The sequence below is a fragment of the Clostridioides sp. ES-S-0190-01 genome (genome assembly GCF_020658275.1).
GTDB lineage: Bacteria > Bacillota > Clostridia > Peptostreptococcales > Peptostreptococcaceae > Clostridioides.
In genome coordinates this window covers 57,672-115,342 of the sequence record NZ_JACVWA010000027.1, presented here as the reverse complement: position 1 = coordinate 115,342, position 57,671 = coordinate 57,672, and the positions used below count along the sequence as shown (strand labels likewise).

67 protein-coding genes and 1 riboswitch (2 of these 68 cut by a window edge) are annotated in these 57,671 nt (G+C 29.4%); of the genes, 10 read left to right on the top strand and 57 right to left on the bottom strand.

Features of this window, described 5'->3' with window-relative positions; all coding sequences use genetic code 11:
• Window positions 1-806, bottom strand: partial view of a LysR family transcriptional regulator gene (locus IC214_RS10590; protein ID WP_227432394.1) — the 5' portion only. It extends 97 nt beyond the left edge of the window; only the first 806 of its 903 coding nucleotides appear in the window; it begins with the start codon at window positions 804-806; the stop codon falls past the left edge of the window.
• Window positions 807-1,158: 352 nt separating this feature from the next.
• On the opposite strand from IC214_RS10590, the gene IC214_RS10585 reads away from it, so the two are divergent.
• The 6 genes from IC214_RS10585 to IC214_RS10560 all read left to right on the top strand — a co-directional run bounded on the left by IC214_RS10585 (window position 1,159) and on the right by IC214_RS10560 (window position 7,299).
• Entirely contained in the window at window positions 1,159-2,337 is a 1,179-nt protein-coding gene (locus IC214_RS10585; RefSeq protein WP_227432393.1) for an acetyl-CoA C-acetyltransferase, read from the top strand.
• 8 nt (window positions 2,338-2,345) lie between these two features.
• Window positions 2,346-3,002, top strand: coding sequence for a CoA transferase subunit A (locus IC214_RS10580; RefSeq protein ID WP_227483786.1), 657 nt, complete (start codon window positions 2,346-2,348; stop codon window positions 3,000-3,002).
• Window positions 3,002-3,667, top strand: coding sequence for a 3-oxoacid CoA-transferase subunit B (locus IC214_RS10575; protein WP_227824225.1), 666 nt, complete (start codon window positions 3,002-3,004; stop codon window positions 3,665-3,667). The genes IC214_RS10580 and IC214_RS10575 overlap by 1 nt, the downstream gene beginning before the upstream one ends.
• A 97-nt stretch (window positions 3,668-3,764) precedes the next feature.
• Window positions 3,765-4,541: a 3-hydroxybutyrate dehydrogenase gene (locus tag IC214_RS10570; RefSeq protein ID WP_227483788.1), complete on the top strand. Its 777-nt coding sequence runs from the start codon at window positions 3,765-3,767 to the stop codon at window positions 4,539-4,541.
• 63 nt (window positions 4,542-4,604) lie between these two features.
• Complete coding sequence (locus tag IC214_RS10565; RefSeq protein ID WP_227432389.1) at window positions 4,605-5,939, top strand: GntP family permease; 1,335 nt, start codon at window positions 4,605-4,607, stop codon at window positions 5,937-5,939.
• Between the two features lie 409 nt (window positions 5,940-6,348).
• Entirely contained in the window at window positions 6,349-7,299 is a 951-nt protein-coding gene (locus IC214_RS10560; protein ID WP_227432388.1) for a CAP domain-containing protein, read from the top strand.
• A gap of 239 nt (window positions 7,300-7,538) precedes the next feature.
• Here the strand turns inward: IC214_RS10560 and IC214_RS10555 are convergent, their stop codons facing one another.
• The 7 genes from IC214_RS10555 to IC214_RS10525 form a co-directional block, all read right to left on the bottom strand.
• A complete protein-coding gene (locus tag IC214_RS10555) occupies window positions 7,539-7,742 on the bottom strand; it encodes a hypothetical protein (RefSeq protein ID WP_227866645.1) in 204 nt (67 codons plus the stop codon).
• Window positions 7,706-7,894, bottom strand: coding sequence for a hypothetical protein (locus IC214_RS10550; RefSeq protein ID WP_227866644.1), 189 nt, complete (start codon window positions 7,892-7,894; stop codon window positions 7,706-7,708). Before IC214_RS10550 ends, IC214_RS10555 begins: the two co-directional genes overlap by 37 nt.
• 284 nt (window positions 7,895-8,178) lie before the next feature.
• Window positions 8,179-11,718, bottom strand: coding sequence for a pyruvate:ferredoxin (flavodoxin) oxidoreductase (gene nifJ, locus IC214_RS10545; RefSeq protein WP_227866643.1), 3,540 nt, complete (start codon window positions 11,716-11,718; stop codon window positions 8,179-8,181).
• Between the two features lie 514 nt (window positions 11,719-12,232).
• A complete protein-coding gene (gene pduL / locus IC214_RS10540) occupies window positions 12,233-12,802 on the bottom strand; it encodes a phosphate propanoyltransferase (protein ID WP_227432385.1) in 570 nt (189 codons plus the stop codon).
• 72 nt (window positions 12,803-12,874) lie between these two features.
• A complete protein-coding gene (locus IC214_RS10535) occupies window positions 12,875-13,483 on the bottom strand; it encodes a flavodoxin family protein (RefSeq protein WP_227845585.1) in 609 nt (202 codons plus the stop codon).
• A 7-nt stretch (window positions 13,484-13,490) separates the two neighbouring features.
• The gene (locus IC214_RS10530; protein WP_227432383.1) at window positions 13,491-15,254 is read right to left on the bottom strand and encodes a GAF domain-containing SpoIIE family protein phosphatase; all 1,764 of its coding nucleotides are present in this window, start codon (window positions 15,252-15,254) and stop codon (window positions 13,491-13,493) included.
• 42 nt (window positions 15,255-15,296) lie between these two features.
• Window positions 15,297-15,758, bottom strand: a complete 462-nt coding sequence (locus tag IC214_RS10525) for a hypothetical protein (protein ID WP_227483794.1) — start codon at window positions 15,756-15,758, stop codon at window positions 15,297-15,299.
• 191 nt (window positions 15,759-15,949) lie between these two features.
• Between IC214_RS10525 and IC214_RS10520 the strand changes: the two genes are divergently transcribed.
• Entirely contained in the window at window positions 15,950-16,411 is a 462-nt protein-coding gene (locus IC214_RS10520; RefSeq protein WP_227432381.1) for a hypothetical protein, read from the top strand.
• A gap of 97 nt (window positions 16,412-16,508) precedes the next feature.
• On the opposite strand, the gene IC214_RS10515 is transcribed toward IC214_RS10520, so the two are convergent.
• The 5 genes from IC214_RS10515 to hpt form a co-directional block, all read right to left on the bottom strand.
• A complete protein-coding gene (locus IC214_RS10515; protein WP_003416012.1) occupies window positions 16,509-16,679 on the bottom strand; it encodes a hypothetical protein in 171 nt (56 codons plus the stop codon).
• A 189-nt stretch (window positions 16,680-16,868) separates the two neighbouring features.
• Window positions 16,869-17,090, bottom strand: a complete 222-nt coding sequence (locus IC214_RS10510; protein ID WP_227432380.1) for an alpha/beta-type small acid-soluble spore protein — start codon at window positions 17,088-17,090, stop codon at window positions 16,869-16,871.
• 83 nt (window positions 17,091-17,173) lie between these two features.
• Window positions 17,174-18,400, bottom strand: a complete 1,227-nt coding sequence (locus tag IC214_RS10505) for an NAD(P)/FAD-dependent oxidoreductase (RefSeq protein ID WP_227866642.1) — start codon at window positions 18,398-18,400, stop codon at window positions 17,174-17,176.
• 70 nt (window positions 18,401-18,470) lie between these two features.
• A complete protein-coding gene (locus tag IC214_RS10500) occupies window positions 18,471-19,403 on the bottom strand; it encodes a phosphatase PAP2 family protein (protein WP_227432378.1) in 933 nt (310 codons plus the stop codon).
• Window positions 19,404-19,491: 88 nt separating this feature from the next.
• Window positions 19,492-20,019 carry a hypoxanthine phosphoribosyltransferase gene (gene hpt, locus IC214_RS10495; RefSeq protein WP_227432377.1) on the bottom strand — a complete coding sequence of 176 codons (528 nt, stop codon included), beginning with the start codon at window positions 20,017-20,019 and terminating at the stop codon, window positions 19,492-19,494.
• A 228-nt stretch (window positions 20,020-20,247) separates the two neighbouring features.
• Here hpt and IC214_RS10490 point away from each other — a divergent pair, with 228 nt between their 5' ends.
• Window positions 20,248-21,324 carry a pyridoxal phosphate-dependent aminotransferase gene (locus IC214_RS10490; RefSeq protein WP_227866641.1) on the top strand — a complete coding sequence of 359 codons (1,077 nt, stop codon included), beginning with the start codon at window positions 20,248-20,250 and terminating at the stop codon, window positions 21,322-21,324.
• Between the two features lie 119 nt (window positions 21,325-21,443).
• Here the strand turns inward: IC214_RS10490 and IC214_RS10485 are convergent, their stop codons facing one another.
• The 3 genes from IC214_RS10485 to IC214_RS10475 form a co-directional block, all read right to left on the bottom strand.
• Window positions 21,444-22,655, bottom strand: a complete 1,212-nt coding sequence (locus IC214_RS10485; protein ID WP_227483798.1) for a dicarboxylate/amino acid:cation symporter — start codon at window positions 22,653-22,655, stop codon at window positions 21,444-21,446.
• Window positions 22,656-23,019: 364 nt separating this feature from the next.
• Entirely contained in the window at window positions 23,020-23,403 is a 384-nt protein-coding gene (locus tag IC214_RS10480; protein ID WP_227866640.1) for a BlaI/MecI/CopY family transcriptional regulator, read from the bottom strand.
• A gap of 32 nt (window positions 23,404-23,435) precedes the next feature.
• The gene (locus tag IC214_RS10475) at window positions 23,436-23,825 is read right to left on the bottom strand and encodes a BlaI/MecI/CopY family transcriptional regulator (protein WP_227866639.1); all 390 of its coding nucleotides are present in this window, start codon (window positions 23,823-23,825) and stop codon (window positions 23,436-23,438) included.
• 220 nt (window positions 23,826-24,045) lie between these two features.
• Window positions 24,046-24,142, top strand: a riboswitch (cyclic di-GMP riboswitch).
• Between the two features lie 35 nt (window positions 24,143-24,177).
• Between IC214_RS10475 and IC214_RS10470 the strand changes: the two genes are divergently transcribed.
• The gene (locus IC214_RS10470; RefSeq protein ID WP_227483801.1) at window positions 24,178-24,354 is read left to right on the top strand and encodes a hypothetical protein; all 177 of its coding nucleotides are present in this window, start codon (window positions 24,178-24,180) and stop codon (window positions 24,352-24,354) included.
• Window positions 24,355-24,436: 82 nt separating this feature from the next.
• A complete protein-coding gene (locus IC214_RS10465) occupies window positions 24,437-24,640 on the top strand; it encodes a hypothetical protein (protein ID WP_227483802.1) in 204 nt (67 codons plus the stop codon).
• Window positions 24,641-25,229: 589 nt separating this feature from the next.
• Here the strand turns inward: IC214_RS10465 and IC214_RS10460 are convergent.
• From IC214_RS10460 to IC214_RS10260, 41 genes are all read right to left on the bottom strand, one after another.
• Entirely contained in the window at window positions 25,230-26,846 is a 1,617-nt protein-coding gene (locus IC214_RS10460; RefSeq protein ID WP_227866638.1) for a DUF6765 family protein, read from the bottom strand.
• Between the two features lie 224 nt (window positions 26,847-27,070).
• Entirely contained in the window at window positions 27,071-27,901 is an 831-nt protein-coding gene (locus IC214_RS10455) for an N-acetylmuramoyl-L-alanine amidase (RefSeq protein ID WP_227866637.1), read from the bottom strand.
• Window positions 27,898-28,158, bottom strand: a complete 261-nt coding sequence (locus IC214_RS10450; protein ID WP_227483477.1) for a phage holin family protein — start codon at window positions 28,156-28,158, stop codon at window positions 27,898-27,900. Before IC214_RS10450 ends, IC214_RS10455 begins: the two co-directional genes overlap by 4 nt.
• A gap of 16 nt (window positions 28,159-28,174) precedes the next feature.
• Entirely contained in the window at window positions 28,175-28,405 is a 231-nt protein-coding gene (locus IC214_RS10445; RefSeq protein WP_021385516.1) for a hemolysin XhlA family protein, read from the bottom strand.
• A gap of 63 nt (window positions 28,406-28,468) precedes the next feature.
• Window positions 28,469-30,286 carry a glycine rich domain-containing protein gene (locus IC214_RS10440; RefSeq protein ID WP_227866636.1) on the bottom strand — a complete coding sequence of 606 codons (1,818 nt, stop codon included), beginning with the start codon at window positions 30,284-30,286 and terminating at the stop codon, window positions 28,469-28,471.
• 133 nt (window positions 30,287-30,419) lie between these two features.
• Window positions 30,420-30,602, bottom strand: a complete 183-nt coding sequence (locus IC214_RS10435) for a hypothetical protein (protein ID WP_227866635.1) — start codon at window positions 30,600-30,602, stop codon at window positions 30,420-30,422.
• Window positions 30,602-30,901 carry a hypothetical protein gene (locus IC214_RS10430; protein WP_227866634.1) on the bottom strand — a complete coding sequence of 100 codons (300 nt, stop codon included), beginning with the start codon at window positions 30,899-30,901 and terminating at the stop codon, window positions 30,602-30,604. Before IC214_RS10430 ends, IC214_RS10435 begins: the two co-directional genes overlap by 1 nt.
• Before the next feature lie 12 nt (window positions 30,902-30,913).
• Window positions 30,914-32,551: a glycine rich domain-containing protein gene (locus IC214_RS10425; protein ID WP_227866633.1), complete on the bottom strand. Its 1,638-nt coding sequence runs from the start codon at window positions 32,549-32,551 to the stop codon at window positions 30,914-30,916.
• Window positions 32,552-32,568: 17 nt separating this feature from the next.
• Window positions 32,569-33,372 carry a phage tail protein gene (locus IC214_RS10420; protein WP_227866632.1) on the bottom strand — a complete coding sequence of 268 codons (804 nt, stop codon included), beginning with the start codon at window positions 33,370-33,372 and terminating at the stop codon, window positions 32,569-32,571.
• 11 nt (window positions 33,373-33,383) lie between these two features.
• On the bottom strand, window positions 33,384-34,001 hold the full coding sequence (locus IC214_RS10415) for a YmfQ family protein (RefSeq protein ID WP_227866631.1): 618 nt from the start codon (window positions 33,999-34,001) through the stop codon (window positions 33,384-33,386).
• Entirely contained in the window at window positions 33,994-35,040 is a 1,047-nt protein-coding gene (locus IC214_RS10410; RefSeq protein WP_227866630.1) for a baseplate J/gp47 family protein, read from the bottom strand. The genes IC214_RS10415 and IC214_RS10410 overlap by 8 nt, the downstream gene beginning before the upstream one ends.
• A complete protein-coding gene (locus IC214_RS10405) occupies window positions 35,041-35,460 on the bottom strand; it encodes a DUF2634 domain-containing protein (RefSeq protein WP_227836546.1) in 420 nt (139 codons plus the stop codon).
• A 4-nt stretch (window positions 35,461-35,464) separates the two neighbouring features.
• Window positions 35,465-35,725, bottom strand: a complete 261-nt coding sequence (locus IC214_RS10400) for a DUF2577 domain-containing protein (protein ID WP_227836545.1) — start codon at window positions 35,723-35,725, stop codon at window positions 35,465-35,467.
• Between the two features lie 13 nt (window positions 35,726-35,738).
• On the bottom strand, window positions 35,739-37,712 hold the full coding sequence (locus IC214_RS10395) for an NlpC/P60 family protein (protein ID WP_227866629.1): 1,974 nt from the start codon (window positions 37,710-37,712) through the stop codon (window positions 35,739-35,741).
• Window positions 37,705-38,400, bottom strand: a complete 696-nt coding sequence (locus IC214_RS10390) for a LysM peptidoglycan-binding domain-containing protein (RefSeq protein ID WP_227866628.1) — start codon at window positions 38,398-38,400, stop codon at window positions 37,705-37,707. Before IC214_RS10390 ends, IC214_RS10395 begins: the two co-directional genes overlap by 8 nt.
• A 17-nt stretch (window positions 38,401-38,417) precedes the next feature.
• Window positions 38,418-40,772 (bottom strand): tape measure protein, encoded by a 2,355-nt coding sequence (locus tag IC214_RS10385; protein WP_227866627.1) that lies wholly within the window; start codon window positions 40,770-40,772, stop codon window positions 38,418-38,420.
• 69 nt (window positions 40,773-40,841) lie between these two features.
• On the bottom strand, window positions 40,842-41,615 hold the full coding sequence (locus tag IC214_RS10380; protein ID WP_021383712.1) for a DUF4428 domain-containing protein: 774 nt from the start codon (window positions 41,613-41,615) through the stop codon (window positions 40,842-40,844).
• Window positions 41,616-41,874: 259 nt separating this feature from the next.
• Complete coding sequence (locus IC214_RS10375; RefSeq protein WP_227834914.1) at window positions 41,875-42,315, bottom strand: phage tail assembly chaperone; 441 nt, start codon at window positions 42,313-42,315, stop codon at window positions 41,875-41,877.
• Between the two features lies 1 nt (window position 42,316).
• Window positions 42,317-42,574: a hypothetical protein gene (locus tag IC214_RS10370; protein WP_227834915.1), complete on the bottom strand. Its 258-nt coding sequence runs from the start codon at window positions 42,572-42,574 to the stop codon at window positions 42,317-42,319.
• A gap of 52 nt (window positions 42,575-42,626) precedes the next feature.
• Window positions 42,627-43,085: a phage tail tube protein gene (locus IC214_RS10365; protein ID WP_021401917.1), complete on the bottom strand. Its 459-nt coding sequence runs from the start codon at window positions 43,083-43,085 to the stop codon at window positions 42,627-42,629.
• Window positions 43,086-43,121: 36 nt separating this feature from the next.
• A complete protein-coding gene (locus IC214_RS10360) occupies window positions 43,122-44,432 on the bottom strand; it encodes a phage tail sheath family protein (RefSeq protein ID WP_227866626.1) in 1,311 nt (436 codons plus the stop codon).
• Window positions 44,433-44,615, bottom strand: a complete 183-nt coding sequence (locus IC214_RS10355; protein ID WP_255613162.1) for a hypothetical protein — start codon at window positions 44,613-44,615, stop codon at window positions 44,433-44,435. It lies immediately after the preceding gene.
• Window positions 44,605-45,045, bottom strand: a complete 441-nt coding sequence (locus IC214_RS10350) for a DUF6838 family protein (protein ID WP_227866625.1) — start codon at window positions 45,043-45,045, stop codon at window positions 44,605-44,607. The genes IC214_RS10355 and IC214_RS10350 overlap by 11 nt, the downstream gene beginning before the upstream one ends.
• Window positions 45,046-45,393: 348 nt before the next feature.
• On the bottom strand, window positions 45,394-46,200 hold the full coding sequence (locus IC214_RS10345) for a hypothetical protein (RefSeq protein ID WP_009888838.1): 807 nt from the start codon (window positions 46,198-46,200) through the stop codon (window positions 45,394-45,396).
• A 109-nt stretch (window positions 46,201-46,309) separates the two neighbouring features.
• Window positions 46,310-46,600 (bottom strand): HK97 gp10 family phage protein, encoded by a 291-nt coding sequence (locus IC214_RS10340; protein ID WP_227866624.1) that lies wholly within the window; start codon window positions 46,598-46,600, stop codon window positions 46,310-46,312.
• Complete coding sequence (locus IC214_RS10335) at window positions 46,600-46,962, bottom strand: hypothetical protein (RefSeq protein WP_227866623.1); 363 nt, start codon at window positions 46,960-46,962, stop codon at window positions 46,600-46,602. Before IC214_RS10335 ends, IC214_RS10340 begins: the two co-directional genes overlap by 1 nt.
• Window positions 46,956-47,366 carry a hypothetical protein gene (locus IC214_RS10330; RefSeq protein WP_227831619.1) on the bottom strand — a complete coding sequence of 137 codons (411 nt, stop codon included), beginning with the start codon at window positions 47,364-47,366 and terminating at the stop codon, window positions 46,956-46,958. Before IC214_RS10330 ends, IC214_RS10335 begins: the two co-directional genes overlap by 7 nt.
• Window positions 47,367-47,375: 9 nt before the next feature.
• Window positions 47,376-47,669 carry a hypothetical protein gene (locus IC214_RS10325; protein ID WP_227866622.1) on the bottom strand — a complete coding sequence of 98 codons (294 nt, stop codon included), beginning with the start codon at window positions 47,667-47,669 and terminating at the stop codon, window positions 47,376-47,378.
• Window positions 47,670-47,686: 17 nt separating this feature from the next.
• Window positions 47,687-48,580, bottom strand: coding sequence for a capsid protein (locus IC214_RS10320; RefSeq protein WP_227866621.1), 894 nt, complete (start codon window positions 48,578-48,580; stop codon window positions 47,687-47,689).
• A gap of 17 nt (window positions 48,581-48,597) precedes the next feature.
• Window positions 48,598-49,164 (bottom strand): phage scaffolding protein, encoded by a 567-nt coding sequence (locus tag IC214_RS10315; protein ID WP_227866620.1) that lies wholly within the window; start codon window positions 49,162-49,164, stop codon window positions 48,598-48,600.
• A 44-nt stretch (window positions 49,165-49,208) separates the two neighbouring features.
• On the bottom strand, window positions 49,209-49,436 hold the full coding sequence (locus IC214_RS10310; protein ID WP_227831623.1) for a hypothetical protein: 228 nt from the start codon (window positions 49,434-49,436) through the stop codon (window positions 49,209-49,211).
• Window positions 49,437-49,477: 41 nt separating this feature from the next.
• Window positions 49,478-49,675, bottom strand: a complete 198-nt coding sequence (locus tag IC214_RS10305) for a hypothetical protein (protein ID WP_227834926.1) — start codon at window positions 49,673-49,675, stop codon at window positions 49,478-49,480.
• Window positions 49,676-50,083, bottom strand: coding sequence for a hypothetical protein (locus IC214_RS10300; protein WP_227834927.1), 408 nt, complete (start codon window positions 50,081-50,083; stop codon window positions 49,676-49,678).
• A gap of 73 nt (window positions 50,084-50,156) precedes the next feature.
• Complete coding sequence (locus IC214_RS10295) at window positions 50,157-50,405, bottom strand: hypothetical protein (protein WP_227836527.1); 249 nt, start codon at window positions 50,403-50,405, stop codon at window positions 50,157-50,159.
• Window position 50,406: 1 nt separating this feature from the next.
• A complete protein-coding gene (locus IC214_RS10290) occupies window positions 50,407-51,942 on the bottom strand; it encodes a minor capsid protein (protein WP_227866619.1) in 1,536 nt (511 codons plus the stop codon).
• A complete protein-coding gene (locus IC214_RS10285; protein WP_227866618.1) occupies window positions 51,932-53,371 on the bottom strand; it encodes a phage portal protein in 1,440 nt (479 codons plus the stop codon). The genes IC214_RS10290 and IC214_RS10285 overlap by 11 nt, the downstream gene beginning before the upstream one ends.
• 5 nt (window positions 53,372-53,376) lie before the next feature.
• Entirely contained in the window at window positions 53,377-54,618 is a 1,242-nt protein-coding gene (locus IC214_RS10280; RefSeq protein ID WP_227866617.1) for a PBSX family phage terminase large subunit, read from the bottom strand.
• Complete coding sequence (gene terS, locus IC214_RS10275; protein ID WP_227866696.1) at window positions 54,608-55,291, bottom strand: phage terminase small subunit; 684 nt, start codon at window positions 55,289-55,291, stop codon at window positions 54,608-54,610. Before terS ends, IC214_RS10280 begins: the two co-directional genes overlap by 11 nt.
• Window positions 55,292-55,390: 99 nt before the next feature.
• Window positions 55,391-55,654 (bottom strand): hypothetical protein, encoded by a 264-nt coding sequence (locus tag IC214_RS10270; protein ID WP_054270442.1) that lies wholly within the window; start codon window positions 55,652-55,654, stop codon window positions 55,391-55,393.
• 216 nt (window positions 55,655-55,870) lie between these two features.
• Entirely contained in the window at window positions 55,871-56,611 is a 741-nt protein-coding gene (locus IC214_RS10265) for a hypothetical protein (RefSeq protein ID WP_227866616.1), read from the bottom strand.
• 128 nt (window positions 56,612-56,739) lie between these two features.
• Window positions 56,740-57,671, bottom strand: partial view of a hypothetical protein gene (locus IC214_RS10260; RefSeq protein WP_227866615.1) — the 3' portion only. It continues 139 nt past the right edge of the window; the window shows 932 of its 1,071 coding nt (coding positions 140-1,071); its start codon lies beyond the right edge, outside the window; it ends in the stop codon at window positions 56,740-56,742.

Below are 57,671 nucleotides of genomic sequence, written 5' to 3'. Positions count from 1 at the left end.
TTCCATGTGATAGGGTCATTAAATGGTTTTTCTATAATTTGACTATTTTCAAAAAAATCGTGTACTGGTGATGGTAAAATAGTTATAAAGTCAGAATTTGTAGTTGACAACAACAAGAAATCCCAAGAACCAGACATAATATACCTCTTAAGTTTAACTTTTTCATCAGTAAATTTTTGCATTAATTTATGATGTATCATAAATGTAGGATTAAATATTGCAAGCAGTTCTTCATTTAAATCATTCCAATCTATTTTATTTTTCTTTGCGAGATGATGATTTATATTTAAAAATGCTGTAAGTTCGTCTTCTTGAAGTACATGTTCTGTTACTACACTCCTATCAATTTTATGTGGATGTAAAAGAACTGCATAATCTAATTCCTGCAAAATAAGCATTCTACTTAAATCGTATGCCCCCTTCTCTACTATATCAAATTCTATGTCTGGATTGTTTGCAACTAATTGTGCAACTACATCAGAAAAAGCTATTCCAAGTATAAGTGGTGGTATTCCTATTCTAACTTTCCCTTTAAACTGAACAGAATCTTCTCGCAAATCCTCCATCATATTTTTATATTCATTTATAATATTTTCTGCATTTACATAAAATCTTTCTCCTGCTGGAGTTAAGCCATTTAACCTGCCTTTATATCTCTCAAATAAATACACATTTTCATTTTCTTCAAAGGTTTTTATAATTTGACTTAAGGCTGGTTGAGATATGTGAAGAGTTTTTGATGCAATTGATAAATTAAAACCAGATTTCACTATTTCAACAAAATATTTTAACTGTTTTATATCCATTTCAAACCACCTTTCTTACAAGTATAGTTGATATTAATATTTTTTCTTATAAGAACATTTTATAAGAAAAGCGAAATAATTTCATTAATATTTTAACAAAATATTCCTATATATATATTCTAAATTTTTATCCTATAAATTTTCCTTATATGTTGTATAAAAAATTAGACTTAGACAAAACACATTTTTAGCCGTAATCTATAGTTAGAAAGAGGAAAACCTAAGGCATTAGGAATAAAAATAATTAAACTACTTAAAAACAAGCTTGTATTATAAGTAATTTATTATAGTATTCTTCAAAGTTTTTTATTCAGAAAATTTCAAATAATCATTCAGGGAGGAACTATTAAACATGAAAGATGTGGTAATTGTATCAGCAGTAAGAACACCTATAGGAAACTTTGGTGGCGTATTTAAAAATACTTCTGCTGTTCAACTTGGAGTTGTAGCTGTTAAGGAAGCTATATCACGTATAAAACTTGATTTATCTGAGATAGATGAAGTGATAATTGGAAATGTTCTACAAGCAGGTCTTGGACAAAATGTTGCTAGGCAAATTGCCATAAACTCAGGTATACCAAGTTCTGTACCAAGTTACACAGTAAATAAATTATGTGGTTCAGGACTTAAAAGTATTCAACTAGCAGCTCAATCAATTATAGCTGGTGAAAATGATGTAGTAATTGCAGGTGGTACTGAAAATATGAGTCAATCACCTTACATTATTCCTACTGCTCGTTTTGGTAGTAAAATGGGCAATGTTACTATGGTAGATAGTATGCTAACAGATGGTCTTATAGATGCTTTCAATCAATATCATATGGGAATTACTGCCGAAAATGTTGCTGATAAATTTAGAATTACAAGGGAAATGCAAGATAAAATAGCACTAGAAAGCCAAAATAAAGCTGAAGAAGCTATAAAAAACAATCGTTTTAAAGACGAAATTGTTCCAGTAGAAGCTGCAATAAATCATAGAGAAATTAAAACTATTGATACAGACGAATATCCAAAATTAGGCATGACATCTGAAATACTATCCAAGCTTAAACCTGCCTTTAAAAAAGATGGTACTGTAACAGCTGGAAATGCATCAGGAATCAATGATGGTGCAGCAATGATGATACTAATGAGTCAACAAAAAGCAGATGAACTTGGGCTTAAGCCGCTTGCTACAATAAAATCATATGCATCATCTGGTGTAGAACCTGAAATAATGGGAACTGGTCCTATTCCTGCAACTAAAAAAGCACTAGAAAAAGTAGGTCTTAATATTAACGATATAGACTTGATAGAGGCGAATGAAGCATTTGCGGCACAAGCACTTGCAGTTAAAAATGAACTTCAAATAGATTCGTCTAAACTAAATGTAAATGGTGGTGCAATAGCACTAGGACATCCAATAGGAGCAAGTGGAGCTAGAGTACTTGTAACCCTTATTTATGAAATGCAAAAACGTAAAGTAGAAACTGGCCTTGCAACACTTTGTATTGGTGGTGGTCAAGGAATAGCAATGATAGTTTCACGATAGGAGGAAATATGAATAAAATAGTTAGCATTGATGAGGCTCTATCTCACATCAAAGATGGAGATACAGTAATGGTTGGTGGATTCATGGCCAATGGTTCCCCAGAAAATTTAATTGATTATTTATGTGATAAAGGTATAAAAGATTTAACATTAGTTTGTAATGATACTGGTTTTATTGACAAGGGTGTTGGAAAGATGGTTGTTAATAAGCAGTTCAAAAAGATAATTGCCTCTCACATAGGATTAAACAAAGAAACAGGAAGACAGATGAATGATAATGAAACATGTGTTGAATTAGTTCCTCAAGGAACTCTTGCTGAACAAATTCGTGCAGCTGGTTATGGCTTAGGTGGAATACTAACACCAACTGGCATTGGTACTCTTATAGAAGAAGGAAAGCAAAAGATTGTTGTCGATGGTAAAGAATATCTTCTTGAAAAACCAATTCATGCTGATGTTGCTCTTTTATTTGCTTCAAAGGTAGATAAAGCAGGTAACTTAGTTTACAAAGGTTCTATGAATAACTTTAATAATTTAATGGCTTCAGCTGCTAATATTACAATAGTCGAAGCAGGCGAAATTGTTGAAATAGGTGATATCGACCCAAATGAAGTTACTACACCAGGTATTTTTGTGAATTACATCGTTGAAGGAGGTAATTTATAATGGATAAATTAGAAATACAAGAATATATTGCAAACAGAGTCTCTAAGGAATTAAAGGATGGAGCTGTTGTAAACCTTGGTATAGGCTTACCAACCAAAGTAGCCAATTATATTCCAGATGAGGTAAACGTTATTTTACAATCTGAAAATGGATTTCTAGGTCTAGGACCAGCTGAAAGTGGAAATTCAAGTGATGAAACTATTGTAAATGCTGGTGGTCAGCCAGTTACTATCCTTCCTGGAGGTTGTTTTTTCGATAGTGCCACTTCTTTTGGAATAATTAGAGGAGGTCATGTAGATATAACTGTTCTTGGAGCACTCCAAGTTGACAAATATGGTAACATAGCAAATTATATGATTCCAGGTAAAATGGTTCCTGGGATGGGTGGAGCTATGGATTTAGTAACTGGAGCAAAAAAAGTCATTGTAGCAATGGAACACACTTCAAAAGGTTCAGCAAAAATATTAAATAACTGTACTCTCCCACTTACTGCAACCAATGCTGTAGATTTAATTGTAACTGAGATGGGAGTTATAGAAGTAACTACAGATGGACTCCTTCTTATAGAAATAAATCCTATCTTCACATTAGACGAAGTTCTTTCTGCTACTGAAGCACCTTTAATATTGTCAGATTCATTAAATAAAGAGGCATCGATTATTTAAAATTAATCAAAATTACATCAGAAAATAAATTTAAAAGATGTAAAATATTAATACAAAAAATTAATATAAAAATAAAATTAAATTGGAGGAAATAAAAATGGTTAAAGACAAAGTTGTATTCGTAACAGGAGCTGCAAGTGGAATAGGTAAACAAATAGCTGAATCATTCTTGAAGAATGGTTCTAAGGTAGTATTCTCTGATATAAATCAAGAAGCGCTAGATAAAGTTACATCAGAATTACAAAAAGAAGGTTATGATTGTGCAAATGTAAAGTGTGATGTAACTAAAGAAGAAGAAATTAACCATGCAATAGATAAAACTATAGAAAAATATGGAAGATTGGACATACTAATAAATAATGCTGGTCTTCAACATGTTGCTATGATAGAAGATTTCCCAACTGATAAATTTGAATTTATGATAAAAATAATGTTAACAGCACCTTTTATAGCTACTAAAAAAGTATTCCCTATAATGAAAAAACAAGGATTTGGTCGTATAATAAACATGGCTTCAATCAATGGTGTAATTGGATTTGCTGGTAAAGCTGCTTACAATTCAGCTAAACATGGACTTATAGGTCTAACAAAAGTTGCTGCACTTGAAGCTGCTGACTCAGGTATAACAGTTAATGCTATATGCCCTGGATATGTAGATACTCCACTTGTTAGAGGTCAATTTAATGACCTATCAAAAACTCGTAATGTACCACTAGAAAATGTATTAGAAGAAGTTCTATATCCACTTGTACCTCAAAAACGTCTACTAGATGTTCAAGAAATTGCTGATTATGCAATGTTCTTAGCTAGTGATAAGGCTAAAGGAATTACAGGACAAGCTTGCCTACTAGATGGAGGATATACTGCACAATAATTATTACATATTTAGGACTTGAGGAATTTATTCTTCAGGTCCTTCTACTAAGGAGGGATATTTATGAGTATTATCGCACCAATTGGTATAATTATTGGTATTATAGCTATTATATATTTTTCAGTTAAAGAAATTCATATAACTATAGCTGCTCCAATAGCAACTTTGATAGTTGTTCTCTTAAATAAAATGGATGTTGTGACATCAATGCTGGGTGCTGACAAAAATAATTATATGGGAGCACTTGGAAACTATATAATGAGTTACTTTGCAATATTCTTGTTAGGTTCTATACTTGCCAAGTTTATGGAGGAAAGTGGAGCTACTGTATCTATAGCTGATTTTATTCTAAATAAATTTGGTTCTAATCACCCTTATAGAGTTTTAGTGGCTATATTTATAGTAAGTTTTATATTAACATATGGTGGAATAAGTTTATTTGTAGTTATGTTTGCAGTTATTCCACTTGCAAGAACTCTATTTAAAAAACTTGATATTTCTTGGAATCTTATTCAGATACCTCTTTGGCTTGGAATTGCAACAATTACTATGACTATGATTCCTGGTACACCAGCTATTCAAAATGTTATTCCTATTCAGTACCTAAACACATCTCTTACTGCAGCAGCTATACCAAGTATTGCAGGAAGTATAGGTTGTGCTGTATTTGGTCTAGTATACATGAAATATACTTTAAACAAGAGTCTTAGGAAAGGAGAAACTTATGCAACTTACACTTCAGATGTAGAAGAAGAATCTTTAGATAGAGAGTTACCAGGATTTTTTGCAAGTATTTTTCCTCTATTGTCACTTGTAGTCATAGCAATATCTGGAAGCACTTTTGGTTCAGAGTTTATGAAAAAAAATGTAATTTACATAGCTTTAATAGTTGCAATTGTTTTATCTGCTTTTCTATTCCGTAAATTTTTATCATCAAAAATACAAACATTGAGTATTGGTGCTAGTGGTTCTATAGGACCTATTTTTGCAACATCTTCTGCTGTTGCATTTGGAGCTGTAATAATGGCTGCACCAGGCTTTGATATATTCAGTAAACTTATCATGTCAATACCAGGAAGTCCACTTATAAGTCTTACTGTTTTAACTTCAACAATGTCAGCAATAACAGGCTCCTCTTCTGGGGCTTTGGGAATAGTAATGCCGAACTTTGCAGATTATTATCTAAGTACTGGTATGAACCCAGAGTTAATCCATCGTGTTGCTACAATTGCTTCAAATATATTAACAATAGTACCTCAAAGTGGTGTGTTTCTTACATTCTTGAGTTTATCTAAATTAACACATAAAACTGGTTTTAAAGAAACTTTTATTGTGGTTGCAGTTGGTTCATTAATAGCAGAAATCATTGTAATTACATTAGGATTACTAATGTATTAAACTAAATCAAACTACAATTTATTATATAAAAAGTCATCTATTTATGATAGATGACTTTTCTATTTTCAAGAATCTAATTAAAGATACTTTTTTTACTGATTTTCAAAGTATATATTAAATAAATATCACTAACTATAAAAAAAATTTACCACAACCAGAATTTTACATCATAGAATTATTATAAAAACACTATTTCTTCTAAAGCAGTTATTCCATACTATGCAGATTAATGATGAAAATTATCAAACATCATAAAATATACCTATTTATTCCAGGTATATTTTATTTACATATCTTTACAGTAAAAAAACACTTGATTCTATGTTAGTATAAATGCACGGGTACCCCCTACACTAAAGGTTACAATTTAGTAACATTTTTAGAATTTTTAGATTGAGAGGTGTTTATAATGAGAAAAAATATACCAACAAAATTAAAAACTATACTAGCTTTAGGAGTGTTAACCTTAGCAACAGCTTCCAGTGCTGTTACTGCAAGTGCTTCGTCACTTGAAAATAATATGAATATAAGTAATAAAAATTTAGTATATACTAATGCTAAATTTAAGTTTTCAGCAAAACCAAATTGTTCTGTAAAACCAGAACTTAAACCTGACAAAGATAATTCTTGTAAAGATAAAAATCACAATGACAAGAATTGTAATATTACTAACAAGCCTAATGGCAACAATAACTCAGGTTCTACTAATAAACCTGAGGATAATAATAACTCAGACTCTACTAAGCCTGAAGATAATGACAATTCAGGTTCTACTAATAAGCCTGAAGATAGTAATAAACCTGAGGACAACAACAATTCAGACTCTAATAATAAGCCTGAAGACAATAATAACTCAGAATCTAATAAACCTGAGGACAACAACAATTCAGACTCTAATAATAAGCCTGAAGATAATAATAACTCAGAATCTAATAAACCTGAAGATAATAACAATTCAGGCTCTACAACTGGAAATTTTTCAGCTTACCAAAAAGAAGTTGTTGATTTAGTAAATGTAGAGAGATCTAAAGCTGGATTAAATCCACTTACTCTTGATGCTGATGTATCAAATGTCGCTACAAAAAAATCTCAAGATATGATTGACAACAACTACTTTGCACATAATTCTCCAACTTATGGTTCTCCATTTGACATGTTGAAAAAGTTTGGGATAAGCTATAAAACAGCTGGTGAAAATATAGCAATGGGACAAAAAACACCAAAAGAAGTTGTAAATGCTTGGATGAATTCTGAAGGTCATAGAAAAAATATATTAAATCCAAATTACAGTAAAATAGGTGTTGGAGTAGCACAAAAAAGTGGTGGTTCAATTTACTGGACACAAATCTTTGTAGGATAAAATACTCTTTTTCTATATATACAAAAAGAGTATCTCAAGATGATTTTTAAAAATCTTAAATGGGATACTCTTTTGTATCTATACTATTATATAGTGTTTTATCTTTAATATATTTTTTATACTAAATATAGATTCTTTTAAAATGATAGATTCAAAGCTAAATCACAAAAATGAATACTTATATTTGAATATAAAATATAAATTCCTATATTATAAATATTATTTAATAATTAAATAATTTAAAAATCCCTTATAAAAAAATTAAACCTTCCTTTTGGTGCCATTAGACTTCTTTCTAAAATCAAACTTAATGCTTCTAATTTGCGTTTTTTCTCCTCTTTATTCCAATAAAAAATACCTGGGTCAAGTAAAAAAGTAAAAACAGATAAAATTATCTCTGATACTTCTAAAGTATATTCACATTTAAATATGCCTTCTTCCACTCCTTGTTGAAATGTTCTGCAACAATAGTAGAAAGTGAAGTAAGTATTTCTGCAAGAGATTTTTCATGGATTGAAGCATTAAATTGTTGATGAAGATATTCATCAATTGAAGATTCAACTGTTGATGTTATATAACTTTGAAATAATAACATCAGTTTTGAAAAATTATGTGGTCTATACTAGTAATTGTATATTATAGATTAGCAAAAAAAGAAGAAAAAGACATGATAAATGAATTTGGAAACAATTATATTATTTATCGCAACAAAACAGGTATGTTTCTTCCTAAAATACTCCTAAAAAACATAGACAATATACCGAAACAAAATCTTAATTCTCACAGTTTGATATAAATAAAAAAGGGATACTATTTTTTAATAGTATCCCTAATTATTATCAAATCATATCTTAAATAAGCATTATAATATTTTAATTATTATTCAGCTAATTTTTTATATCCTTCGTATCTTTCTTTAGCATCAGCTTCAGCTTTTGCAAATAATCCATCAGCTTCTTCTGGGAATTGTTTAGCTATAGCAGAGTATCTTACTTGTGCAAGTATGAAATCTCTGAAGCTTGCAGTTGGTTCCTTAGAATCTAAAGTGAATGGGTTTTTACCTTCAGCTTTTACTTCTGGATTGAATCTGTATAAATGCCAGTATCCGCAAGCAACAGCTTGTGCTTCGTTAGCTACAGTTCTTCCCATACCTTCTTTTAATCCATGGTTTATACATGGAGCGTAAGCTATTATTAAAGATGGTCCATCATGTTTTTCAGCTTCTAGAACAGCTTTGATAAATTGGTTTTTATCAGCACCCATAGCAACTTGAGCTACATATACGTTTCCGTAAGTCATAGCCATCATACCTAGGTCTTTCTTTCTAGATTGTTTACCTGCTGCAGCAAATTTAGCCATAGCAGCAGCTGGAGTAGCTTTAGAAGCTTGACCTCCTGTATTTGAATATACTTCTGTATCAAATACAAGTACATTTACATTTTCGCCAGATGCAAGAACATGGTCTAATCCACCGTAACCGATGTCATATGCCCAACCGTCTCCACCTAGTATCCATTGAGATCTCTTAACTAGATAATCTTTTCTATCTCTTATAGCTTTTACTAATTCTTTAGCTTTTTCATCTGTGCAATCACAAGCTGGTTTTTCTAATAATTCAACAACTTTAGCACTTGCTACTTTAGATGCTTCTCCATCATTTCTAGAATCTAACCATTCTGTAAATACTGCTTTAGCATCTTCACAGATATCCATAGAAACTAATTCTGTCATAGCATCTACTATTTTTCCTCTTATTTGTTTAACAGCTGTGTACATACCAAATCCGTATTCAGCATTGTCTTCAAATAAAGAGTTTGCCCAAGATGGACCTTTGCCTTCATGGTTACAAGTATAAGGAGTTGAAGGTGCAGAAGCTCCCCATATAGAAGAACATCCAGTAGCATTAGATATCATCATTCTATCTCCATATAATTGTGTAACTAACTTGATGTATGCAGTTTCTCCACATCCAGCACATGCTCCTGAGAATTCCATTAATGGTTGTCTAAATTGACTTCCTTTAACAGTGTTTGCAGGCATAACATCAACTTTTGGAGCTATCTCTTCAGGATTTACTGCAAATGCCCAGTTATCTAACTCTGTATCAAGTTGAGTATCTATTGGTTTCATAACTAAAGCTTTTTCTTTAGCTGGACATATGTCAGCACAGTTTCCACATCCTGTACAATCTAGTGGACTAACTTGGATTCTATATTTTAATCCTTCTAATCCTTTACCTAATGCTTTTTTAGCTTCAAATCCTTTTGGAGCATTAGCTAATTCTTCTTCTGTAACTAAAACTGGTCTTATACATGCATGAGGGCATATAAAAGAACATTGGTTACATTGGATACAGTTATCCATTACCCACTCAGGAACATCAACAGCTATACCACGTTTTTCATAAGCTGAAGTACCACAAGGGAATGTTCCATCTTCTATACCATTGAATGTACTTACTGGTAAGTTATTACCTTCTTGTGCAGTCATTGGTCTTAATATATTTCTTATAAATTCTGGTTCTTTAACTTCTTCTTTATCTGCATCAACAGCATTTGCCCAAGAAGCTGGAACTTCAACTTTAACTAAAGCATTTATTCCTGCATCAACAGCAGCATAGTTCATGTTAACTATCTTTTCACCTTTTTTACCATAAGCTTTAACTATAGAATCTTTTAAGTATTTAACAGCATCTTCTTCTGGTATTATTTCAGCTAATTTAAAGAATGCAGATTGCATTATCATGTTTATTCTATTTCCAAGACCTATTTCTTGTCCTAGTTTAACAGCATTAACTGTATAGAATTTTATATCATTTTTAGCTATATATTGTTTCATATGAGCTGGTAAGTTTTCTTCAATTCCTGCTTGGTCCCATATAGTGTTAAGTACAAATGTACCACCTTTTTTAAGACCTTTTAATAAATCATATTGATAAACATATGATTGTTTATGACAGGCAATATAGTCAGCCTCATCTATTAAATAAGTAGCTCTTATTGGAGTATCACCAAATCTTAAGTGAGACATAGTTATACCACCAGATTTTTTAGAGTCATAATCAAAGTAAGCTTGAGCATATTTTTCAGTGTGGTCACCGATTATTTTTATAGCTTGTTTGTTAGCTCCAACAGTACCGTCAGAACCTAATCCCCAGAACTTACATCTTATAGTTCCTTTAGAAGCTATTTTAATTGATTCAGATGGAGCTAAAGAAGTATTAGTTACATCATCAACTATACCTACTGTAAATCCATTCTTAGGTTGTTCTGAAACTAAGTTATCAAAAACAGTTTTTATATCTGAAGGAGTAGTGTCTTTTGAACCTAATCCGTATCTTCCACCTATTATCATAGGAGCATTTTCTTTTCCATAGAATACATCACGTACATCTAAGTATAATGGTTCACCAGTTGAACCTGGCTCTTTAGTTCTATCAAGTACACATATTCTTTCAACAGTAGATGGCACAGCATCTAAGAAATGTTTCATTGAGAATGGTCTATATAAATGAACTTTAACTAAACCATATTTTTCTCCCTTAGCATTTAAGTAATCTATAGTTTCTTCTATTGTTTCTGTTACAGAACCCATAGCAATTAATATAGATTTAGCATCTTCTGCTCCATAGTAATCAAATAAACTATGTTTTCTACCTGTTAAATCACTCATTTTTTCCATGTATTTTTCAACTATACCTACTATATTTTGATAGTATTTGTTAGAAGCTTCTCTAGTTTGGAAATATATATCTGGGTTTTGAGCAGTACCACGAGTAACTGGGTGATTTGGAGATAAAGCATTATCTCTAAATGCTTGAACTGCTTCAAAGTTTAATAAACTTGCATAATCTTCATTTTCTAATAATTCCACTTTTTGGATTTCATGTGAAGTTCTGAATCCATCAAAGAAATGTATAAATGGTAATTTACCTTCTATTGCAGCTAAATGTGCAACAGGCGCTATATCAGCTACTTCTTGAACTGAACCAGAAGCTAATAACACACATCCAGTTTGTCTAGCAGCCATAACGTCTTGATGATCCCCAAATATTGATAAAGCTTGAGATGCTAAAGCACGAGCACTTACATGGAATACTCCTGGTAATAACTCCCCTGCAACTTTATACATGTTAGGTATCATTAATAATAAACCTTGAGATGCTGTAAAAGTAGAAGTTAAAGCTCCACCTTGTAAAGAACCGTGGAATGCTCCTGCTGCTCCTGCTTCTGATTGCATTTCAACAACATTAACTTTTTGTCCAAATATATTTTTTCTTCCTTGTGACGCCCATTCATCAACTACTTCAGCCATAGTTGAAGATGGTGTGATTGGGTATATAGCTGCTACATCTGTAAATGCATAGGCAACGTGAGCTGCAGCTGTATTCCCATCAAGTGTTTTCATAAACTTAGCCATAATATGTATCCTCCTTGATAGCTACAATTGTACTTGTTTATAACAAGTCTATTTTTTTATATTTACATATAATTTACACAACAAAAATATAAACACACATAGTCGCGCAAATACTCTATCTTCTAATATAATACTACAGATTGGATAAAATTCCTTTGAAAATTGTAAATTAATTACATATTTAAGTAGATTTTTTTTTAAATTAAATATGTTAAGTTTTTTTCATAATTTTGTATACAATATATAATAAATTAAGTTAGATTTTTCAAACTTTTTTATCTATTTGCATATATTGGTATTAGGAGTAAAAGAGCCTTCTTTATCATATATAAATTTTATATATCTAATTTTACCATATTATATCATATTTTTGTAAGTTTTTATTATAATTTTCATAATACCCCTTTATATTATAAATTAATCTATTAGATTAAATTTATAATATAGAAATTTATTACATTAAAAAATATGCTAGTAAATAAAATATTCACTAGCATAAATTTCATACATAAAACTAATCAACTATTAATTCTACTAAATCTCCATTTTTAACACCTGCTGCATTTCCTTCTTCCATGTCAACATGCATTTCTAAATTAAAGCTATCACTAGCTCTTACTAATACATTTTCAAATACTAATGCTCTTGGTCCAGATGTTTTAACTTTTACTATTTGTTTATCAGTTACACCAAATTTAGCAGCATCTTCATTGCTCATATGTATATGTCTAGAAGCAACTATAACTCCTTCTTTCATTTCAACTTCTCCAGCTGGTCCTACTAATTTAACACCAGGAGTTCCAGCTATATCACCAGATTCTTTTATTGGAGCTTTTACTCCTAATGGGAATCCATCTGCTAAAGAAATCTCAACTTGAGTTTGAGGTCTAGCTGGTCCTAAAACTCTAACTCCTTTTAGAGTCCCCTTTGGACCGACTAAATCAACTTTTTCTTCACAGGCAAATTGTCCTGGTTGAGATAATGGTTTAAATTTAGTTAATTCATGACCTGCTCCAAATAATACGTCTATATCAGCTTGACTCAAATGAACATGTTTATTAGATAATGCTATTGGTAATTTCATTGAAATTCCCTCCTTTAATTATTTTTAAATTATTGCAATACAATTATACATAATATTACTTACAAAATCAAATTATATTGAATCAATATAAACTTTTAGACTCTTCGACAGAGTGTCTTTAAACTCTTGATTATCTCTGTAGGGTATATTATCTGTATTGTTTAAATATATATTGTGTAAAAGTTTAGTATTTATACTCTTAAAGAAAAAGTCCATAACTATTTGCCCACCTTTAAATTGTGAATCATAAGGTTTACTACCTCCTACTGCAATGTACATACCTATACGCTTTTTATTCCTATCAATTGAAGGCTTATTTAATATATACTTACTCGCATAGATAGCTTGAGTTCTATCAACAACAGTTTTTACTTTAGCTGATATTGAATCAAAATGTACAGGACTTATTACTATAGTTCCTTTTGATTTATCAAACATTTTATATAGAGGTTTCATATCATCATTAAATTTGCAATACCCTGTCTTATTACAAAACCCACATGCTGTACAATATTCAATATACATATCATATATATTGAATATTTTACTACTAAGTCCACTCTCTTCTAATTTAAGTTTTATTTCATTTGCTATAAAACTACAGTTTTTATTATTTCTCGGACTTCCATTTATTATTATAATTTCTGGACTTTCAAGTTCTATTTTATTATTTAAATCCATAATCAATCTACCTATCCTTTAACATAACGATTAAAATATCGTCATCATAATTATCTTTTGATGAAAAGTTTCTTAAATCTAATTTTAAATTTTCTACTATCAACTGGTGATTTAATCTAAAATTTTCTTTTAAAAAGTTTTCTAATCTATCTATACCATATTCTTCTTTTGATTTATTTTTTATTTCTAAAATTCCATCAGTATACATACATACCATTGCATAATCTTCCATTGAAAGAGTATTGTTTTCATATGTTGCATCTTCCATTACCCCAATAGGTATTCCCTTTTTACAATTTAAGTTAGTTTCTATTGTTCCATCTTTTTTTACAACTACAGGGCTATAGTGTCCTGCATTAGATACTGTAATCATATTTTCTTTAATATCTATAAGTCCAATCAAACAAGTTGTAAATACTCCCATCTTGTCAAATTCATCATATAACATACTATTTAAATTTGTCATTATTTCTTGTGGTGTCTTATACTGATTACATAACACTTTAAAAGCACCTTTTATCATTGCAACAACATAATTTGAAACCATTCCATGACCCATTACATCAGCAACAATATAAACTATGTGTTCAGAATCTACCTTTGTAGCATAGTAAAAATCTCCACCTACTACTCTTGCTGGTTTATGATAAAAATAAAGTTCTTTTTCATCATTACAATCCATTTTACCTTTGTCCATAATAAGTTGTTGCTGTTTATTTAATACATTTAACTCATTCTCAAGAACCTTGTGCTTTACTTCTTTTTCATTGTGCTCATATAACTGCATACCAACCAAAACCTGTTTAGATAATATACTAAGAATATTTAAATCATCACTAGTATAGTTTTTGCTGTTTGCACAAACAATGCATCCTATAGTCTCATTTTTATCTTGGAGTTTGTAATATATATAACTTTCCAAGTTTATCCCTTTTTGTGAACATGGTTTTAAATTATTTAAATATCCTCCTAAGGATTCTTTATTTACAAACTTGTCCAACATAGGATATAAATTTGTTTTCTTCTTATGCTCTGTATTATAACAGCTAAATATCTTATCTTTATTATCATGACCTGTTATAATTATCAAAGCTTCTTTACTATTAGTGATGTTACACGCCTGTTTACTTAAGTTTTCTAAAAATCCATCTATACTTTTATTGAGATATAATTTTTTAGTAGCTTCATTTATAGCACTTATTGAACCTCTTAATTTATCAACCAAAATTTGTACATTATTATTTTTATTAGTTATTTCTATTGATAAACTTAAGAGAGATGCAACAGAAGATATAAAGTCTATATCTTGTTCTGTTAGAAAATCTTCTTCTGTCAAAAAGCAAGTCATAAATCCAACTACTTCATTATTTATGATAAAAGGAAAAACTATTCTACCAATGTAACCTTCAGATTTTGCTAAATCTCGTTCCCCTTCTGCTCTAGAATCTTCAAATACATTTTTTACATATATTATCTTTTTCTCATTTACAGCTTCATGGATATATTCTGGATATGTGTCAAAATCAATTTTTGCACCTTTAAGACTATTGATTGGAAAAATTTGAGGTACATATTCTAAAGTTTGTGAACATACTAAATAGGCATATTTAGAATCATTTTTATAAAATAGATTTACACATGCCTTTGTAGGGTGAACAACCTCTAACATTTTTTCTATTATTTTATCTTTTATATTAAAAAAATCTGTAGATTCAGTCACCATAGCAGATATTTCCACTAAATTCTTCATTTTATAATTGCCATTAGTCATACTCAATTTCTCCCCCTATATATTAAACTATTTATTAGTATTTTAACATACATTCTTTATAGTAAAAACAAAAACAACGACAAAACTAAGAACTAATATCCAGTTAAATCCTGTCAATATTCCTATAAGAAGTAGTGTAATCAATGCATTTAGACCTGTTCTTCCCTTTTCATCCATAAAAGTTATCTTAGAGATGTCGATATTATTTTTTACATTGTTTATATGTTCCTTCACTTGTTCTTCCATATTTCTCTTATAAAGAATGTATACCACTCCAACTAAAAATACTCCTATACCTAATATCCAATTTAGATTAAATGCTACAATAAGCAGTATTGAACCAAAAACTAACTTTAAAAGTTTAAAAAACACACTGTCTATCTTTAAAGTTATATTTCTGATTTCTTTACATTCATCCCTTAATGAATATCCACTTGAATCTAAGTTATTAATCTTTGTTTTTACAATTTCAGAATAAAAAAGTTTTATTATCCCATTTAACATTTTCATCACTCCTAAATATTTTACATATATTTGTAAGTTTTACAATTATAATATTTTTTATACTTGGTAATAATAAAAAATAACAAATATTTTATAATTTAGTATTTATTGTAAATAAATTATTAAAACTTTATAGACTAAGTATAAATTTTTCAAAATAAATATTCTTACAATTAAAAGGAAGTGTTTTTGTGCAAATAGAACAACTCGATTTAGAAACAAGAAATAAAATATACTGCTATACAAAAAAAATTCTTAGAAAATACCAAAAAGGTATTATATCTGGAAAATTAACAGCAGATAAATTTGCAGATAATATATTATCTCAAGATTTTATAAATAGTATACTTGATGAAAAAATAATAAGTGAATATGAATTTAAGTTATCTTATATAGACTATATTGAAACTTTAATAAAAATACAAAATGAAAATTTGTCTAATTCAAGAAAAAAATCTACTAAGTCTATAAAAAGTTTTAATATCACTCAAATAATTCAATTGAAAAATTTATTACATGATACTGGTTATAATCTATCAATTCCATACAAGTACCTGACTCCTAAGGATATAGAAGGTATTATTACACTTATCAATACTGGGTCTATTGAACTTGGAAATGAAAGAATATATAATTATATATCAAAAGCATAATAAAATAAATTTATTATAAAAAGGCAATTTATTTAATATAAAATCTATTTTTTTATATTAAACAAATTGCCTTTTTAATTTTTATTTCTATATGATATTATCCAAGAGCTTTTTCTAATTTAGATAAGTGTTGTATTGGATAATATTTTAATAGTTCTTTAAACTGTTCTACTGATAATCCTTCTGTTGTCGTATATATTCTTATTTTTTCATCTAAATCACTATTAATAAATTTATTTTTTAAATCTTCAAAGTTTACACTACTCATTTTACATCACTCCTTATGTAATATATTCATTTGTACTATTTTATCCAGATTTCTAAAATTTATTACATAAAAATATCGACATATAAAACTTAATAAAAAAAAGCTATCTCAATTTAGAAATTACTTTCTATATTTGAGATAGCTCTAGCTATAACAATAGCCTAATAGTTATAAATAATTATTTATTAACTATCTGTTGTTTTTTCCAGCCATTTGTTGTTCAGCCATTTCAACTAATTTTTTAGTCATGTATCCACCTACATAACCATTTTCTCTTGCAGTAAGGTTTCCTTTATCAACTTGTTGATAATTACTCATACCAAGTTCATTAGCTATTTCTAATTTCATTTGGTTTAAAGCTTCTTTTGCTCCTGGTACTACTGTTTTGTTGTTGTTATTGTTACTTGCCATGTTGATTACCTTCCTTCTGTTTAATTTATTTTGTGTTGCTGATAATATTATGTGATTTTAAACATTTTTAATTCAGGTAATTTTTAGCAATTAAAACCTGCCAAATATCCAGTCGAAAAAGCTATTTGCAAATTAAATCCTCCTGTGTACGCATCTATATCTATTACTTCACCAGCAAAAAATAAACCTTCTATCAATTTTGATTCCATTGTACTTGAGTTTATCTCATTCACTTTTACTCCACCAGAAGTTATTATGGCTTCGTCAATAGGTCTATATCTTTTTACTGTAAATTTCAAATTTTTTAGTAAATGAACTAAATTTTTTCTTTGTTCTCTAGAAACTTGATGAACAACTGTATCTGGAGAAATCTCACTTAAATTTATTATTATAGGTATAAGTTTTTTAGGAAGCAAGTCATCCAATGCTTTTTCAAATTTTTTATTTGTATATTTTTGAAAATCTTTTTGAACTCTTTTATCTAATTTTTCTTCATCTAATGCAGGTTTTAAATCCAACAGTATAGTATAATTTTCTTTAGTTGTATCTTTCATCCTACAGCTTGCAGACTTTATTATAGGTCCATCTAAACCAAATTTAGTAAATTCAAGTTCTCCAAAATCATTATACACTTTCTTTTTTTTACTATTAAACACACTTATCTCAACATTTCTTAATGATAATTTTTCTAAATCTTTTACAAAACCTTCTTGAACTTCCATACCAATCAAAGATGGTTTTATATCTACAATAGTATGACCCTGCGAAATAGCAAATTTATATCCATCACCAGTAGAACCAGTAAGTGGATAACTTAATCCACCCGTTGCTATTATGACAGAATCACACTTGATTTCTTTTTTATTGTTTAGAACTACTTTTTCAATTTTATTATTTTTAGATATTATTTTTTCTACCTTAGAGTTTAATAATATATTTACTTTTTTGCTTCTTACTTGTTTTTCAAGAGCTTTTACAACATCAAACGCTTTATCGCTTTCTGGAAAAACTCTTTTTCCTCTTTCTGTTTTAGTTTTTACTCCAAGATTATTAAACATACTTATTACATCATCATTTGTAAAAGTGTAAAAAGCACTATATAAGAATTTACCATTTGTAGGAACATTTTCTATTAATTCTTCTATATCACAATCATTAGTTATATTGCATCTACCTTTTCCTGTTATTGCAAGCTTCTTGCCTAACTTATGATTTTTTTCAATTAAAGTTACATCAAACCCTCTTTTAGATGCAGTTGAGGCTGCTATCATCCCTGCTGGTCCACCGCCTATTACTACTATTTTCTTCAAATAATCACTCTTTTCTACCCTTAAATTTTCTTAAAATTAAATTAGTCTCTATACAATAGTACAAATTAAATTAATTTAATTTCAAAATTTTAAATAATGCAGGAGCTCCTGCTATTCCATAAAAAACAACCAATGTATACTTAATAAAATTCATGAAAATTATACTCATACTAGAGTCACTTATATTTAAAGTCGTTATTAATATTGAAATCAACACTTTAATAGCAACATATAAAATTCCTATTGTGACTATTCCAATCAAAAACCTACATATTCTCGAAAATACTATGTTTTTGCTCTTTTTATTTTTATTACTAAAATTAATCTTTTTATTATTATTTTCTGTAGTAAATTTAACAAACTTATCTTCAACTATATACCCAAATATAAATCCTACTAGAATACCAAATTTTTCAAAATATTCAGGGCTTTTTAGAAATATTGCTATTAATATAAATGGGATGAGTAATGCTACAAGAAAAATATATTTTTTATTATCATCGATATAGTCAAATACTTTTACAAATACAATGGTAAAAAATATGCCAAGTATCCAACCAGCAATTACATCTATAGGCCAATGAACAGCCAAATATAGTCGAGATAATCCTACTCCTAAAACCATCACTGCACCCAACAAACGTATATAGTTTCTTTTAAATATAGTCATAATACTAACCCAAAATGTAGTTGCAGTTTGAGTATGTGCACTTGGAAAAGAGTATCCTCCAGCGGTAGAAACTCTCAGTGATTCAAGACCTTTTATACCTATTGGTCTAGGAGCTTTTACAAATTCTTTAATACCTAGGTTCACAATAAAATTTCCAACTATCGCGAACAACATTTTTTGTCCACATTTTTTATTTATACACCAATATATAACTGCTGTAATTAATATCAATAATGGTGCTTCTGTACTTACTGTAAATACAAGAAATATAAAATTTAAAATTGGATTTCTTAAACTCTGGAAAAATAATAATATACTCAATTGAATATCCATACCGATGTCTCCTTTACTAAAATTTTATATACTTAATTAAAAAGCACTAACTCCTACAGAGATTAGTGCTTTTAATTCACATTTAAGTCTATTCTACATCCTCAACTATACCTATATAAGGTAAATTTCTGTATTTTTCAGCATAATCTATTCCATAACCAACAATGAATTTATCTTCTATAACAAATCCAACATAGTCTACAGGTATATTAGCTTTTCTTCTTTGAGGCTTATCAAGTAGAGTGCATAATTTTAGAGATTTTGGATTTCTAGTTTTTAAAGCTGCAACTAGATTACTTAATGTTAAACCAGAATCTATTATATCCTCTACAATTAACACATTCTTTCCTTCAATATCTACATCTAAATCTTTTAATATTTTAACTGTACCAGAAGATTCTGTTGAATTTCCATAACTTGTAACACTCATAAAATCTATATTTACATCTAAATCTATACATCTTATTAAATCTGAAACAAATACACTAGCTCCTTTAAGTATACCTACTACGAGTAAATCTTCACCTTTAAAATCTTCTTCTATTTTTTTACCTAATTCATAAACTTTTGCTTTTATCTGTTCTTCTGTCAACATTTTTCCTGTAACTTTGTACATCTTGAATCCTCCCGCTTTCCATCTATTAACCTATATATTATAGCATACTGAAATATCAATTAAAATCTTTTTCATCATTTTTAAACCTAAATTAACAGCTTATCCATACTTTTTTGCTTTTTCTCTTAAAAATTTGGAATAAATATTCCTTTGTATTATAATCTATATGTAAATATATTAATCAGTTATTTTTATTAATTATATAATTTTATTTTTGGAGGTACTTTTATGAGCACAAATCATGGAGCTAATTTATATAGTTTATCTAGTAAGTATGGCTTTTCAAAAGAAGAATTTATGGATTTTAGTTCTAATATAAACCCTTTTGGTACATCAGTTTTAGCCAAACAATACATTGTAAACAATATAGATATAGTATCTATGTATCCTGACCCTGATTACATAGACTTAAAAACTTCTATATCTAACTACTGTAAGTGTTCTATAGATAATATAGTACTTGGTAGTGGAGCTACAGAATTAATTTCATCTTTTATACATACAATTAACCCTAAACAAGCTCTTTTACTTTCTCCTGCTTATTCAGAGTATGAAAAAGAACTATCTAAAATTAATTGTTCTATAGATAAATATTTTGCTAATGAAGAAGATAATTTTCATATAAAATTAGAAAATCTTATAAAGACTATTAATTCTAAAGACTATGATTTAGTTGTAATCTGCAATCCTAACAATCCAACTGGATTTGCATTTAACAAAATAGAAATAAAAGAAATATTAAAAAACACAAATAAATTTTTAATGATTGATGAAACTTATGTAGAGTTTACTGATACAAATATATACTCTTCTACTCAATTAGTTGATGATTATTCTAATTTATTTGTTATAAGAGGAACATCAAAATTTTTTTCAACACCAGGCATAAGACTTGGATATGGACTTATATCTGATAATGCTGTTAAGAATAAAATAAATAACAACTTAGATTTATGGAATATCAACATAATAGCCTCTAAGATGGGAGAAATAATGTTTAGAGATTCAAACTTTATCTCTAGTACTATTTCCTTAATGAGTACTGAAAGAAATTACTTACTTGGGGAGCTTAAAAGCATAGACAGCCTAGATGTATATGATACTCAAGGTAATTTTATATTATGTAAAATTAAAACAAAGGAATTTACTGCTAAAGCTCTTCGTGAGAAACTAATTCCTCAAAAGATAATAATAAGAGATTGTTATTCATTTGAAGGTTTAGATGAATACTTTTTTAGAGTATGTATATTAAAGCCTGATGAAAATAAATTATTAATATCATCTCTTAAAACAGTTTTTAAATAGAAAAATACTAGATACAGATTAGCATAAAGAATACAAAAATATATAATTACGAAAGACTTATAATTATAAAAAAATGAGCTATCTCTTTTTGAGATAACTCATTTTTATTTATTAAGAAATTAAGCACTTTGCTTTTCTTTATTTCCTTTTTTACTCATTCCATCATTTATTTTATCGACAACTACTGCTATTGCATTATCTCCTGATACATTACATGCTGTACCAAAACTATCTTGAGTTAAGTATAAAGCTATCATTAAGCTCGCAAGACCACCATCTGATGGTATTCCAACCATTGGTAAGAAAGGAAGTGCACTCATTATAGCTCCTCCTGGTGCTCCTGGTGCTGCAACCATTGCTATCCCCAACATTGCAATGTAAGGGAATAATACATTGATTCCATGAGGCATACCATTCATCATTAAAACTGCTGTTGTAAATCCAGTTATAGATATCATACTACCTGATAGATGTATTGTTGCACAAAGAGGTACAACGAATTCTCTTATTTGTTTACTTACACCATTGTTTTCTGCACAACCAACGTTAACTGGTATAGTTGCTGCTGAAGATTGAGTACCTATAGCTGTTAAATATCCAGGTATTTGATTTTTTAACATTTTGATTGGATTCTTTCCTGAGAATGCTCCTGCTGCTGTGAATTGACATGCCATGTATACAAAGTGTAATGGTATTACAACTAAATAAACTTTCCAGAATACTCCTAATATTGTCCATACTTGTCCTGCTATAGTTATATTTGCAAAAGTTCCTGCTATATATAATGGTAATAAGGGTATAATTACTGTTGACAACGTTTTCGTTACTATTTCTTGGAATTCTTGGAAGAAATTAAATAGAACTTCTCCTTTTCCATGATTTCTTAAAGCTGATATTCCAAGTCCCATTACAAATGCAAACACTATTGCTGCTGTTACATCTACCATAGGCTCTAGTGGAATTGTAAATATTGGTGCTAACATTCCTGCTTCTGGGTCTCCAATTTGACTTGCTACACTTGCATCAATAAAATTTGGAAATATTAACATAGATACTGCAAATGACAATACTCCTGCAATTAAAGTAGAACCATATGCTATTCCTGTAGTTATTCCTAATAACTTTCCTGCTCCTGTTGCTAAATCAGCTATCCCTGCTGTTACAAATCCTATAATTATAAATGGTATGACAAACTTTAAGAATGCTGAGAATAAAGTACTAACTGTTACTAATATTTGAACTATTATTTCTGGTGCATAACTTCCGATTAAAATACCGACTATGATACCGATGATTAGTTTAGGCACTAAACCTATCTTTTTCTTACTCATAATTTTTCCCTCCATAAATTTTTTTAGATTAAGTATTCTTGTACATTGAATACTTTGTCAATCATTGAATCCCCCCACTTCTTATGATAATAGAGTTTTATCTCTCCGTCAACATTTTAACCATTTTTTGTTAATAATAAAAAGAATAACACTTATAAAGTGTTACTTTTATTTATTTTATTTTTTATATATGGCTATTTTTTAATGTTCAGACTATTTATTTTTTTAACTTTTGTCAGTTAGATGTCAGTAAAATATTTTATCCACAATTTTTATATAAGTTTTCCACAACTTATCAACACAACTATCCACAGCAATAAAAAAGGTAGCAACTATTTATATAGATGCTACCTTTTTGTATCTATTAATCTTCATCCTTCCAACTTTTTATCCAGTCCCCTATTTCTGTTATTTTGTCTTCTGTTATTTCTTCTCCATCATGTAATTTTGAAATCAGTTCTGATAGAGGATTGTTATGTAAACCTCCAAAAATTCTTTTACCTTCCAATTTTAGATATTCTTTTTCTTTTACTAATACTGTATAGTGTACATGTTTTCCAATTCGCTGAGATATTAAAAAACCTTTTTTAGTTAATCTTGATAAAAGTGTAATTGTAGTTGTATGTTTCCAGCCATACGTTTTTTCTGTCTCATCTGCAACATCTTTTGATATTACAGTTTTATAACCAGAATTCCAAATAAGTTTCATGAGTTTCAATTCTGCATCTGGTAATTTTTTATTCAACATAATATTTTCCTTCTTTCTATATAAACATAAAATTATCTTTTTACTATATTTTGCATATTTTTTATAAATCTTTTTAATTTTTCTTCTATAACATTATTTATTTTATGTATCGTTGTAAATATTCTTATAAAAAAGTTATTATCTCTACTTGTATTTCTTTCTTCTTTTCTAGCACTTAAATATTCTTTTTTAGTTACTAGTACCTTATAATTTAATTTAAAACCTGTTCTTTTCTTATTTAATACTTTCATCTTTACTAATCTTTTAAGTAAAATTTCTGTAGTGCTTTTCCTCCATTTATACCTCTCCTGCATTGATAATATTATTTCTTTTTTAGATAGAATAGACTTTTTCCTCCACACATATTCCATCAATATCAATTCTCCTCTACGTAGTTTGTCTATTACCTCTTGTTGCTCCATTTTTATGTCACTTCCTCAAATTCAATCTAGCTTAAATTAATAATAGGAGCTTTTTTATACAAAAACTACAGGTAAAATTTACCATATATTCAACCCATTTGTTTTGTTCTTTAAGGCGAAATAATTTTCATATTATTAAGATAACTATTAAAATTTTTAATTTTCTGACAGGTATGTTGAATAATAATTAATTCTAATGTATCATTGTAATTGTAGAATAAAACTAAATCAGCAAAACTAGAGAAATTTAGTGACGTAAAGCTATAGGGACTAAAACTTATAAAATTAATTATAAGTTATGTCAGCCAGTTGCCAAAAAGATATATTCTTTTTGTTTTTAGGGAGGTGAACAATGTATATGGGAAAAATGGATATGTGTACACACATATTAACCGCTTATATAGGTGATTCATATGATTATTGTGATTTTATAGATACACAGTTAAATGATTTTATACTAAAGTACGGAGAAAATGTGGTAGAATCTTGCCTACATCAAGTGATGATATTGATAAGTAGGTATAATTAAATGGAATTTGTTTTCTAGAATAACCCTTTTTAGTTTTATCTACAATTTAAAATAAACTGTTGCTAAAAGAAAGGATTATAATATGTGTGCTTTTAAAATTTCCATACTAAAGAGAATTATAAATAATAAGCAACTAGAAGTTACAAGAAGTTTTGATTTAGATAATCTTATTTGTACTGCAAAAGAAATATTAGAAGAAAATGAGATTGATTTAATAATTACAGATGAAAAAAACAAAATTATTTGGAAAAATAAAAAAAGCACTCCCGTCCATGAGAATGCTTAATTGCAACTATAGAAGTGTATTCGTAGTACACTTCTATTTTTTTATTATATCACATAATTTAGGTTGTTAAAAAGAACTATTTAAATCAATTTTAAGGTGTATTGAGTAATGTTCTTGACAGTTTTATACCTTAATGTATTTCAAAAAAAATAAGCACTCCTATAAAAAGAGTGCTTTGGTGTATGTTAATGTATATATCTAATACAATTATAAAATGTCTTATGTTTTAGTATGATAATTTTCGTTCGTTTTATTATTACAGGTTATGCTATAGTTTTATGTATCCTGTTAATATTTGTAATATTTTATATACTCTTTGTACTTATTATTGATATACTTTAATTAAGAAGATTAAATATAATATGAGTTGGTGGTTATTTATGAAAAAGAATCTAAATACTTTTTTATGGTATATATTAGGTATATTTCTTTCGGGCTTTATACTATCATTGATATTTGGAAAATTGCTATACCTATTTTCCTATATACCTACGCTTTAAAAGGTAGCAACTGAACAATAGTTGTTACCCTTTAATCTATCTATTAGATAAAAATTTCTAATATGTCTTTTAAACATTCGCTCATATAATTATTTCATACAAGCAATCCCTAAACAGTCTAAATATCTCTTGCTATACTCTGAACTAAATTTATATACTGAGTATGAGCCCTGAAGGGCAAATATTTGTTTACCAGATTCTGGTTCCAGAGTAAAGTTTCCATATTTCTTAAATGCTCTTTCTTCTCCTGCTGTTATAGTTTTTCCTTTTTTAGTTAAAAAAGTTATTTTACCTATTGTTCTAGCTGGTATAGGTAAACCAGTAAACCATCCTATAGAACCACTTATTTTAATTATGTAATCATCTGCATCTAAATCCATAGATACTATGCTACCTCCAAAAGGTTCTCCATGTAGTTGAGTTTTATATTTTCCATCATACACAAACTGTATAGCATCAACTATAAAAGCTCCTCTAAGTATAATCTTTGTTAATTTATTTCTATTTTTAGCAAATTGTCTATCATCAAAAGTCTTGAATTCACAATATTCACTACACATTTCATCTAATTTCAATTTATTTTCTTCTAAGAAATTATTTACATAATCTATATGTTTCTTGGCTACTAGATTAAAATAATAATAGTTTGTTTTTTGTTTATTAGAAGATTTTTCAAATTCATTTTTCCATTTGTTTTTATCAAATTTATCTAAAGAACTATATCCTAAAGCTTTTATTGCTTTTTCCCATGCATCTGACTGGTCATCTTTTCTAGTTGTTATTACTTTTATAACTTCTGTTTTCTGATTTTCTGTTAAACTCTCATATTGATTTAGGCTAAAATCAGTACCATTCTTAATACACTTTAGTGCATATACCATTTGACAAAATGCTTTAAAGAAATTATCTTGATTATTTTTTTGTATCTTCACTTTATCATCAGTACAACTCCAATTTGGAACATATCTGTAATTAAGATATCCATAGTCTGGTATATGACCCATTCTTCCATGTCCAAGATATGCAATTCCTTCATATCCACCAACCTCAGGAGTACCAAAAACATTAATAGCATGCCAGCTACCATTACGATATTCTTCTGCTTTAGTCCATTTAGTTTCTTCTATGTATTTACTTTCTTCTGCTATAAATTCTTTAACATCATTAATATACCATTCAGGTCTTCCAATAAAATACATGTGTGCCCATGTATCTGCAAGTACATGCATTCTCATTCCAATAAATTGTAATTTATATTCTTCAGTACTATGAAAATAGATAAGGTCATTTATAATAGAAGAAACAGTTTCACTATTTGGTAAACACATTAATCTAAATCTTCTCTCATCTCCATCTTTAAATTTCCAGTTTGTTGTAAGTCCTGTGCTTTCTTTAACTCCATTATATTCATATTGGTTGTTCAAATTTCCAGGTAAAAAATGAAATGGTATCCATACTTTTCTTATTTCATTCAAACTATCAAGATTCCATTTATAGCCCCATGAAGTAAAATCTGCATAATATTTTTCAAATTCTAAAGTTGTCTGTACTGTAGGTAGTGTAAAATTTACATCTTCAAGAATCATACTCTTAGTTGATTCATCCACATATTGAGCAGCATAAGCTATTATATTTGCATCAGAATCATTATAACCAGCTATTTTAGCTGCAAGATATGTACCATAATAGTGAAAATCTAAATTCATAAAATCACCTCTTAATTTTATTTTAATAAATTAAATATTCAAAATATTCAACACTTGCTGTCTAACTAGTCATCAAAAACGCATAAATAGTCAAAAAACATATTTTTTCTAGAAATATATGTTTTTATAAATTTAATAAATATATTTATAAGAAAAAATAGATAAGAAAAACTTTGATATAAATTTTTCTTATCTATATACTTGTTTAAATAAAACTTTAAAACTTATAATTTTTCTTTCACAAAGTCTCTAGCCTTATCCATTGTAGACCATACATCATCAGCATATATCTGAGTAAACTTTTCTCCTGTGGTCTTACTCATTTCTTTCATTTTATTGCAAGTTACTCCACCAATTACATACAGATTTTGTGTTTGATATGGCTTATAGTCTTTTATATCTACCACTAAATAACTTTCTTTTGCCCTTTTGTAATATAACCCTAATATGTCTGCTGAAACCTTATCATCACCACTATATACTATTGTATGTTTATACATTTGCTTCACCTCATTGTTATTAATACTCTTATTTAATACACCCTCAACAATCAACTTAGCAATACCTTCATATCCAAGTTTCTTAGCCTTCTCATAATCATCTTTATTGTCACAGAAGAAACTTTCAAGTAGTATTGCTGTAGGTTTGGAACTATTTAAAATATATAAACTTTTATCTAATTTAGCTCCTCTATTTTTAAATACTGTGCCTAGTTTCTTACATATTCTAGTTGCATATTCTAGTCCTTTATTACTATAATATAGCACCTCTGAGCCTTTCCCTTGACCATCACTTGCATTTAGATGTAGTTCTATGAGTAAGTCATATCTTCCACTATTAACTCTAGGTATTTTATAAGACTTTTCTTCATTCTTAGTTTTAAACTGTCTTTCGGGGCATATTATTACATCTACTTTATGCCCTTCTTTTCTAAATAAATCTGCTAATACTGGTGCAAGAGATTTATTGTATTGATACTCGTTAACTACTCCATCAGCAGAAGTACATGCACCGCTTTTTAAAATACTGTGTCCTACTGTAATACATATTTTCATTGTTTATTTTCCTCCTTTAACTGTTTATAAGTTTGATTTATACCTATTGATATACCCCAACAAATTACACCTTGTAAGACTGCATCAGCATTTAATCCCAGCATCCATACTGAAAAACCTATCCCAAGTATCAATAACACTACTGGAATATATTTATTATCTAGTTGTTTATATTTCTTACATCCTGCTCCTATAACATAAAGAGCAGCTACTAAAATTAGCAACTGCTCGGGTATAAAACTTATTAAATTATCCATTTATTTTCCTCCTAATTTAAAATATTCCTCTTTGTATTGCAAATATAAAGAACCCTACTAAGGTTGTAATCATTGTTCCAATTAGCCACTTCAACATGCTCGTAAGTGAGTTTAAATTCTCACACAATGCCTTTAACTCTGCTTTAGATTCAATATTCGCTATCTTTAATTCGTCTATTTCTTCTCCATGTTTATTTATTCTTGTTTCATGTCTTTTTAAATCTGCGTTGAAAAGTTCTTCATTCATGAAAACCTCCTTATTAATTGAAATAAGACTTAGAGATTATCTAAGCCTTATGGTTTGTATTTTTTATATTTCAAATTTTATATTTCCCATTAATTTAGATTCAGCTAAATATGAATATGTTTCAGTATTATACCCATTATTACCATACCATATAGAAATCTTATCTCCTTTCATAACAAAAAGGTCATGTAAGAATTTATTTGTACTTTGGTCTTGTGAAGCAATTCGTTTTTCAAAAACTACAGTTCCATTTCTTGTGTGCTTTATATTAAGCCAAACAGCATACCCTTTAGAACCTCTACTTACTGAAGATACAACTTCACAGTAACCATCTCCACCAAAAACATGTTCTAGAAAAAGGGTGTCTGCTCCATTTCCATCAGTACCAGATGTGCCATGTCCAAGACTGCTTGAACTATATGCATATCCAAAACAATTGGTAGCACTTTGAATATAACTTACTTTTACAAAATTAGATATATATTTAATTATCTCTGAAAATTGACTATTTATATTACTTCCTATTTTTTTACCTATATCTTTTTTAAATTGAGTAATAATATTTGATAACTCTGCAAAAGTATTTTCTTTTATAGCAGGTGAGCCAATAGCAGTTGCAATTAATTCTTTCCCTTTATTAGCCTCTTGAAAAAAAGAATCTGCACTATCAAAATAATCTTTTACTTTTTCGGATAATTCAACAAATGTATTGTTTAAACTTGCATCTATATCCTTTAATGCTAATACATTTACAATACTTCTTTTTCCACTTTTTAAACCTTCTTTCATTTCACTAATTTTACTTGCTATGTCTTGTAGACTGGCATCATCACCTAATGGCATTATATTCTTACTTATACTTACAACTTTTTCAGCTGTAGCATTAGCACTGTCTGTAACAACTATTTTAAGTGTGTGTAGTGCGTTATCTTCTAATGTATAGTTAATTGTTTTTTCAAGAGTTAAGTCTGTTGTTATAGTTTCTTTTAATCTATCATCTATAAATACTTCTATCTTGGTTAATAGTGTAGGGTCTGTGTGGTCAGCTTTGAATATAGCCTGTGTGGAGTTATAAGATGATACTGTTAAAAATGGTAATGGTTGTAATAACGTAATTTTGGCATAACCATAAGCACCAGCAGTATTTCCGCCAGATTCCATAGTAGCATTATCAAAATAATATTCAGATGTTGGTGTGTAGCCAGCAGGCTTATAACTATCTTTTGTTAATATATAGCCACTTCCTCCTCCAGCTGCACCTACACCATTCATGCCTGCACCACCAAACCAGCCACCTCCACCGCCTTCGCCAATTGAATCTTTAACAGAACACCCTTTTCCAAAACTTCCGTTTTCTGTACTTACATGGCCAATACCACCTTGATACTGAGTGCCACCAGGGCGATGTCTGTCGTTAGCACTATATCCAGTCCCTCCTTCTAATCCTCCTCCTACACCGCCAGTATAAGGATAATACGTACCTCCACCTCCTCCTGCAACAATTATTCTAGATAAAAGACCTTGTTCCTTATCCCAAGCACCTCCAACAAGTCTTATATCCGTAGCACCTCCACCATACATAGAATAATAAGTACCCATAACCTGTTGATTCAAATAACCTTTACCACCGCCATTAAAACCACTTTTAGTATTATTACTCGTAGATGAAGAAGCAAAACCACTTTCACCAACATAAATATATAATGTAGTTTGTTTTTTTAATATAATTTCACCTTTAGAATATCCGCCTTTAGCATCAGTATGCCAAGAAGAATTGTTGATACCTCCAGAAGAACCCCAACACTCAAATTTATATTTACCAGGTTTTAATGTTACACTTTGTTCATTTCCTGTATAACTAAAATTATAAACTGTTGCCATTCAATCCACCTCTTTCTTAATTTATGGTTTTATTGTACCTAATTTTAAAACCATAAACGTCTGCAAAGTGTAGATGAAGTGTAGGCAAAATGTAAATGAATTTATATATTTTTAGAAATAAAAAAAGAACCTTCTATACTGTTGGTTCTACTCCTTCTACTATTTCACTTTCTATAATTATATAATCTTCTACTGCTTTTCTATACTGTGTGTTAGTAACATCATCCAATTCAAAAGGTCTGTTTTTTAAAGGATTTAATCCTTTGTTTAGTATTCTTTCTGCTAATATTCTTACTACAACATTATTTATATTCATTATAAAATTCCTCCTACTTTTTCATTTTCTGCAATTAGTAATTGATTTTCTAACTCTTGTATTCTCTTTTCTTCTTCTGTTAACTCTACTTTTATTTCTTCCAAAATTGGTTCTTTTGTTTCTACATTCATACCTATTAGCCTATTTCTAGTATAATCTATACTTCCATATAGCAACTCAATAGAATCTATTTTAGGGATATTAATATCTATACTATCACTTACTGTTTTTTCTCCATAAAACATTAATATATCCCCTGTATCATTATCATAAAAAACTATTCTTCCTATATTTTTCATATATTAAACCTCCTACAAACATTTAATAGCATAATAAAAATAATATTTATCATTTAAAGAATCTCCAGGCATAGCCGCAGAATTAAATCCAGTGTCCCTAATTTTAGTACCATAATAACTATTAATATCATTTTTTGAATAAGCATAAGAGTTTTCATAATCAGAGGAGATAATACTCCAACGACTATTAGAAGTGTTAAAACAAGCATATATTGAGGGAGTTAATATAACAAAAAGTCGACCTCGTGTAGTCCAACATTCATAAATGACAAAATCTGGTTTAAACCCACAATCAATCATCCAACTTTTAGTAATATCAGTACTATAGGCAAATTTATATTTAGAATTTAATCCACTTATTTGAGTATTTAACTGAGTTATAGTGTTATTTGCTTGTGTTAGTTGATTTATTAAATCCTGCTCACTAGCGTCTGAACTGTCAAAAGAAGTTTTTATTTTCTCTGATAACTCCACAAGTGTATTATTTAAACTTGCTTCTATATTCTTTAATGCTAAAGTATTTACAATACTTGTTTTACCACTTTTGAATGTATCTTTAATTTCTATCCATTTGCCTGTAACTTCCTCAGTTGTAGAACCACTTGGAAGAGGTGCAATTCCTTTACTTATACTTACAACTTTTTCAGCTGTAGCATTAGCACTGTCTGTAACAACTATTTTAAGTGTGTGTAGTGCATTATCTTCTAATGTATAGTTAATTGTTTTCTCTGTTGCTAAATCTGTTGTTATAGTTTCTTTTAATACATCATCTATAAAATATTCTATCTTAGTCAATAATGTAGGGTCTGTGTGGTCTGCTTTAAACTTAGCAGTAGTAGAATTATAAGATGATATAGTTAAAAAAGGTAATGCTTGGAGTAATGTTATCTTGGCATAACCATCTGCTTTAGTAGTATTACCACCAACAGTCATAACAACATCACTAAGATAATATTTAGATGCAGGCGTATATCCAGATGGTTTATAGCTATCCTTAGTTAGTGCATAGCCACTTCCTCCGCCTGCCATATAACTATTGCAGCCCGAACCTCCAAACCATCCACCGCCTCCACCATTACCCCAATTATAGCTTCCGCCCTTTCCGAATGAGCCATAATAATTTGGATTGCCATGTATGCCACCTTGATACTGTGTACCACCACTTGATAAAGAATCTTGATAGCCAATACCATCATCACCTTTTAAACCACCACCATGCCCAAGGATATAGTCACCATTCCCAGCGCCACCTCCACCACCTGCAACAATTATACGTGATAGTAAACCTTGTGGATTATCCCAATTACCATCAACAAGCCTTATATCTGTAGCTCCACCACCATATCTAGTGTAATAATATCCGCCAACACCAGCTAAATTAGATTTTCCACCACCATTAAACCCAGTCCTCAAAATAATACTAGCAGATGAATTTTTTTCATATCCAGATTGACCAACATAAACGTGAAAAGTAGTTTTTTCTTTTAAAGTAATTACACCTTTTGTATAGCCACCCTTTGCGCAAGTAGTCCAATCAGCTGCGTCAAACCTACCACCACAAGCACCCCAACATTCAAATTTGTATCGACCTTGTGGCAGTTGAACACTATCTGCTCTGCCAATATAACCAAAATTCCATACTGTTTGCATTTTCTCACTCTCCTCTCTTAAATAGGTAACATGTCATTTTGTATAGATATATTAACCTCATTAAAATTTTCTATCTTTCTAACAACTTCATCAATCGCCCCTTGCACAGTAGTAGCATTAAGATTGCTTGTCGCATTATTATAACTTGTTTTATCTGCTGTTGTTTCTATGCTATCTACACTAGTTTTTACCTCATTAATTGCACTAACTATATTTGTTTTATCTGTTGTAGTAAGTTGTGTTGTATCACCTATCTTAGTGTTAATCTCTGTCTTAGTAGTTTCTATGTTGCTTGTTAACTCTGTTTTAGTTGTATCTATTTTAGTGTTAACATTGTCTATTTTAGCATCTAAATCCTGTAAATCTTTTAATGTGGCAAATATAATTGTAGGGTCAATTTTAAGTTCTATATTATTTACATTAGATACAATAAGCACAGTTTTAACCTTCATATCAACAACTGCTCCTTGTTCTATAGAAGGTTTATAACATTCTTTATATTTAGAGATTGCAATTAGATTATTTTCATCATCTAAATATCCTATTTCTCTTATCATGAATCCACCAACATTACTTGGTATAAGACTCTCTAGTATTATACAATTTGGTGCAGTTTCATCTGTGGTTGTATTTCCGATGTTGCCTTCCCATACCACATTTTTAAGTTCTGTTTGACTTTCTGTTGGAGTATACTCACTTCCTCCACCATCTCCAAGTTGAATTTTTACAAACCCTACTTTGTTACCTGTAACACTTGCATTTGCTATCTTTGCCTTTCCTACATTTGTAATTATAGTGTAATAACTTTTATCTATAGCCAATATATCACCTCCTAAAATATTGTTACCTCTTGGTATCCAACTCCATTTCCTGTTAATATATCAATTTCTCCATACGTTTCTATGTTTGGTGGACTCCAAGGATATATTGTTATCTCTTGACCCATTAAAGTGGTTATTCCAAAATTCATATAATTATCTTTACTTATAAGTATTCTAGTGTAGTCAAAACTCATGTTGCAAGGTTTGATGCTGCTTACAAAAGAATGAACTTCCTCAAACCAATCTTGATTTCTTGCATCACTCTCTAAATGAATGTTATAAGTGGCATTATTTACATTTAATTCATAGTTTCCTTCTCCAACTATACTATTTAACCAGTTCCTAAGAAATTTCTCCGAATAAGGTAATTTACTTATATATTTACTAAAAATCCTAAATCTTCTATCTTCTAGGCTCTCATTTGATTTAGGAACTATAGACATTATTTTTTCCCATCTCTTTACTCCGCTTATGGTCAAATCCTCTAGAAATTGGTCATTTAATACATCATCTAATTTATCATGTAGTATCTTTATTTCTTTGTTATCTGCATTAAATGCTTTTATATATTCTTCTTTATCTTGCAGAATTTGTGGTAAGTAACTTATTAGATTTATCTCTTTATCCAACTACCTCACCTCTTACTACTATGCTATTACTATCTATTGTTAAATTAGATTTAGAATCATTTATCATTGTGTTTGCAATGTCTAATACTCCATCTATACTTAACAAACGAATTTCTATCTGAGATATACGAACTATTAAGTTTTCTTCATCTTCCCAACTCATGTTAAGTTCATTTAAATAGTCGTCAATAGCTTCCTCTGCTATAGTCTTTATATTCTCCCAAGTGTAGCCACTTTTATATGTTATCTCTGCTGATATGTTTATAGTCGTACTTGTCACACCCTCCACAATTACTCGGTGTCCAATCGGTGCTAATCCGAGACCTTCGCCTTTCATATTTGGGTCAATTTCTTCTTGGACTAAATTAACTAAGTCAGTACTTGGTACTTTGAAATTAGAATTAATTATTACTAACTTAACAGTTCCCCCACCGTTCCAAGTTGGATAAACCTTAACTCCTCCAACATCTTGTATCTTATTAACTTCATCCTTATAGTTCTGTATATTTCCACCAAATGACTGAGAATTTAAACTATCATAATATCTTTGTCTTAAACTGTCCTCAGATTCTTCATCTTCTCCATTTATCAATATTTCTGTCAATTCTGCTGTTTCTAATTTGTCTACATATTCAATTGGAATCAACTGACCAAGTTCAAAAATAGGTCCAGCAGTTTCGCATTTCATCTTATATATACCTTCGCTAATCCTTTCAGTTGCAATATAATTGTATTCTCCCAAGTTGAATCTTGAATCAAGAGGAATATCTATATTAAAGACTCCTTTTGCAATTGTATTAGTAGCTTCAAGTGGTGTAATTCCTCTTTCCTTACACCTTTTTTCTAAGTAATAATAACTAGCAGTATCTACAAATGTTTGGTCTAACATTTCATCCATTGCAATGTATGTTTCTGTAAGCTCCGCTGCAACAGGTGCAAGAGCATTATATATTATAGAACCCTCTCGTTTGTCAAACATGTCAGGTACACTATCTAACATTCTTTTAATTATATTTTCAAATGTCATTAATTCAAACAATTATACACTCACCACCTTCTCTGCTTTGATATTTCCATATTTGGTATGGACAATAAATTTACACTGGACCTTTCCTTTTTGATTTTCAAACTCAAAATTATCTACATTTTCAATCCTATCATCCAGTATTAATGCTTCTTTGATTCTTCTCTCTAACTCTGGTATTACAAAGGATATAGGTTCTCCAATAAGGTCGTTCAACTCGACCCCATAATTCCGAGAATAAATAAGGTGCTCATATCTTTCAGTATTTAAAGTTAAAAAGATGGTCTGTTTTAATGCTTCCACATCATCACAAATACCATCTACTTTATTTTTTTCTATATTTAATTTAAAGGTCTTACTTGGTTCTTCTCTTACATCAAAGTTTATAATTGATACATCTTCTATATCATAGTCAATAGCGTCTGTTGGTATCACTTCATCACATCCTATCTAAAATTAAATACTGTTGTCCTCCTTGCATTCTTATTAAAACCAATTTGTCTCCTATTTTTTTATCGGTATATCTTTTAAATGTATCTGTTTGTATTAAAAAAAATTCACCAATAGATAATTTCTGTTCTATCTTAACTTTTAGAGGACTAATACTTTCTATTGTCCCAAATACAACCCTAATCGGATTGCTTGTTTCTACTGCATCCATTGCTGCCTTTTTAATTACCTGCAATAATTCTTGACTCATATTATCACCTCACTTAAAAGAATCTTCTAGCTCTTGCAAAATCATGATTTTGTTTTTGTCTACCACTTAAACTACTTATTTTGACTACATCACCAGTCTTTGGCGAATGTATGAACTGGTCATTTCCTATACATAGTCCAACATGATGTACATTTCCTTTACCTTGATTATATGCAAAGAATACTAAATCCCCAGCTTTTACATCATTTATGTTGCACAATAGTTTTGCTCTACTATCTTTTGATTGGTCTGCTGAAACTCTAGGTAGATTTATTCCTGCACCTCTTTTAAATGCCCATACCATAAGACCACTACAGTCAAAACTTTTTGGACCATTGCCACCTCGAGCATATGATTTACCAAGTTGATTTTTTGCTTCTTGAATAACTTTATTTACTTTACTATTATTATTTGTAGATGTATTAGCATTGTTATTATTTTGAACTTTATAAGTTGTATCTTTTAAATTCTTTTCTGCTTCTTCATTACTTCCAACTCCTGTACCTGAATTATTAGGACTATAGGTACTTCCTGTTATTTGTTTATAGAACTTGCTTACCCCTGGTACCCAATCTTTATTAAGAGGGCTATCATAAAGAGGTGCATATTTGTCTCTAATACGTTCTAATGTTTTTCTTCCTGTATGAATATAGTTTCTTGATAAATTGCTAATACCTCTTTTTATCCCTTCATCTACAGAACTAAAAGACATACCTTTCATACCAAAGAAATTATTTTTATTTTTACAAAGTGAGGAACTACCATTACCAGTTTCATGTATAGAAATAGCAGCCATTAAAGCTGCATTTACTTTGTAAGCATTAGAATATTTAACAAATATATTTCCTGTATTTGATAATTTTCCTTTAAATACTTTATTCAATTTATTTATCATATCATTGTCTTCTTTGCTTGTAGTACTCTGTGCAGGACCATTTTTCTTTTCATCTTTATTATTTGTGTTTCCACTGCTATAACTTGATGAAGAATAAGAAGCGAATTCGTCTCCATCAACAAGAGTTAAATCCATAAAGTGACTGTTATTTTCAAATGTATGTTTTACTTTCTCAACTAACATATAATTTTGTAACTCAATATCTCCTAAATTCAAAAAAACAGGTACTAAACAACCTGCTCTTACTCTAATGTCTCCTAATACATTTTTTAAACTTAATGACTTAGTTTTCTTATTATATAATTTTAAAAGTATATCACATTTTTGTTTTATTTCTGCTTCACTCATGTTCTTGTCTACTGTATCAAACATTTGAAGTATTCCCCAGCTTCTCATATGTGTTGAGTCTTGAGCAATATAAACATCCCTTTTTCCTGTCTCTTCGTTGTCTCTTACTAGTTTTATTTTTGTATAAGTATCACTGTCTATACTTGAGTTATAGTCAAAATCTTCTATTACATCATTATTCATAACAGTATCTAATTTCATTGATGCAACATTTTTTAATGTTATCCTTCCAAAATCATCATACAAAACATACATTTCCTTTTTCTCTCTTAAAGTATCATCTAGTGCTGTTAGTATCATATCAAATAAAGTTTTATTTTCTTCTATTCTAGATATTTTATATTTTGTATCTTCTATGACATTGTATTTTAAATTAAAATCTTTAGCCAACATTTTTATAAGTTCACTTGCAGTTTTATTACTATATACATAAGTATCTTTATTTTTAAAATATCTTAACTGGTCATATGCAATAATTTTAATATGATTTTCCTTATCTCTTTTCTTTTGAAAAATATATCCATAGAAGATACCTATTCCTTTATAATACAGCCTTACAGAATTTCCTTCACAAAACTGTAGTATATCATCCATAACTATTGTAAATTCTAACTTGCTTGGTGTCCCTCTTCTTTCTATTTCCCATGTGATTCCATCTAAAACGGCAGGTACATAGAAATGTTCCCAGTGTGCAATAACTAACCTTACATCCCTATCATTTGCTAAAACTAAATCATCAGCCAAGTTTTAACACCTGCCCTTTGTAAATAGTATACTTAGATAGATTTTTCCCTTTATTTGCTTTATCCATCATAGATTTATTTAATTCATATACTTTCTTATATAGTGACCCATCTCCAAGTTGTTTTTGACAGATTGACCATAAACTATCACCTGCTTTGACGGTGCAAGTTTTACTATTTGGTGCATTAACAGAATCAACTCGTTTTGGCTCTATTTTTACATTAGGTCTACCAGTCTCATTAGTAGTTTTGGGTGTAGCAGGAACTAACTTTTTAGTTGAGTAATCTCTATATTGTTTTAATTTTATTGCGACTTTTGTGTCTGAACCATTATCTGCATCTTCTACTATGCTATATTCTTCTAATGATACTTTCATATTAGTGTTAAATAGTACTTTATTCCCAAGTTGTCTGGATACAATAAATTGGAATGGCTTACAATCTGTTTTTAATAGTTCTAATTTACTTAAAAAGAATTGAACATCTCTAAAAGTACCACGATAAAAAGGTAGTTTATTATGTGTAAATTCTGCTTCAAAACTTATTTCAGATAGCCCTTCTTTTTTTAATATATTTACTTCACCAGTATTTATTAGGTCTACAGTTTTATTTTTATTTGTTACTTTAATCTCAAGTTTGGGTGGTGCAATTGGTAATTGTACTCCATCTAAGTAAAAATCATAAGCCATTTATATATCCCCCCTTCCTAAACTATACCTTCTGCTGATACAACCATAGCGTCATTCAGTTTCTCAGTTAAGACATTAACTATTCCATCAACATCTGTATCACTATTTATGTTGTTTGTATTGTTCATGTCAATTTTAATATTTACTCCTGTGTACCTATTGATTACTTCCTGTTCTGCAATATCTCTAAGATATTTAAGGTCTTCTTGACTTTTATCCATTGTTTTTGCCATCTTTGCAGTATTTCCTGCAGTATCTTTTACGTTCTTTCCTAAATCTCCACTCCCAAATCCCCCAAGGTTGTTTAAAGGATTTTGTTTATTCCATAAATCGTCTAATCCTAATTTTTTCTTTGCATCTTCTAGCATCTTATTAATATCAAAAGTATCTTTTAATTTATTAGATATAGCATTTTGCCACTTAGTTCCTAGAGCATTTCCCTTTTGAAATTCCGCTCCAATATCTTTGTATCCCATTCTATCCAGTTTTATTTTTTCTGGTGCATCTCCTACCCATTTATTTAAATCTGCAATTTGTTTTTTAATTGTGCTATTATCTGCCTTGACTGGTGTAAATGTTGCTTCTCCAACTTTTCCAATATCTACTCCAGGTATTTTATTTAACAAGTCAACAAGCTTATTCACACCTCGTATTGCGATATTTGCCCCATCAACAAAAGCTTTCCCAAGTGCATTCCCTGCTGAATTTACAGAATCATTTAGAGATGCCATTTTTTCTATTATAAAGATTACACCTTTTGCAATAGCTTGTTTCATAAAAAACACACACTGATTCCAACCATTCGCAATTCCTTCATTTACGGCTATGCAACCATTGAGAAGCCCAATCATAACATTTTGTATTGTTGCTACTGCTGCAAATACTGCACCTACAATTACCCCTAGTACAGTCAAAGAAGTACCTGCAAATTTATTTATTGCTGCTACCGCCATAAAGACAACAGCAATAATTGCTATAAATCCAAGAACTATCCATGTTAAAGGGCAAGCATATAATGCTGCATTTAAACCATATTGTGCTGCTATTTGTCTCCAAGTTGCACCAGCTGCCAATTCAAACATAATAACGGTTTGAGTCATTTGAAAATTAAACCACGCTTCAGATAAAGCAGCTATCTTTTTTGATACTGCCAAGGCTAGAGTAGCAATTGTATATACACCAATAGCAGTAACTATTCCATAGACAATAGGAGCGATAATTGACCAATTTTGTGCAAACACATTAGCAACATTTAGTGCCGCATTAGTAACCCATCCCAATCCATTGATAATTAATATAGTTCCTAATGTAATTCCTCTAACAAAGTCTGAAAAGAAATCGCTATTTAAAATATTTTTTATAATATTCAGTGTATCATAAATGTTTGAAGATATCGCAATCATAACATTTCGCATAGATACAACAATCTCACTAAACCTAACACTTTGCAAAGCTCCACTTATCTTCCCAAGAGTTTGCCCAAAAATCATGTAGGCGTCATTTTTCATCATAGTAAGCGCTTGACTAAAAGTGATTGGCATACTTGCAAATTTCTTCTCTATCTCATCAGAAGCTTTAAATAGTGCATTTCTTATAACATCTGCTGTTATTGCTCCACTACTTGACAATTCCTTTAATTGGTCTTTAGTTTTCCCCATTGCATCAGCTATCTTAGTAGCTAGCAATGGTGCATTTTCCATTATAGAACGAAATTCATCACCTTGAAGTTTCCCTGCACCCATAGCTTGAGTAAGCTGATACATAGCCGCGCTAGCTTCGTTTGCTGATGTTCCTCCAATTACAAAAGCTTTATTCATAAGTTCTGTAAACTTTATCACCTCTGCCGAACTTCCAAAAGCATCTCCTGCTAATATTCCAAGTTTAGCGACTTGTGCTGCCGTATCTGCATAACTAGCTCTAGCACTTTGAGCAGACAAATAAATCATTTTATTAAGTTGTTCTGTTGTCTGTAACCCATCGTTCATTAAAGCCAATCTTGCTTTTGTACTTGCAATTGTATCTGCTGCTTTTGTAATACTTTCTATTCCTTTTATTCCAATGTATATCCCAGCCAAACTTTTTAGTTTAGAAACTAATACAGAACCTGCTTCACTTCCTTGCTTTATCTTATTATTAAAGTTTTCCTGTTCATTTGTATTCCCTTTAATTTTTTGTTCTATTCTTGCAAGAATACTTTCTATATTATTCAAACTTTGTTGAGATGCTTGTATGCTACCCGCATTAAGTGGGTTGTGTAATCTTTGTTGCAACCTTTCTAAGCTATTAATTGTTGTATTAATAGATGTAGTCATGTTGCGAAATGCAGGTGTCATTCCATCGAAAATCTTTATTGAAGTTTGTATCGTTGCCATTTTCTCACTCTCCTTTCTTTTTTGGGAATAATAAAAGCACTTACTTATTTTTAAGTAAGTGCTTATGTATTATAAATTCAAGAGTTCTTTTTTCTTAGCATCAAATTCATCTTGTGTAATAGCTTCCATATCCAGGAGGTTCTTATATTTTAATATTTCATCTGCTACAGATGGAATATTGCTATTTTGCGTATCACTAACTTCATTATCTTTCACAATTATTGCAAGAATAGATAATATCTCTTGAGCAGAAGAATATGCCATTTTATAGATTGAAGAATTACTCTTAGTTCTAAATTGGATTAAATTTATATAAATATTAGGGTTATTCAAATCATTTAAAGTTATTTTTATTTTAAGATTATCTATAAGTGCCTTTGTTGTCCTTTTAGCTGTTACTCCGCCAACAACAGCACCTACCCCACCAAACAACGCACCTCCTGCTAAAGCTCTCCCTATACCACCTTTAGTCACAGTCTCGCCATTTTCTAAAAGTTCATATTCAATAATATCACTATAATTATAAACATTTAAATTCATTTTCTCTCTATCAAAACCATTTAAAACAACAAACCTTTTACTATCATCATCAAATTCTATAAATTTGGATATTTTTTTTGTTGCCTTAAAATTTTCAGAATCTTTTTTGCTAATTGTTTTCAATTCAATGGCTTTCTCAACCTCAGCCTTGGTTGGCATTTCACAAAAATTATTATTTCCTGGAATAAAAGCAGCAACTGCATATTTTTTAAAACAGTCTTTACATAACCATCCATCAGCAATTTTTTGTTTCCCTTTTTCTCCACATATACAGCAGTTTTCTTTCCCACCAAATAATCCCATAACATTACCCCCATATGATTTTATAAGATTATTATACTATACCAGTAATTTTTTTACATTAGATATTATCTCCTTCTACTTCTTCTAGCTTCTTTAGCATTCTTTTTTTCTTCTTTTATTTCTTCTTCTACTTTAATATCTATAGAAGCAGCAACAAATGCTCTCTCGTAGTCTGGCAAATCCGTATATTCATGTGGTTTCCATTTGAATTTATGAAGGCAATAATGAGCTGCACTAGCATCATAATCGCCTTCTTCAATTAGTTTTTTGCTTCTTCTACTTTATCCTCAAAAGTCCTATCAAAACCATTTACCTCTCCTACTTCACTTGAAAGGTCTGTATATTCGCCAGGAGTTAACATTGTTGTTAACAGTTCCTCTGCTCCCATTACACCATAGCTATTTTGAAGTTCTGCATCATGTAAATCTGGAAATACTACAGTTTCTACACACAATTTCAAAGTATAAGTATTAAAATCTGTTTCACTAGTGTATTGCCCTGTTGCTTTTCCTTTTTTCCCTATAACAGGAACTCTTATGGCTGAATTTTTTCTCAACTGTCTATCTCTATCTGAATCTATTGCTTTTAATTCCCACTCTATTGGTTTCCCTTCACCATCTATAAACCTTTCACTTGCCACATACTTTCTATTCTCTACTTTTATTGCATTTTGACTTAAAAAAGCATTTAAATCTCCCATATTATTCTACCTCCATAATTAAGTATTTTGTTTCTTTTTCTATTGTTATAAGCTTATCTTCATCTAATTTAATCTTCAATGTCAAAGGTGCTAATGATGAACCTTCAATTGTATCGCTTGCTAGTTTATCTGAAATATCTATAAGAAATTTTCCTGCTTTCTTATACACCTCACTTACACGTTCCTCCAAAGGTATCTTTTCATTGTAATTAAAAGAAATTGAATCTTTCATCTCATATTTATTTTTAATTTTAATCATCTCCTATTCTTATAAATAAAAAATACACATCTATAAATTATAAATGTGTATCTTATTCCATACCATTTGCTATATTGAATTTCTCAACTATTCTCCAATTCTCAAAAGTAAAATCTACATCCTCATCCAAATACTCACCATCAGCATCAAATTTAGCAATTATTCCACTATCAAGGTTGCAATCTTCAAGTATTATAGTTTGGCGACCTACTGAGCTTGTTGGGTCTTCGTTAGTAATTTGCATATCAAAGTAAATGTCCTCACCAGTCTCTTTGTATTCATATAACAACTCTCTAAATATAGAAGTATTATAATAAAATGTTGCACTCCCTGAAAATTTACTTCCTGTACTTTTATTTCCTTTTGTAATGCTACCTAGTATTGGCATCTCACTTTTATTTTTTTCCATTTTTGCTTCTAAATTAATAGCTTGCATAAAATTATATCTTTTACCTTTTATTGTTACAAAACATTCAGCTTTAGAACCACTTATTGCATCTCTAACATTCATAGTAATATTTTTAGACACCTACATCACTCTCCTTTCTTAACTAACTGAAACAGTCATATAAAGCTTACTCATAGCATTAATAACTTTTACAGCATCACTTACTACAACAGTTTTCTTGTCGTTTCCAGGTTCTATAGAAACATCATCAGCTTTAAAATCTTCTATTGCTCTTATATTCTGTAGTTGTTCATGATGTTTAACAACATCATTCCAAAACGAGATACGACCAGCCTTGTCATTTGGTACTTTACCTAAATACTTTGTATTAAATAAAATCGCTATATCATTAGCAATTTGGTCAAGTACTCTAACACTTTGGTTACTTGAAAAATCGTCATTCTTATCATCTGTAAATGATACAAAAGTATTTATATCCTCTAATACATGGACTTCATCTCCAACTTTATGGAATATAAATTTACCACTCTTTAGCGATTCCTCAAGTTGTATTTGAGTATAATTAACATCAATATCAAACTCACCATTATATTGCTTGTTAGTATTAGATTTATTTATATCGCATCCAGCTATAGCTCCAGTAGCCCAGTAAATTAAGCTAGATTCTAATAATACAGTATCTTTAATCTTATTTTCTACAGATACTACACCTTCGTAATCTGCATCATTCTTTTTATATAATACAGTTTGAAACTTAGCTCCTACCTTATCTCTCATCCTTTTAGTAAACTCTACAAATAGACTCTTAATCTCTGATGTTGTAGCTAAACATCCTAAAGCATTAAAACTATAGCTTTCTATCTTATCAAGAAAAGTTTGATATTCTGCTCCTGTGACTGCTTCTCCATTAGTTCCATTAGTAAAAGTTAAACCTGCTGTAGCTTCTAGTGTTGCATCCTTCTTCCAACTAAGATAATCATTGTCTTGTAAGTCTGTAATAACTTTAGCTATTTGTGTATCTACTTTCTTATTATCTAAAAGTGTTACAACATCAAATTTAGCATTGTCATCAACATTAGTTGTAACTATTACTTTTAAGTCATTACCTCTTATTCCACTATACTTCGCTATAGCAATACTACAACTAGCTTTAATACCTTTATTTAATTTATAAAAGTATCCTAATCTTATATTTTTAAATAAGTCTCTGAGTCCTTTTAACTTTTCGTGAGTGTAATCATATCCAAAATACTTCACTGAATATTTCTCAAAATCATCACTTGTGACTTGAAATACTTCTTCATCAATACCCCAGTCTAATTCAAGTGGCATTGCTACAATCCCTCTATCACTAAGAGAGCTAGTTGCTCTCTTAGCTGAGATAAAATTTATATAAGCACCAGGTAGTACCTTATTTTGTGTTATAAATGTTCCTCCACCTAAAGCCATCTAACTCACTCCTTTCATGAAATTATTTATCATATCCTCTACTTCTGAAAAAGAATATAACTCATTTTCTTTTAAAATTGCATTTAATAAATCTTTTCTATTTACATACTTCTTAGAATTGACTATCTGCTCCTTAGTAAACTTGTAGTCATTAGATTTTTTATCTAAATTATTAGTTTTCAATACTATCACCTCTCTTTAGCCCACCAAATAACTCTACTGCGTCCATCTTGTCTGTATCATTACTCTTTATAGTAAAGTAGTTATAATCAACAAAGAAATGAAGTACATTATCTATAATTTCAAAGTTCATATTTGTACCTCTAACTAAGCTTCCTTCAATCTCTATATACTCCAGTTCCTCCAGTAACATCTCAGCTATCTCATTTATTTCAAATGATTTATCATTACTTTTTGGAAAATAGTGTACATCAAAAGAGTTCTTTTTTAATGTCCTACCACTTGGATATGGCACTTTACTTGGGTTTAGAGGAACAATAAAAAAACAAGGTTCATTTATACCTTGCTCCACATTTTCACTATAAATTGTAAATTTTTCTCCAAAGGTGCCATCTAATTTCACTGATATTCCATCTATAATATTATTAAGCATCAAATACTCCTTTAAGTAATATTAATAACTTTTTCTCTATAATCTTATCAACTTGACTTTGTAGTTCCATTTCTGAAATAGTTAAGAAATGTTGTCCTTTAACCCATCCCTTGCCATTTTTAGTTCTATGACCAAATTCAACATATGCATTTTGTTATCCTAAAGGCTTTTTATCCTCTAGCTCTTATAGTTTCCTATAAGTTCGGCGTACATCATCAACAAAATAAACTTTATTTAGTTGCCCAGCACTCTTGGAGAGATTATATTTATTCACTCTCTACGCTCTACGGAAACCTATAGCCTATTCGCAATCTATAGGTTTTCCTCGGTATTGGCATATATAATTAATTAAATATTTTTCCATGTTCTTCTATGGACTATATTTGATATAGATGAATATGTTACAGGATATATTTCACTTAGTTGTTTTATTGTATATCCATCAGAATACTTTTTTCTAATTTCTTTTACATCCTCAATAGATAACTTAGCTCTGCTTTCTTCAATAATCTTAACTTTTTCTATAAGCTTATTTCCTACTAATCCCTTAGAATATCTACTTCTTAAGCAAGAGTATGAAATACCTGTTTTTTCAGAAAGCTCTATCAATGTAATTTCTTTTTCTTCATGCTTTACTAATATATTTGTTGACCTATTTCTACATTGTGTCTTTATATCCACCCATCTACAATTGCTTGATTCATAATTTCCTTCATTATTTATTCTATCAATTGTAAGTTTCTCTGAATATCCATTACTCAATGCCCAATTTGCAAAATTATCATAGCAAAACCATTCATCACACACAATTATATTCCTTTCACCATATCTATTGTATCTTTTATTATTTTTATCTGTACATCTAGATATTATACCCTTCCATATACTGTAAAGTCTTTTATTTTGAACCTTATATTTCTTTTTAAATTGGTATTTGTCTGTTAAATTTAATTTATCTTGTTCTTTTTTTAAACATCCACAAGATTGTACTAAGCCACTAGTTAAAGAGTCAGTTCTTATTTCTTTGAAATTTCCACAATCACACTTACATAACCAATATTTTCTATTTCTTTTACCGCTTTTTATCTCTTTAGAAAATTTAATGACTCTTAGCCTTCCAAATTTTTTTCCTGTAATATCTAAAAATTTTGCCATAAAATCACCTCTTTTATACATTATAAATCAAGAGTTATTCTATGTCCATATTCTACCTACTTTATAATGTAACACTATTACACTTAGCGTTTACCGATTTTGCTGGGTTTTATATGCCCCATTGTGTTAAGGCATATTCAGTTGGATTAACAACTTCTATAATATAATTATTGCCTTGCTTAAATACAGGAAGTGACCTCGCATAAGCTACTCCACTCCAGCCTTCTCTTAGAAATCCTGTATCAACTGGTGTTCTTCTAATTACTTTTCCTAGTAACCTTGCTGCTAATTCTCTTGCTGCATCTTTACAAAATTTATCTAAATCAATCTTTGTAAATTTCTCCATCCTTTTACAAGCTCTTTTAAACTCTCTAAAATCAACACTACCCCATCTAGCCATTATGCTTTATCCTTAAACATTTCCAATATTACCTCTTGATGATTTGGATATATCGCAGATTCACCACTTCTTACATACTCTTTTGTAACATTATTTTGATTAGTTATAATAAGCTTAGAACCTGCTTTAATGCTTATATTTGGAGATATAAAGAGTTTAATAACTTGCTCTAGTTTAGCTACTATTCCATCTGTAACTGATGTAATATTTTTATATGAAAGCTTGCATGGTTGTTTTTCTAATACAACTATTTCCTTATTGTTAGTTCGTTTTGTAATATAGTCTTTAATTGATTGATATTCTACTATAGTGCATTTATCTCTATATAACATTTCTATTGCTTTCCTTGATTTGTTTACCATCTCAAACACCTAAAGGTTAATATTTTATCTTTACCATAAGTAGTAAGGTATGCTATAAGACTGTCAAATCGTTGTTCGGGTGTTTGTGAGCCACTCCCTATAGCAAAATCTACCTTTGTATCACCTTCTTCTATAGACTTTTCTACAGCTTCAAAATTAAGGTTTTCTATATCTAGTTGCCCCATATTCTTCTTAGTAAATAGAAATTCTCCAACTATCATATCTACTTCAATTTCTTTTAATTCAATAGGAATAACATTTATATTACAATCTAGTTTAATGATATTCTCTATCTTTTCTTTAACAAAATCTATTAACCACTTGTCTCCATCTTTTAATACATATCCAAAACCTTCAAGTCTTTTTTCTATATTGTCAATCATGTTATCAGCTTCTTTTTTCATAACATACACCTACTTTTTGTTAGACTTATTTTTTTCTGTAGGTTCTGCTTTTTCTATAGATTGGATATCTTTTTCCTCTAAAGTTTTTACTTTATCTTTAAGCTGCTTATTTTCTTCTTCTAAAGATTCTACTTTATTTCTTAAAATATTATTTTCAGCTACCAAATCTTTTATATTTAATGACTTACCATACTTTATTGCCTTACCAGTTTCATCTATTAAGTCATATCCCATCTCCAAGAAATCATCTATTCTACATTCTTCTATAGTTAGTATTCTATTTAGTTTTTTTACTTGTGGCACTATATATCACTCCTTTTCTACGCTTCAACAACAAATTGTATTGCATCAGCTTTTTTATTTAATATAAATACATCCTCAAAACTTTCTTCAAAGTACAAGTATTTTCCTTCTGTAACTGCTCTTGGTTCATCTAATGTAGAGAATTGATAAGAAACTGGTGTAATTATTGAACTTGGATGTATTAAGGACATAAATATTTGCTTAGCTCCTGCACCTGCTTTCCAGCCAGTAGTAAAGTCATATACTGTTTTCATAAGATTAGATGGCACTTTAACTATCTTAACTGAATCAATATCAGTTGTTTGACGATTAAGAGAAGTCCCTCCATCTTTTATATTTACAGTTCTTTGTATCTCTTTTGCATTCTTGATTAAAGTGTCAACTCCTGGTGTAACATATAATATTCTTCCAACAGCAGGTACTCTAGCTTCTGTCATTTTTTCCATTAACTTATCAAAAACCTCTAAGATATTTGCTGTTGTAAGAGAGGTTGTCTCTGCTGTGTTACCTAGAGCTGTCCAGTCTGCATATATTTTAGATATGCAGTAAGCATCCATCTCAGGGAATTTTTGTTCTTCATTGTATACTTGAGTTATATTACCTATTGAAGCTACATAATTAGTTTGGTCAATATCTGCTGGATGAACTAATGTTGACCATTTTCTTTGATTCGTTAGTACTTTAGGTTCCCAGGCATTGTCATAATTTCTTTGAGCTGCTGTTATTGTATCTCTGTTTGAATCAACTCTCCCAGTCGTGCTTATAGTTGGTATTTCTATTGTTTTAGAACCAGTCCATCTGTATCTACCATTATTTTCTGTAGCATATAATTCTCCAAAATGTAGTACATATGGATAAGCCTGTGCTAGAGCTTGTGAGTATTCCTTTGCGTATTCTAATGGTTGTGCCATATTCTTATTCCTCCTAGTTATTGTTTATTATTTTCATGTGGTTTTACACCATTGAAGTTAAATTTAAATCCAGTTGATTTTAATTGCGCATCTCCTGGTGTTATAGTATCTGTTTTAGGTTCTTCACCTTCTAGTGTTGCATTAAATAAATAATCTTTATCTTGTTTCAAAGGATTTATCTGTTCTTCAAAAGCCTTTTGTCTATCCTTACTATTTCTTAGTGCTTCCATGTCTAAATGAGCTTTTAATGCTATTTCATCTCTACATTTAACAGATTTAAAAGCATCACCTAACCAATAATTAAAGTCTTTTTCTTCAATTTCTTTTTTGTAAGTTTCTTCTAAAGTTTTCTTATCAGTTTCATAAGTTGTTTTTAAGTTATCTACATCTTCTTTTGTCATACCTCCTTCAAACTTTTTAATAGTTTCATTAGCTGTATTTAATTGTGTTTCAAGATTTGTATAATCTTCTTGAGTAACTGTAGTCTCTTTTATTTTCTTTTCTATAGACTTTTGAAGAGAAGCTATATCAATTTTGTTATCCTCTATTTTTATTCCTTCTAGTAATTCTTTTAACCAATCCATTTTTAATATCTCCTTTCATTTTTTACAAAATAAAAAAGCCCTATCTAGGACTTACTAAAACCAATATTATTATTCTCATCACAATTATTTATTGATATAGCTTCTATTTGTGATAAATCTATTATTGTTGTTCCATCTTCATCTAAATACCCTTTCAAATCCCTACCTGAGTCAGCTTCAATAAAATCTTGCATTAACTTATCAGCAACATCTTCATCTACTATTCCAGATATGCTATTACCACTTTTAAACCAAATCATATATTCTTTCAATAATACACCCTCCTTCTATTTCTTGCAAAATAAAAAACTTCTTAAAGACTTTCATCTAATGATTTATTTAGCTCTTCTCTTACTCTCTTTAAAATTTCATCAGAAATTTTATTTATATTAGACTCATATTCTTTTCTTAAACTTTTAAGATAGATTTTAAAGACTATATTGCCTGTAACATACATAAATACTGTAATACTTAAACATATACTTATTATTTGCAACAACAGATAAAGCATTTATTCATCCTCCTTAATTCCTATAAGTTCAAATGTAAATTTTGCGTTCTTTAATGGTATTCTTCTCAAATATTCAAATTCTTCATTATGAATTTTTGTCATTAATCTTAGTTTTTCATCCTCTAAATCCTCATAATACTTTTCAAATTCACCACACGTACAAGAATAAATTTTGCCTTCACTATCTTTTATAATAAAATCTCCATTAGTTGCCCTAATAACTCCATTTCTATATTTTATACAGATAGTTTTCTTTACTTCACCTTTACGATTCATAGAATTTAAAGATTCATCAAGCCATATAGTTCCTTTTTCAAAAGCTTGATAAAACCATCTGGGAGTGTTTGTACTTCCTAATATCCATTTGAAGGCTTCTACTTCCTCGGATTTCCTTTTAAATTTAGACATATTATTTATCACCCTCTCAATAAATTTTCACATAATAAAAGCACCTACTAATTTACCATTTAAGTAAGTGCTTTTACATATTTACTATTTGTATATCTTTCCATAAATCCTTTAGTAATTTACCATCAATGTTGTAATTATCAACCATATCCTTACCATCTTTATAATACTTTGTATCTCCATCAGGACAAATGGTAATAAATCTTGTATCATCATCTCCAATAGATATATTATATGGTTTACTATATAAATCGAATTCTATATCTAATCCTAAATCAATAGAATTAATTAAATGTTGTAAATTCTTAAATTTATTATCCATTTTATTCTCCTTTCAAAATATCTTTGTTAGCTATTTTATGAGCCTTTGTAAGCTCCATATCCTTCTCTCTTTTTACCTTATCATGGTTATTTTCATCAGCTAACCAATCATGTTTATGAGGTACAATTTTGTGTTGCTTTGGGTTTCTATGGTCAGTTAAATCTAAATCTAATCTAGGTTTTCCTGTATTACCATAGTATCTTCTTTGAATTAATTTACCATCTTTGTAATTATCAAATACACTATTTGGTTTTGATTCAAATGGCACTGAATGAACACTTCCACTAGTTAAATTTCTCTGATTCTTAACTTGCCAATTTACATCTTTATAAAGCTTTTTAGCTTCCTCATACCTTATATTATCATTATACTTCATATGTTGGTATTCATCAAATTTAGAAGGTATTTCATTTCCTAATACTTTTTTATATTCCTTAAACTGTTTTCTATCTTTACTCTCATTTAGTTGCATTTTTCTAAGAGTATCAGCTTTTTCTTTTCCAAGTCTATCCTCAATATGTTTCTTATACCATTCTTTGTACTTCATATCTGATGGAACATAATAAGTTTTACCATCTTCTCCTCTTGCTGCTCTATAACCTTCTTCATCACTAAAAAATGGAGCTGTTGTTGTCCTACAATGACAATGAAACGGCGGAGCTGTAACTCCAACTTGATAATCTTTCATATTAAATATTTTACCATCTAATTCTCTACATATATTTGAAGTTCTTAAATCTAGTGTAGCAACTATCTCATATTTCTCTACATCTAAGTCATTAAAACAATCTTTTCTTGAAGCTGATGCAAAAAAAGCTGATTCAGTCATTATTAAATTCTTAGCTTGGGATTTAGATACATTAAACATCTTAGCAAAGTCATTTACTAGATTTTTAGGATTTTCACCTCTAATAATTGATTGAGTTAATTTAGTGTGTAACTCATTGATTAAAGCAGACCTATGCTTACCCCAAATTCTTTCTGAGAAATTTAACCCATCACTGGTCCATGGCTTAGAAATAACTTTATTTATTTTATTAGTATCTAAAGACATTAAGCTCCAACCAACATTTATTCCTTGTTGAACATTAAAAGCTGTGTGATAATATTCACTTGTATAAATATCTCTCATTAACCTATCAATGCTATCAAGTTCATTTCCATAAAGCACTTCTACTTGTTGTTGTATTTGTAGTTTTAAAGCTTCAAGCCTCGTTATATGAACCCTTGCACTAGCATTCTCTAACTCTTTCATCCACTTTTGATTTATAGCATTTTCTTTACCATACTTAATATATTCTTCAACACTCCATTTAAACTCTTCTAGTTCTCTTTTATTTAACAGTTTCTTAACTTCTAATAAAGAAATCCCCTCATTTTGAGCAAATCTATTGTACCATACAAGTATATCTTTTTCTATACTAGTCATAGCTAGTTTATATTGTTTTTCTAATTCAAGATAGTATTTTACACTTTTATTATTCTGAGCTTCTTCTAATTGTTCAAATCTCTTCCTCCAATAATCTTTATGTTTCATCTATAACACCATCTTCATTATTAGGAATTAAATCATCATATTCTTTTTGAGTCTCTTCCTGTTTTTTAAGTCTCTCGAGTTCGTCGTTTACATCTTCAACCCAAGGATGATTACTAACAATAGTTTCATCTGATATAATTCCAGTTGATTTAGAAGCCATGTCTATTTTTTCAGATTCATTTATTATCATAGAATGATTAAATGTTATTTGAACTGACTTATAATCATAGCTCTTACTACTACTTATCTTTAAATACTCACATACAAACCACAAAAATTCTCTAATTGCTTTTTTAAACTTCTTTTCAGTCTTGGAACATTTTAAATCAAGTAGTGAATATAAAAATTTAAGTGCTACACCCGATTTGTCACCTGTGTTTTGAGACTCGGGATTAACTCCTTGACCAAAAATAATTATATTCTTTTCTAATCTGTCAAGAAGCTCCTTTTTAGCTTCAATAGGTATACTTATCTCTAGCTTGTCAACTCCTCCTCCACCATCTACTTTAATTGATTTATAGTATCTTATATTATCTATAAACTCTTGTAGACTTGTTCCTGGATATTCTTTTAATACATAAATAACCTCTTGTATTTCATCTAAGTTATCTGCTAGTGTAGAAATATTATTGTCATATATATCTATTAATGATTTATAGAAAGTTAAATCTGAGACACACTTTTCATTGTTTTTAAAAGGTATAAAAGGTACTTTGCCCCATCCTTGCTCTTTATTATTTACTTTGAAATGTCCTTCTTGTATCTCTGTTAATTTCCCAAATTCATCATACAAAAGCTCTTGAACAAAACTATTCCCTCTTTCAATAAAGTAAGTTACGTCATTTTCTGTATAGTACTCAACTCTTTTTATCTTGTTACCATCTATATCTTCAATGTAGTAAAACCTAATAAATGCAACTAATTCCCTCTGTCTTTTACTATCCCAAATAGGAATAGCTTCCTCAGCAGGTATTATTACATATTTAAACTCACCCTTTCTGTCAATATATGGATGTAACCATTCAATACCTTTATTACTAGCATTAAGGTATAGTTCTGTTATTGTATCGTCAAATTCTTCCCCTAATAATTCATTTAAAAGCTTAGTGAGATTGTCATCATCTGCATTAAATACAATAGGATTCCCAACACTATAACCCACTTTTTGGTCAACTAAAAACTTATGATAGTTATTAACTGCTTTATTATTAACCTTAGTGAAATCCTCGACCTTAGAACCATCTAAAAGATAGTATCTTCTTTTGTTCTTTATCTTTGCTCTTCCATAATAATATTCTTCTCCTTCTTTGTACTGCTCCGGTCTATGTTTTAAGATGTAGTGCTCTATAACATTAATTAAGTTAAAAGTACTCTCTTTTTTAAGTTGAGCTTTTATCAAATCTGCTTCACTTATATAAATATTCAACACCTCCTTTACTTCAAGAAGCTTATTCCATTATTTTTAAGTTTATTATCTATAGAATATCTAAGAGCTGCCATTGCATCATCCATAAATTCAACTGGTTCATCAAGATATAACCCTGTTCTTTCATCTTGTTTCCATTTCCATTGTTGAATTTCTTTTATTGTATTGGTGCAACTAGGATGTACATGTATTCTTAACTGTTTTAAATAATCTATTTGAGCTTTAACACTTCCAGGTCCTTTTTTAACTCCTTTGGCTTTATATCCTGCACTTTTCCACATCTTAATTCTGTCTGGTTCAGCACTATCACAGTACATAAATAGATTCTTTTCTAAACCTTTACTATTTGCAATTCTTATTATTTCCGATGTATCCATTTCATGTACATATATTTCATTGCATATATATAACTCTCCATCCTTAAATCCGATTCTAAGTACTACATTTGCATGGTTAAATCCAAAGTCTTGTGATAACCTCATATTATCAAAGTATTCAAATTCTGTAGGAAATTCATGTATAACATAATTTTTAAGTATTGCTCCACCAGTTTCTCCCCATTCTCCAAGTCCATATACTCTATAACCTTCGGGGTCTTGCTCTTTTCTCATTTGCATTCTTCTATAGTAAGCTTCATCAATGAATCTATTTTGTAGATAAGTACTATGATGAGTGAATATATCATCATTTTTATAATCAAAATATTTTCTTTTTATCCAATGAGTGGCTGAAACTGGATTGAATGTAAATGTCATTTGATAATACAAATTAGGATTAGTTAAAATACCTCTTAAGCGGTCGTCTAGTATGTCTATGTCACTTTCCATAAGTTCTGTAGCTTCTTCACACCAAACCCATGTTAACTTACCTTTTGAGAAGTTGATTGACTTTAATTTTTCTCTCTGTTTTGCATCATTAACTCCTCTGAAAATTATAGAATTACCAGTAACCTTACTTTTGATTTCTAAAGGATTTAAAGTTGTTTTCCAATACTTATCAGCTTGTTTACCATAAATACGATTTATAGCTCCTGTAAGTTCTGCATATGTTGAATATTTGTGTGTAGCTTCTGATTTTCTAACTACTAATAAGTTAGCTCCTTGGTACTTTTTATCTCCTAACTTTAGTATATAATCCTGTGCTACATTAACAGATTTTCCACTACCTGCTGAACCTTTCATTGCTCTGTATCTTTTTTTAGTAAAGTTAGCTTCTCTAAAAGATGGATTAAATTGTACTCTAGTTATCATTAGAATCACCATAATCTATTACTATTTTTAATTCATCATTTTCGTCATCAGTTCTATTAAGTTCTCTTACTTCACATTTTAACTTCTCAACTCTATTTTTCTGCTCCTCTGTAGCCAAATTCCAATCCTTATGAATCATTTCATCATACTGCTTTATAAGGCTCCTTAACTCACTCATAGCCCTACTCTGTGCATTAAGAAAAGATGCTTGCCTATCCCATGCAAATTGAAATTCATACTCTATCTTCTCACCATTTTCTGTACTTTCATGTTTCTTTAATTCCTTAATCATTTCTTCTTTATCTTTAACATACATTATCTTTTGTGCTCTTATTATTGCTGCATATTGAATGGTTATCTGTTCCCAAAGAATATCGAATTTATCTTTATTCTTTATCTCATTAATTAGGTCTTGAGTTTCTTCGGGTAAGTATTTTGAGAAGAAACCGAATTTTTCAGCATTTTTATTGCCAGGTGGACCAGTGGCATTTTTATTACCTATGGGTGCACCCCTTTTATTTTTAGGTGCACTCTTCTTTTTTTCACTAGACCAATTGTATCTCTTAATCCATGACTTTAAAGTATTTAAACTAATATCATATTTTGCTGATATTTCCTTTTGTTTCATACCTTTTAGGTAATCTTGTTTTACCTTTTCTTTGACATTTTGCACATCACCACCTCGTTCGTTTGTCGTTTTGGGTATAAAAAAAGAACTCATTTGGAGTTCTTTTATATAACTTTAATCAATTTTTGAAATCTACTATTAGAGTTATTCTTCATCTTCTTCTGCCATTAACTTTTCCATTGCTTGTATAACTCTCTTGTAGTCATCTGTCCCTATTGGATATGATGGACTTCTACGTCCAGATATTTTTCCACCATAAGACATTTGTACTTTTAAAACTCTATGAGGAGCATCTTCCCATATTTCTGTCCCAATAGATACAACATACTCTGCATTTCCATGTGCATGCAATTCAGATGCCTTTACCCTAATAATTTTTTCGTTTTCAGGAGTAAAAACTTTCGCCATAATATAATCACTTCCTTCCTAATAATATCATAGTGCTATATGACTATAGTAAAGTCAAGCAATATCTACTATTGCTTAGAATTTAATTTTACTAGCCTTTTTAATTCATTTGTCAAGCAATCTCTTACCCATATTTCAATCTTAATTAATCCTTCTTCTTTTATTCTGTATTCATATTTAGCAACATCACCTCCTCATTTTTTATACTACTAATAATTAATCAAACATTATATCTATTTTTCCTTTTATTTCAAAATAATCATCTATCATTGTTTTCTTAATATATTCCATGAATACCTCATCTCTTTGTATTCCATAAATAAAAACTAACATTATATGCCATGTTACCAATTCATCACATTCTTCAAAATCATAAACCTCTAAACTCTCAACAAATTTGTTAAATTCCTTAGTTGTTACTTTATTTATTTTTTCAAATGAGATTAATACAAAATAAAATACATTAATATAGATTTTTTTAATTTCAGAGTATCTATAGCATAAACTTTCACAAATTTTTATATATGTTTCAAACATGTATTTATAATTGTAATTGTTTTCTTTAGATTCACAGTCCTTTATTTTTTCTATCTGAATAGGCCCTGAAACACTACTCATAATTTTACTTTGGAATTCTTCATTCTTAGAACTTATATTTTCCAATTTATTAGTTGCACCTTCAACATTTCCAACTATATCTTCTAATTTTTTAGATATATTTAAAAGATTATCTTTAGTGTTATCTGACTTAGTCTCTCCTATTAAAGTTAGTATAATCGCTAGAATTGATAATATTATTCCTGATAAAGTTGCTCCAAATGCCACTTGAGAAGCTAATTCTTTATTATCATGACCTATCATTGTAAACAAAACTACTACCAATAATACCAAAATGAATATACAATACCCCATATGTATTTTTACTTTTTCAAAATCTTTTTCTTTATTCCCTATCATCCTCATCCCCTCCAAAGTATAAAATTCAACTTCAAAGGTCAATATCCTTCAACAATCGTTCGACAACTACAAAATAATTCTAAATATTTACTTAAAATAAAAAGACCCTCTTTTTAGGGTCTCTGCTATTATATATTATAATTATCTTCTTCCAATAATAAATCTATATATACATTTTCTAATACACTTATGATATTTATATTTTGTTTTTCTTTTATTATTATTTTTTTCATTTTTTTCTCTTTTTTATTAGTTTTTGAAAGCTCTTTAATTGCCATATATGCAAATATAAGCATAGCAATTCCTATAATCTCAACTAAAGAGTTTATAATATAACTTTTATCAACTAAAGACCCTGTAAATTTATTTTCAACTTTATCAGAACCGTTCCATTGAGTAAAATTTATAAAAAAAGTACCTATATTCATAACAACAAGAAGTAATGTAAGCATAACTGTTGCTAATGCCCTCTCTTCATTATTATCTATTAAACTTCTATTCATTTGAATTTCTTCTCTTTTTATTCTAAGAATATTTACTCGTTTAATTTTTTCTTCTTTTGAAAGTTTTCCTTTGTGACTAGTATAAAATAACTCATATTTGTACTTCATATCTGATACATCCATTTGATTATTTTTTACTATTATTAATCTATATTCATTGATTGTTTCCTTTCTAAAAACATATTTCCAATATTCCTTATTTATAATATTTATTATAGTTGTGCATAATCCCATCAAGAATAATTTTGCAGTAATTTGATATATTTCTTTTTTGCTGTTCTCAATTATCTCCACCTTTATAATTTTCTTTTTCTCCATTTTATAAAGTAGTTGTTCCATTATTCCATTTGTCGTGGTTGTTAGTATTTCATGTTCGCATCTTTTTAAATACTGCTCAAAAGAATCTAATCCCTTTGAAACAATTTCTTTACGTATACGTCTTGAAGGCTTATTGTTTTTAAAGTTATTTCTCAATAAAAGTCTGACATACATTTTAAAAGAAATAGATTGGCAAAGCTTACATTTTTTTTCAATTAAAAAATCATTTATCCTTACAA

What these genes read in the sequence shown, in the direction of transcription:
- IC214_RS10465 (WP_227483802.1), top strand. Translation starts at nt 24,437, where the DNA reads ATGTGTGCTTTTAAAATTTCCATACTAAAGAGAATTATAAATAATAAG.
- IC214_RS10295 (WP_227836527.1), bottom strand. Translation starts at nt 50,405, where the DNA reads ATGGATAATAAATTTAAGAATTTACAACATTTAATTAATTCTATTGAT.
- IC214_RS10305 (WP_227834926.1), bottom strand. Translation starts at nt 49,675, where the DNA reads ATGCTTTATCTGTTGTTGCAAATAATAAGTATATGTTTAAGTATTACA.
- IC214_RS10430 (WP_227866634.1), bottom strand. Translation starts at nt 30,901, where the DNA reads ATGAAAAATATAGGAAGAATAGTTTTTTATGATAATGATACAGGGGAT.
- IC214_RS10435 (WP_227866635.1), bottom strand. Translation starts at nt 30,602, where the DNA reads ATGAATATAAATAATGTTGTAGTAAGAATATTAGCAGAAAGAATACTA.
- IC214_RS10490 (WP_227866641.1), top strand. Translation starts at nt 20,248, where the DNA reads ATGAGCACAAATCATGGAGCTAATTTATATAGTTTATCTAGTAAGTAT.
- IC214_RS10485 (WP_227483798.1), bottom strand. Translation starts at nt 22,655, where the DNA reads ATGAGTAAGAAAAAGATAGGTTTAGTGCCTAAACTAATCATCGGTATC.
- pduL (WP_227432385.1), bottom strand. Translation starts at nt 12,802, where the DNA reads ATGAAATTACCAATAGCATTATCTAATAAACATGTTCATTTGAGTCAA.
- IC214_RS10320 (WP_227866621.1), bottom strand. Translation starts at nt 48,580, where the DNA reads ATGGCACAACCATTAGAATACGCAAAGGAATACTCACAAGCTCTAGCA.
- IC214_RS10525 (WP_227483794.1), bottom strand. Translation starts at nt 15,758, where the DNA reads ATGTTAAATGGGATAATAAAACTTTTTTATTCTGAAATTGTAAAAACA.
- hpt (WP_227432377.1), bottom strand. Translation starts at nt 20,019, where the DNA reads ATGTACAAAGTTACAGGAAAAATGTTGACAGAAGAACAGATAAAAGCA.
- IC214_RS10455 (WP_227866637.1), bottom strand. Translation starts at nt 27,901, where the DNA reads ATGAAAATATGTATTACAGTAGGACACAGTATTTTAAAAAGCGGTGCA.
- IC214_RS10560 (WP_227432388.1), top strand. Translation starts at nt 6,349, where the DNA reads ATGAGAAAAAATATACCAACAAAATTAAAAACTATACTAGCTTTAGGA.
- IC214_RS10360 (WP_227866626.1), bottom strand. Translation starts at nt 44,432, where the DNA reads ATGGCTTTAGGTGGAGGAACATTTATAACACAAAATAAGGTACTACCT.
- IC214_RS10500 (WP_227432378.1), bottom strand. Translation starts at nt 19,403, where the DNA reads ATGGATATTCAATTGAGTATATTATTATTTTTCCAGAGTTTAAGAAAT.
- IC214_RS10460 (WP_227866638.1), bottom strand. Translation starts at nt 26,846, where the DNA reads ATGAATTTAGATTTTCACTATTATGGTACATATCTTGCAGCTAAAATA.
- IC214_RS10445 (WP_021385516.1), bottom strand. Translation starts at nt 28,405, where the DNA reads ATGAATGAAGAACTTTTCAACGCAGATTTAAAAAGACATGAAACAAGA.
- IC214_RS10535 (WP_227845585.1), bottom strand. Translation starts at nt 13,483, where the DNA reads ATGGATTTAAATAATAAAATAGAACTTGAAAGTCCAGAAATTATAATA.
- IC214_RS10365 (WP_021401917.1), bottom strand. Translation starts at nt 43,085, where the DNA reads ATGAATGTTAGAGATGCAATAAGTGGTTCTAAAGCTGAATGTTTTGTA.
- IC214_RS10585 (WP_227432393.1), top strand. Translation starts at nt 1,159, where the DNA reads ATGAAAGATGTGGTAATTGTATCAGCAGTAAGAACACCTATAGGAAAC.
- IC214_RS10265 (WP_227866616.1), bottom strand. Translation starts at nt 56,611, where the DNA reads ATGATAGGGAATAAAGAAAAAGATTTTGAAAAAGTAAAAATACATATG.
- IC214_RS10390 (WP_227866628.1), bottom strand. Translation starts at nt 38,400, where the DNA reads ATGGCTTATGATTTTTACTTAGATGGAGTACAATTACCAATTGCACCA.
- IC214_RS10580 (WP_227483786.1), top strand. Translation starts at nt 2,346, where the DNA reads ATGAATAAAATAGTTAGCATTGATGAGGCTCTATCTCACATCAAAGAT.
- IC214_RS10425 (WP_227866633.1), bottom strand. Translation starts at nt 32,551, where the DNA reads ATGCAAACAGTATGGAATTTTGGTTATATTGGCAGAGCAGATAGTGTT.
- IC214_RS10440 (WP_227866636.1), bottom strand. Translation starts at nt 30,286, where the DNA reads ATGGCAACAGTTTATAATTTTAGTTATACAGGAAATGAACAAAGTGTA.
- IC214_RS10370 (WP_227834915.1), bottom strand. Translation starts at nt 42,574, where the DNA reads ATGATTAAAATTAAAAATAAATATGAGATGAAAGATTCAATTTCTTTT.
- IC214_RS10480 (WP_227866640.1), bottom strand. Translation starts at nt 23,403, where the DNA reads ATGTTGAATAAAAAATTACCAGATGCAGAATTGAAACTCATGAAACTT.
- IC214_RS10475 (WP_227866639.1), bottom strand. Translation starts at nt 23,825, where the DNA reads ATGGAGCAACAAGAGGTAATAGACAAACTACGTAGAGGAGAATTGATA.
- IC214_RS10300 (WP_227834927.1), bottom strand. Translation starts at nt 50,083, where the DNA reads ATGTCTAAATTTAAAAGGAAATCCGAGGAAGTAGAAGCCTTCAAATGG.
- IC214_RS10330 (WP_227831619.1), bottom strand. Translation starts at nt 47,366, where the DNA reads ATGAAAAAAGAAGCTGATAACATGATTGACAATATAGAAAAAAGACTT.
- IC214_RS10290 (WP_227866619.1), bottom strand. Translation starts at nt 51,942, where the DNA reads ATGAAACATAAAGATTATTGGAGGAAGAGATTTGAACAATTAGAAGAA.
- IC214_RS10315 (WP_227866620.1), bottom strand. Translation starts at nt 49,164, where the DNA reads ATGGATTGGTTAAAAGAATTACTAGAAGGAATAAAAATAGAGGATAAC.
- IC214_RS10400 (WP_227836545.1), bottom strand. Translation starts at nt 35,725, where the DNA reads ATGAGTCAAGAATTATTGCAGGTAATTAAAAAGGCAGCAATGGATGCA.
- IC214_RS10575 (WP_227824225.1), top strand. Translation starts at nt 3,002, where the DNA reads ATGGATAAATTAGAAATACAAGAATATATTGCAAACAGAGTCTCTAAG.
- IC214_RS10280 (WP_227866617.1), bottom strand. Translation starts at nt 54,618, where the DNA reads ATGATAACTAGAGTACAATTTAATCCATCTTTTAGAGAAGCTAACTTT.
- IC214_RS10385 (WP_227866627.1), bottom strand. Translation starts at nt 40,772, where the DNA reads ATGGCAACGATACAAACTTCAATAAAGATTTTCGATGGAATGACACCT.
- IC214_RS10335 (WP_227866623.1), bottom strand. Translation starts at nt 46,962, where the DNA reads ATGGTAAACAAATCAAGGAAAGCAATAGAAATGTTATATAGAGATAAA.
- IC214_RS10380 (WP_021383712.1), bottom strand. Translation starts at nt 41,615, where the DNA reads ATGGGATTATTTGGTGGGAAAGAAAACTGCTGTATATGTGGAGAAAAA.
- IC214_RS10515 (WP_003416012.1), bottom strand. Translation starts at nt 16,679, where the DNA reads ATGAGTAGTGTAAACTTTGAAGATTTAAAAAATAAATTTATTAATAGT.
- nifJ (WP_227866643.1), bottom strand. Translation starts at nt 11,718, where the DNA reads ATGGCTAAGTTTATGAAAACACTTGATGGGAATACAGCTGCAGCTCAC.
- IC214_RS10570 (WP_227483788.1), top strand. Translation starts at nt 3,765, where the DNA reads ATGGTTAAAGACAAAGTTGTATTCGTAACAGGAGCTGCAAGTGGAATA.
- IC214_RS10270 (WP_054270442.1), bottom strand. Translation starts at nt 55,654, where the DNA reads ATGGCGAAAGTTTTTACTCCTGAAAACGAAAAAATTATTAGGGTAAAG.
- IC214_RS10345 (WP_009888838.1), bottom strand. Translation starts at nt 46,200, where the DNA reads ATGGCAAAATTTTTAGATATTACAGGAAAAAAATTTGGAAGGCTAAGA.
- IC214_RS10470 (WP_227483801.1), top strand. Translation starts at nt 24,178, where the DNA reads ATGTATATGGGAAAAATGGATATGTGTACACACATATTAACCGCTTAT.
- IC214_RS10340 (WP_227866624.1), bottom strand. Translation starts at nt 46,600, where the DNA reads ATGGCTAGATGGGGTAGTGTTGATTTTAGAGAGTTTAAAAGAGCTTGT.
- IC214_RS10550 (WP_227866644.1), bottom strand. Translation starts at nt 7,894, where the DNA reads ATGTTATTATTTCAAAGTTATATAACATCAACAGTTGAATCTTCAATT.
- IC214_RS10530 (WP_227432383.1), bottom strand. Translation starts at nt 15,254, where the DNA reads ATGACTAATGGCAATTATAAAATGAAGAATTTAGTGGAAATATCTGCT.
- IC214_RS10565 (WP_227432389.1), top strand. Translation starts at nt 4,605, where the DNA reads ATGAGTATTATCGCACCAATTGGTATAATTATTGGTATTATAGCTATT.
- IC214_RS10510 (WP_227432380.1), bottom strand. Translation starts at nt 17,090, where the DNA reads ATGGCAAGTAACAATAACAACAACAAAACAGTAGTACCAGGAGCAAAA.
- IC214_RS10450 (WP_227483477.1), bottom strand. Translation starts at nt 28,158, where the DNA reads ATGGATAATTTAATAAGTTTTATACCCGAGCAGTTGCTAATTTTAGTA.
- IC214_RS10350 (WP_227866625.1), bottom strand. Translation starts at nt 45,045, where the DNA reads ATGCTTAATAATATTATAGATGGAATATCAGTGAAATTAGATGGCACC.
- IC214_RS10375 (WP_227834914.1), bottom strand. Translation starts at nt 42,315, where the DNA reads ATGGGAGATTTAAATGCTTTTTTAAGTCAAAATGCAATAAAAGTAGAG.